This is a genomic window from Lentzea jiangxiensis (genome assembly GCF_900104175.1).
Classification (GTDB): domain Bacteria; phylum Actinomycetota; class Actinomycetes; order Mycobacteriales; family Pseudonocardiaceae; genus Lentzea; species Lentzea jiangxiensis.
Map to the genome: position 1 here is coordinate 1 of NZ_FNIX01000009.1, position 57,011 is coordinate 57,011.

A 57,011-nucleotide genomic window follows, 5' to 3' on the forward strand; every position below is an offset into this window, starting at 1 on the left:
CCGCCACGACCTGACACTCGGTCCCGGCCGAGGTCCGCGACGGCATGTGATGCGGCCGGCTCGACCGATCGGCCAGCCCCGCGGCCCCCTCGTCACGGAATCGGCGGACCCAGCGGTGCGCGCATTGCCGTGAGACACCGAGCTCCTTGGCCACGTGTGCCACCGGTCTGCCGGCGGCGACCCGCGTAACCAGGACCAGGCGTCCATGCACTGTCAGGCGGGCGTTAGCGTGTCCCATCGAGGCCTCCGGCTGTGGTGACTGACTTCGCAATCACCACCGCACCCGGAGGCCTCACCCATGATCAAGCCGACACACCGTCACCAACGTGTTGGCCGAGTACACCTAGCGCAGGTGGGTCCGCTCGTCGACGTGGCGGGTGGGCGTGCCGAGGAACAGCTCGGCGTCGGAAACCGGCCCGTACGCGAGGTTCAGCGTTGTCTGCTCGTAGTTCCAGCCGCCGTCGCGGGGCCGCGCCCAGCGGTGGTTGACCTGCCACCGCACCCACTCGCCGGGTGAGAGCCGCACCGGCGAAGGCCGCACGACCCTGCGCGGCGGAGCCATCATGGTGTCGTGCAGTTGCACGGACAGCACGCCGTCTTCTTCGCGCAGCATGACGTGGACGCGGTCGACCTCCCGGCTCTCCGGCGACCACACGGGCGCGAAGTCCTCCCGCTCCCGCAGCCGCACCTCGTGCACGGCGGGCTTCCGGTGCGGCAGCGCGAACCCGACGGGCACCGAGTTCCTCTTCGCCGACTCAGGCGCTCCCCGGGACTTCTTCGTCCACTCCGCACGCACCCATTGGGCCACCACGTCCAAGTCCACGCGTCGATGAGATCAAACGCGGGCCCGGCTACGTGACAGGATCGACCGAAGGAAGCACCACGCGGAAGGCGGCTCCCCGTTCGGACGGCTCGCACGTCAGCTCGCCGCCGTGCGCCCTGACCACGCCGCGTGCGATGGCGAGCCCGAGTCCCGACCCGCCCGAACGCCGGTCGCGGGCGTCGTCGAGCCGGACCAGCCGGTCGAAGATCCGCTCCCGTTCGGACTCCGGCACCCCGGGTCCGTCGTCGGACACGGTGAACCCGGTCAGGTCCACCCGGATGCGCACCGTCCCCTGTGGACCGGTCGCCTGCCGCGCGTTGTCCACGAGGTTCGCGAGCACCTGCGCGAGCCGTTGGCCGTCGCCCACCACTGCAACCGGGACGCCCTCGGCGGTGATGTCGAAGTCCGGCGCCACGAACCGGGTGCGGGCGACCTCGGCCTCGGCCAGCGCCAGCAGGTCCACCGGCTCGCGCTGCATCTCGTAGCCCGCGTCGAGCTGGGCGAGGGCGAGCAGGTCGTCCACCAGCCGTCCGGCCCGCCGGGCCTCGCGCACCAGCAGGAAGGACATCTGGTCGCGGTCGGGCGAGTCGACGGGGGCCTGCACCAGGGCCTCCGCGACCGCCTGCACCCCGGTGATCGGCGTCCTCAGCTCGTGCGCTGCGTCCGCGACGAACCGCCGGGTGCGTTGCTCGGAGCCCTCCAGCGAGTCGAGCATCCCGTCGAAGGCGGCCGCGGTGCGGCCCAGTTCCGTGTCGGTCCGGGACGGGTTGAGCCGCCCTCCCCGGTGCCCGGCGGCGATGGCCTGGGCCAACGAGGTCATGGCATCCAACGGCGCCAACGCGCGCCGCACCACCACCACGATCAGCAACCCGGTGATCACGATCGCCCCGAGGCCCAGGACCAGCAGCAGCTTGCGCAACCGGTGCTGCGCCTGCGAGATCGCCTCGGTGTCGGCGTAGAGGGTGACCTTGTTGCCACCGACGTTGCGGGTCTTGCGCTCGAACTGCCCCTCGTCCGGCGCGGCGCCGACCACGTTGCCGTTGGGCAGCTCGATGGTGACGTGGACGTTCCGCTTCGACAGCTGGCGCGCGACCTCCCGCGGTGCCATGCCGTTGCGCAACGACACCACCGCGCGCGTCTCGGCGTCGCGCAGCACCCCGTCGACGTCGCGGGAGGACTGACCGGCGAACGTGCGGTCGACCGCGATCACCAGCGCCACGAGCACCAGGAACAGCACCAGCAGCACGGACACGGCGACCCGTCGGCGCAACGAGACCGTGCGGAGGTTCATTCTTCGGCCCGCAGCACGTACCCGAGGCCGCGCACCGTGTGCACGAGCCGTGAGCCGTGTTCTTCGATCTTGCGGCGCACGGCGCTGACGTGGACCTCGACGAGGTTCGGGTCGTAGTCCTCGTAGCCCCACACGGCCGTGAGGATCTGCGTCTTGGAGACCACGCGGCCGCGCTGGGCCGCCAGGTACACCAGCAGCCGCAGTTCGGTGGCGGTCAGCTCGATCGCCTTGTCGGCGCGCAGGACGACCCCCGCGTCGGCGTCCACGACCAGGTCGCCGACCTGCACCGTCGAGGGCGTGCGGCCGAGGCGGCGCAGCACGGCGGACACCCGCGCGACCAGTTCGGCGAGCACGAACGGCTTGCCCACGTAGTCGTCGGCGCCGCTGGAGAGGCCGCGCAGCCGGTCCGGCACGCCGTCGCGCGCGGTCAGCATGACCACGCCGGCCCCGGACGAGCGGCGGACGACCTCGAGCAGCTGGAAGCCGTCGCGGCCGGGCAGCATCACGTCGAGCACGACCAGGTCGGGGCGGAAGCGGCCGAGGTCGGCCTCGAGCTGCCGCCCGTCGAGGCGGTGCTGCACCTCGTACCCGGACTCGCGCAGCGCGGACGACACCGCGGCGCCGATCGCCTCGGCGTCCTCGATCACCAACACCCTGGCGGACACCACACCATTCTGCTGATCACCGGGAGTTCGGGCGACCCGCCTTCAGCTCGCGCTCAGAATGGGCGCGCACCCTGGGGCGCATGTCGAAGAAATCAGCGTGGGCCGGCGCCGTCGTCGCGGCGGTCGGCCTCACCGTGGGCGGCATCGCGGTCGCGACGGCGGCCGAAGGTCCCGACGGTCCCGCGGCGGTGTTCGCGGAACGCCACCCCGGCGGTCCCGGCAAGCCCGGCCGTGCGGACAGGGCGAAGCTCAAGGACAGCACCCTCGTGGTCGGACGGGTCAGGTCGGTCGAGTCCGGCAAGCTCACCATCACCAGGGACGACGGCAGCGAGGTGTCGCTGACCACCGACGGCTCCACGAAGCTGCGCGGCGGCGATCTGGCCGGGCTCAAGGCCGACCAGCGCGTCACCGTGCGCGTCAAGGACGGCAAGGCGCTGGACGTGGCGCTCGCGAAGGCCCAGGAGCGGGGCACGGTCAAGGACGTCAACGGCGACAACGCCACGCTGATCCAGGTGGACGGCCTGCAGACGCCGCTCGACCTGTCCGCGGTGAGCGAGAAGCCGAAGAACGGCGACCTGGTGGCCGTGACCGGGACGGTGACCGACGGCAAGACCATCAAGGTCGACCGGTTGCGGCAGCTGCCCAAGTAAAAACCTGGGCTCCACGCGGGCCGCCCCGTCTGCGAACATCGCACCGTGGCCGTTCCGCGAAGCCCGGACAGATGGGTGTTCATCCTGCTGGTCGTCGGACTGGTCGGGATCGGGGTCGCGGTCGCGCTTCTCGTGCCGCTCAAGGTGCTGGGCGCGACCGAACCCCTGAGACCCGTGGCCGCGACCGTCGTCGAGACGGGGTCGTGCGGGCAGGGCACGGACACCGTCGAGTGGGACGCGAACGGCGAGAAGAAGCAGGCGAAGCTCGACGGCTGCGGCCACACGAAGGGCGAGAAGGTCGAGATCGTGCTGACGGGCGGCGACATGGTCTCGTCCGCCGCCTCGGTCCCGTCCGGCCCGCCGATCACGAGCCGCCTCACCGCGCTGCTGCTGTGCCTCGCAGCGCTGGCGGGCGGCTTCTACGCGTTCCTCTTCCGCTACGCGCCCCTGCGCGCGCCGGCCGTGCTGCCGGTCCCTACTCCTCGCCGGGCGGGGTCACCTTCTTGACGTAGAGCAGCCGGTCGCCGGGCTCGATCGCGTCGGCCTCCGGGGCGTCCACCCGGTAGAGCGTCTTGCCCCGCACCACGCCGAGCACTATGTCGGGCAGGTGCCGCGGCGACCCGCCGATCTCGCCGGGCTCCACGTCCCGTTCGGAGATCGCGAGACCCGCGTCGGGCGTGAGCAGGTCCTCCACCATCGCCACCACCGACGGCGTCGCCGTGGCCATGCCGAGCAGGCGGCCCGCCGTCTCCGACGACACCACCACGGAGTCCGCGCCGGACTGCTTGAGCAGGTGCTCGTTCTCCCGTTCCCGCACCGACGCCACGATCTGCGCCTTGGGGGCGAGCTCGCGGGCGGTCAACGTGACCAGCACCGCCGTGTCGTCCCGGTTCGGGGCGACGACGATCGCGCGCGCCCGTGCCGCACCTGCGACCCGCAGCACGTCGTTGCGCGTACCGGAGCCGTGCACCGTGACGAGCCCGATCGCGGACGCCGCGTCGAGCGACTCCTGCACGGTGTCGACGACGACGATCGAGCCGGGCTCGACACCGTCCCCGAGCAGCGCCGCGACCGCGGAGCGCCCCTTGGTGCCATAACCCACGACCACCACGTGGTCCCGCACGACCCGCCTCCACTTCTGAATCCGCAACGCCTGACGGGAGCGTTCGGTGAGAACTTCGAGTGTCGTGCCGACCAGCACGATCAGGAACAGGACCCGCAACGGCGTGATGACCAGGACGTTGATCAACCTGGCCGACGACGACGCGGGCGTGATGTCGCCGTAGCCGGTCGTCGAGAGTGACACCGTCGCGTAGTAGAACGCGTCGAGCAGTGACACCCCGTCCTCGTTGACGTCGCGGTAGCCGTCGCGGTCCAGGTAGACGATCAACACCGCGAGCAGCAGCGCCGCCATGGCGCCGATGACGCGTTTCAGGATGGCGCGGACCGGGCTCTGCACCTGGTCCGGCATCCTGATCACGCCGACGAGCGAGTGCGCCGCTTCGTCAGTCAGGCTCATCGAGTCAACCTCTTCGCGATGTCCGCTTGGGCGAGGATCCGCCACAGGTGAGCTGCCGCCTCCGCACCCTTGAGGAGCAACGGCACCACTACGCGCTCGTTCGGAGCGTGGACGCGATCATCCGGCAAGGTCGCGCCGAGGTACACCAGGGGCACCCCTGCCAACGCCTGCAGCAGTGCCGCGGGCCCCGAGCCGCCCGCCCGCGCGAACCGGACGGGCTCGTCGAAAGCGAGCGACATGGCCTCGACGACCGCCTCGTTGGCGGGGTCGTCCGGGCGGATCGCGTACGGCGGCACGCCCTCGCCGCGCAGGCCGACCTCGGACCGGATGCCCGGTGGCGTGTGCTCGCGGACGAACTCCCGCAACTGGACCGCGACCTTGTCGGGGTGCTGGTCGGGCACCAGCCGGAAGCTGATCTTCGCCGTGGCGGAGGCCGGGATGATCGTCTTGAAGCCGGGGCCGGTGTAGCCGCCGCTGATGCCGTTGACCTCGGCGGTGGGCCGCACCCAGATCCGCTCGAGCGTCGTGTAGCCCGGTTCGCCCTGGGTCGCCCGCGCCCCGCCGCCGTTGTTCGCGAGCCACCTCTCCTCGTCGAACGGCAGCGAGGCGTAGTCCTCCCGTTCCTGCGCGGTCGGTTCGCGGACGTCGTCGTAGAAGCCTTCGAGCCGGACCCGGTGGTCGTCGTCGTGCAACGCGGCGACGAGTTTCGCGAGCGCCGTGGCGGGGTTGGGAATGGCGCCGCCGGCCCGTCCGGAATGCACGTCGTCGGTGCCGCCGTAGAACGTGACCTCCGCGCCGAGAACACCTCTTTGACCGGTGTTCACCGTCGGCGCGTCGCGTTCGTGCAATGCGGTGTCGGTGAACACCACGAGATCACAGGAGAGCTGGTCCTCGTGATCTTCGAGGAGCTTCCGCAGGTGCGGGGAACCCGATTCCTCCTCGCCCTCGACGAAGAGCTTCAGCGTGACCGCCGGCGCACTCCGCCCGGTCGCCGCCAGGTGCGCCTTCAGCCCGAGCAGGTGCATGGCGACCTGCCCCTTGTCGTCGCTGGCGCCGCGGCCCAGGAGCTCGTCGCCGCTGATCACGGGCTCGAACGGCGGGTGGTCCCAGCGCTCGACGGGGTCGACGGGCTGCACGTCGTGGTGCCCGTAGACGAGCACGGTCGGTGCCCGCGGGTCCTCGGCCGGCCAGCACGCGAACACCGCGGGCAGCGCCGGCCCGTGGTCCCAGACCTCGACCTCCGGCCACCCGTCCTCGCGCAGCCGGTCCCGCAGCCACCCGGCGGACTCGTGCACGTCAGCGTGGTGCCGAGGATCGACGCCGATGCTCGGGATCCGGACCCACTCGCACAGCCGGGCCACGAAGGAATCGGTCAGCGCGGCCACAGCGGCGCGTTCGGGATGACGAGAATCACCTGCCACGCCCGTGGAGAATAGGCCAGCCCAGCCTCGCCTACGCGGCGTAGGCATGACAGGGTGACCGCATGGAACAGAACCGTTCCCGAGCGCGGTCGGCGCTGGCGCTCGCCGCACTGCTCGGCCTGGCCGGGACAACCCACTTCACCAGGCCGAAGTTCTACGACGCGGTCGTCCCGCGCTCCCTGCCCGGCACCCCGAGGCAGTGGACCTACGCGTCCGGCGCGGCCGAACTGGCCGTGGCGACCGCGGTCGCCGTGCCCCGCACCCGCCGCCTCGGCGGGTTCGCCGCTTTCGCGCTGTTCATCGCCGTGTTCCCGGCAAACGTGAAAATGGCTCTGGACTTCCGCGACAAGTCGCCCCGAGCCCGCGCAATCGCCTACGGCCGCCTGCCGCTGCAGATCCCCCTCGTCGTCTGGGCGTGGAAAGTCGCGAAAGCCGCACCATGACCACCCCGGGGCAATCCTCGGCACCGGGCAATCCCTGACACCGGGCAATCCCTGACGAAGCGCCCCGCAAACGCTGTCATTTTCCGCGCGAGGAACCCTAGGATGCGCCTGTGCACACGCTCCTTCAGCGCGCCGCGACCGCGCTAGGCTGGGACGGAGTCGTCGTACCCGACGTCACCGTCCTGGGCCAGCAGGTGTCCGCGGTAGTGCGCTTGCTGCCGGAAGTGCACGAGTGGAGAACCCAGAACGGCTGGCCCCCGAGAGCCGACCCGTCCTGGTTCCGCTCCTGGTTCGAACCGGCCGCACACGACCGCCTCCCGGTGGCCGCGGTGGAACTGGTCGGCGTCCTGGTGAGCGAGTCCACGACAGACCGCGCCCTCCAGTCGTGCGGCACCCTCCTGACCCTGGCCCCGTGCGCCGTGATGCTCCCCCGCACCGACGAATCCCTGGCCTGGTCGTACATCGAGCTCGACTACTACGGCATCGGCGTCGTGGTGGCCGGCGACATGTCGGTGGACCTGATGGTGCCGCCGGAGGACAGGTCACCCGAGTTCGGGCCTTCGCTGTTCGGGCGGTGGCTGCTCGAGGTGTTGTACGAGCGGGTGCTCAAGGCTTCGCACGCGCCTGCGGAGAGCAGTTCGCAGGGGTGAGGCGGTCTGCTGGGATGAGACGGCCGGCCGCGGTGAAGCCGCCGCCTGTGAACAGCTCTCGATCAGACCCTCGCTCCGGCTCATGACGTGATCTTCCAGCTCACCGCCATCCCCCTGGCACCACACCCGCCGCGGTTCGCGCGTCACGATCCCACCGAGCGGATCAGGTCCTTCAGCCCCTGCTCGTCCAACAGGTCCGCCGGCCGCACCGTCACGTCGTGCCGCACGTAGTGGAAAGCCGCCCGCACGCGCTCCAGAGGTTCGCTGACGAGCGCCGCCCAAGCCAGCCGATACGCGGCGAGCTGCACCGACAGCGCGGGCAGGGCCTCGTCGTCCGGCACCGCGCCCGTCTTCCAGTCGACGACGGTCCAGCCGTCCGGGTCGCGGTAGACGGCGTCCATGCGGCCTCGCACCGAGATGCCGTCGAACTCCGCCTCGAACGGCACCTCCACGTCTTGCGGGGTGCGGTCTGCCCAGGTGCTGGCGAGGAACGACTCCTTCAGGCGTTCCAGGTCCGCGTCCGGGGCGGCGTCGGCGTCGCCGGCTCCCGGTAGTTCGTCGAGGTCGAGCAGGCGGGTGGCGCCGAAGCGGTTCTCCAGCCACGTGTGGAAGGCGGTGCCTCGGCGGGCCAGCGGGTTCGGTGGGAACGGCAGCGGGCGGCGCAGGCGGCGGGCCAGTTGGTCCGGGTCCTTGGCCAGTTCCACCAACTGCGAGACGGAGAGGTGGTCCGGGAGGGCCACCTGTTCCCGGCGGTTCTGGTTGGCGGCGCGTTCGGCCAGCAGCACGTCGACGTCGCGGGCCCAGCCTTCCGGGTCCTCGTCCTCGGGCATTTCGGGGTCGTCGGGGACCACGTCGTCGGGGAGCGGTTCGGGCTCCGGCGGGAAGTCGTCGTCCGGTGGCTCGTCGGCGGGGGGCGGGTAGTCCTCGTCGGTCAGGTCGGCGGAGGTCTCGGGGGACTCGAACACCAGCGGCAACGGCTCCGGTGGGGCGTTGCGCAGGGCGTCCAGGGCCGCGAGGACCATCGAGGCGCCTTCGACGACGGCGTCGCGGCGCTTGCCCAGGGGGTCGGCGGGCCAGATGGACGACTTCACGTCCTCGGCGAGCGGGTTCGGGGTGTCGGGTTCGGGCTCGGGGGCCCACACCGAGATGTCGCCGGGCGGGTTGTCGCGTTGCAGGACCTCGTGCATCTCCCGCAAGAAGACCGACGGGCCCTTCGGCTTGTCACCGGCCTCGGCCCACCAGTGGCCGGACATGAGCAGGCTGTGCTCGGCCCTGGTCACGCCGACGTAGAACAGGCGGCGTTCCTCGACGAGGCGGCGGTCCTCGAACTCCTCGGCGTGGATGGTCAGCGCCTCGTCGACCTCTTTGCGGTTGAAGCCGGCGGACAGCTTCAGCACCGGCAGGTCGGCCGAGTCGCCGCGCAGGGGGGCGGGGAGCTCGGTCACGGACTTGAGCCAGCACGAGGACTTCTTGCGGCCGGGGAACACGTCGCGGACCAGGTGCGGCAGCGCGACGATCCTCCACTCCAGACCCTTCGCGGAGTGGACGGTGAGGATCTGCACGCGGTCCTCGGAGACCTCGACCTCGCCCGGTTCCAGGCCGTCCTCGGCGTGTTCGGCGGTGTAGAGGTAGTCGAGCAGCGACGGGAGTGTCGCGGACGGCGAGGCGGCGGCGAAGTCCATGACGACGTCGGAGAAGGCGTCGAGGTGGGCGCGGCCGACCATGCCGGGGCGTGACATCGACTCGATGTCGAGCAGCAGGGTGCGTTCGACGTCGGCGACCAGTTCGGGCAGCGGCTGGTCGAGCCTGCGCCGCAACGCCGCGAGCTCGCCGCCGAGCCGCCGGATGCGCCGGTAGCCGTCGGGTGAGTAGGAGTCGGGGTCGCCGGGGTCGTCCAGGGCGTCGGCGAGGCCTGCCTGTTCGGCGTGTTCGCCGGGCAGGGCGTCCGCCAGCACCAGCAGCGGATCGTCCACAACGGACTGTCGTGGTGCGACACCGGCCAGCTCTCGCGCGCGGGACCACAGGGCGGCCAGGTCGACGGCGGCGAGGCGCCAGCGGGAGCCGGTGAGCAGGCGGGCCGCGGCGGTGCCGGCCAGCGGGTCGACCAGCACCCGCAGCGCCGACACCAGGTCGCGCACCTCGGGTTCGTCGAGCAGGCCGCCGAGGCCGACGACCTCGACCGGCAGGCCTCTTTCGCGCAGCGCCGACGCGATGGCCGCCATGTCCGAACGGCGCCGCACGAGCACGGCGGCCGTGGGCGGCACGCCTTCGGCGTCGAGGTGCGCTTCCCATTGCGCCGCGACGTTGTCCGCCATCCAGTCGAGCTCGGCGCGGATGTCGGTGTGCAGGGCCAGGCGCACGTCACCGGGCCCGGCACCCGGCCGGGCGCGCAGCTCCTCGACGTCCAGGCCGGCTTCCCGCAGCGGCAGCGACACGGCGTTGGCGAGCTCGAGGACCTCGGGCGGGTTGCGGAAGCTGGTCAGCAGGCCGTACTTGCGGGTCGGCGGGAAGTCGTCGGCGAAGCGCGGCAGGTTCGCGGCCGACGCCCCGCGCCAGCCGTAGATGGCCTGCGCCGGGTCGCCCACGGACGTGACCGGCATCGGCGTGCCGAGCCCGAACAGCGACCGCAGCAGCACGCGCTGCGCGTGCCCGGTGTCCTGGTACTCGTCGAGCAGCACCGCGCCGTACCGCTCGCGCTCCCCCGACGACACCTCCTCGAAGGCGGCCAGCTGGGCGGCGAGCGACATCTGGTCCGCGAAGTCCAGGGCGGCTTCTTTGCGCTTGCGCTGCTGGTACGCCTCCAGCAACGGCAGCAGGGCGATCCGCAACCGTTGTGCCGCAACGATTTCCTTGAGCTTCTCCGGCAACGCGTCGCGCTGGCGGGGTGCGCGCGGCGCGTTCTCGATCAACGCGCACAGCTCCGAGGCGTGCGCCTGCAACGCCTCGGGCGTCACGAGGTGCTCGCCCAGCTCACCGGCCAGCGACAGCAGGTAGCCGGTGATCGTCGCCGGCACCTTGTCGGTGTCGAGGTCGCGCGCCCACGTCGACACCACGCGGTGCGCGAGCTGCCACGACGCCGTCTCGGTCAGCAGCCGCACGCCGGGTTCCACCGGCAGCCGCAGGCCGTGCTCGGTCACGAGCCGTCCCGCGTACGCGTGGTAGGTGAGCACGACGGGCTCGCCGGTCAGCACGGCCATCTTGCGCTCGCCGCTGGGGTCGAGCTCGTCGAGCAGCGACGACCCGGCCAGCCGGCGCAGACGGGCGCGCACGCGGTCGGCGAGCTGGCGGGCGGCCTTGCGCGTGAAGGTGAGGCCCAGCACGCGGTCGGGCAGCACGAGACCGTTCGCGACCAGCCACACCACGCGGGCGGCCATCGTCTCGGTCTTGCCCGCGCCCGCACCCGCCATGACCAGCGCGGGCTGCGCGGGTGCGGCGATGACCTCGGCCTGCTCGGGGGTCGGTTTGTTCAGCCCGAGCGCCTCAGCGATCTCGAACGGGCTGACGGTCACCGTGACATCTTCCTACGCACGCCGGAACGCCTATTCACTCACCTGTCGCCCGGACGGGTGGACGGGGCACGTGGTGCGTGCCGGGCACCTGTCGCAGTCCGCGTTCTCCCGCGCCGTGTACTCGGGTCCGAGCACGGACTCGGCCGCTCCCTGCACGACTTCCAGCCACGCCCGGACGCCCTGTTCGTCCAAAGGCGCCTGCGTGCGCTCGACGGCTCCTGTCTTCTTGTCCTCCTTCGCCACGTACAGCAACCGGGCACCGCCCGGCTCTGTTCCCAGTCCGATGTGGGTGAAGCCGCCCAGCGACGACGCCAGCTGGTAGACGGCGAGCTGCGGGTGCTCCTGCGAGGCCTCGCGGGACACCGGGCTCTTGCCGGTCTTGAGGTCGATCACGACGGGACGGCCGTCCTCGTCGTGCTCCAGGCGGTCGACGCGGCCGCGAACTTGCAGCCACGGCCCCCCGTCGCGCTTGGGGACCTCGACGACCATCTCCTCCTCGACCGCGACCTGTGTGAGCTGGCTGCGGCTCATCGTGAGCCACGCGAGGAACGTGTCGAGCATCTTCTCCACGCGCATCCGTTCGCGGCGGGAGAACCAGGGGGCGCCCGCGTCGACGGCGGCCCACGCCTCGTCCAGCTTCGCCCGCAGCTGCGCGGAGTCGGCCCCCGAGGCGGCGGCCTGCGCCAGTGCGTGGACCAGCGTGCCCGTGACCGAGGCCAGCTCGGCCGGGTCCTGGCCGCCGTGGCGCTCGACGACCCACCGCAGCGGGCACTTCGCGATCACCTCGATGGTCGACGGCGTCACGCTGACCTTCTGGTCCTCCGTCCACAGTGGAGCATCGGCGGACACCTCCGCCAGGCCGTACCAGGAATCCGGGTGCGCACCGGGCACGCCGGCCTCCGCCAGCCGGGCCAGCTGCGCGGCGGCGCGCTCCCGCCTGGCCGGGTCCTCGGAGTCCGAGCACACGACCCGGCGCAGCTCGCCGACGAGCTCGCCGAGCACCAGACCGCGCTGCGGCCGGTGCAGCTTGCGTTCGTCCTCGGACGACGACTCGATCTCGTCGAGGAACCGCGACGGCTGCTCGTCCTCACCCCGGACGGCGCTGATCAGCAGCTTGGACCGCGCCCGCGAGGCCGCGACCAGCAGCAGGCGGCGTTCCTCCGCGAGGATCGGCGCCACCGCGGACACCGACGGCTCCAGCCCGGCCAGCACGTCCACCATGCGTTCGACGCCGAGGACCGTGCCGCGCAGCCGCAGGTCGGGCCAGCTGCCCTCCTGGACGCCGGGCACCGCGACGACCTCCCACTCGCGTCCGGCCGCGGAGTGCGCCGTCAGCACCGACACCGCCTCGCCGGTCGGAGCCGAGGCGGCCAGGGTGTCGCCGACGATCCGTTGCGACTCCAGGTAGTCCGCGAACCCGGCCGCACCGGATCCCGGCAGCCGGTCGACGTACTTCGCGGCCGCCTCGAACAGCGCCACGATCGCGTCGAGGTCCCTGTCCGCCTGCATGCCCGGCATGCCGCGCCGCGCCGACTGCGCCACCCAGCGGTCCTGCAGCCCGGTGGCCGTCCACAGGTCCCACAGCACGGTCTCGACGGACTTCCCGGCCTCGACGGCCCCGCGCGCCAGCGACAGCAGGTGCGCGATCCGCCGCGCCGGCAAGGACTCCGCGTCCTCCAGCGCCGCCAGCCGGTCCGCGTCCTCGACGACCTCCACCAGCAGGTCGCCGCTCGGCCGGTCGCCTCCCGCCGCCATCTCCAGGCGCCGGAGCCCTCGCCGCAACCGCCGCAGCGCCAGCGGGTCCGCGCCACCGTACGAGGACGACAGCAGCATCGCCGCCGTGTCCTCGTCCAGCGAGCCGGGTGAGGCGGCGGCGCGGATCAGGGCGAGCAGCGGGCGCACGGAAGGCTGCTGCGCCAGCGGCAGCTCGTCCGACGCCACCGCCACCGGGATCCCGGCGGCGAGCAGGGCTCGTTGCAGGACCGGCAGGGACAACGTCGCCGAGCGCACCACGACGGCCATCCGCGACCACGGCACCTCGTCGGCGAGGTGGGAGCGCCGGAGCTGGTCCGCCACCCACGTCGCCTCCTGCGCGGACGAGGCGAGCAGCCGCACCTGCACGGACCCCTCGCCGTCGACCGGGTCGACGGTGCGCGCCGGAGAGGCACCCGGCAGGCGGGCGGCCAGCCGCGCGACCGCGTCCCGGATCTCCGGCATCATCCGGTGCGACTGCCGCAGCACGACCGTCTCCCCCGCGACGTCCCGCAGGATCTCCGGGTCGGCGCCGCGGAACGTGAAGATCGCCTGGTCCGGGTCGCCCGCCAGGACGAACCGCGTGGTCCCCGCGCCGAGCGTGCGGATCAGCGAGTACTGCATCGGGTCGAGGTGCTGGGCGTCGTCGACCAGCAGGTACCGCACACGGCGCCGTTCGCCGAGCAGCAGCTCCTCGTCGTTCACGAACGCCGCGTACGCCGACGACACCAGCTCGGCCGCGTCGTAGGCGGGTGCGTACGCCGTCGCCGAGTCCATGCCGGACAGCAGGTTCACGGCCTCGTACTGCGCGCCGAACCGCCCGGCGGCCACCCACTCGTCGCGCCCGTGCCGCTCGCCGAGCTCGATCAGGTCCTCCGGCCCGAGGCCTCGTTCCGCCGCCCTCAGCAGCAGGTCCCGCAGCTCGTGCGCGAAGCCCGGGAGCTCCAGGGCGGGCCGCAGCCGCTCCGGCCACTTGAGAGCGCCCGACTCCACGTCACCGGCCAGCAGCTCGCGCACCATCGCGTCCTGGTCCGGACCGGACAGCAGCCGGGGCGGGGGCTCGCCGAGCAGCACGGCCTGGTTGCGCAGCACCGCGAACGCGTAGGAGTGGACGGTCCGCACCAACGGCTCGCGGATCGCGGACAGACGGCCTGTCAGGAGTTGGGTGATCTGCGCGCGCAACGCCGCCGACGCGCGCCTGTTCGCCGTGAGCACCAGCACGTTCTCGGGATCGGCGCCGTGCTCCAGCACCACGTGCGCGGCCAGTTCGGCGAGCAGCGTCGTCTTGCCCGTGCCGGGGCCGCCGAGCACGCGCAGGAAGCCCTCGTGCGCGAAGACCCGCTGGGCAGCGGCGTCCCACCGGGGACGCGGGCGCGTCTCCGGCTTCCGGCGGACCAGCTGGGGTGCGAGTGCCACGGACCGATTCCACCACGCTGCACCGACAAGATCAGACACGCCCGCCGAACGGAGCACGCCGGGGTGGTGCCGCCTGTCCCCGGCGAAGGGCCGCTGTCCAGCGCGCTCCCGACGGCGGTGTGAGACCGCTCACCGAGGGTCAGCCCTGGTCGAGCTCCTGCAGGAAGTCGCCCGGCGTGCGGGCCGCGCCGAAGTGGTCGCCGGTCGCGAAGTCCGCCCCGGCGTCCCGCCACCACGAAGCCTGTTCAGCGCTCGAGATCCCGTCGACCGCGACCGAGACACCCTGCTCCCGCAGCAACGGCAGCAGTGCCGCCACGTACGGCGACCGGCTCTCGACGAGCCGGCGGGCCACCCGGACCGCCCGCACCGGCAGCTCGTGCGCGAGCAGGCCGAAGTCCAGCGGCCCCAGCCCGAAGTCGTCGATCGCCGTCAGCACGCCCATGCGCGCCAGCACGGCGAGGTTGTCCGCCGCGTCGGCCATCGGCAGCACGTCGCCGGGCATGCTGATCATCAGCCGGTCGGCGGGCGTCCCGGTCTCGTCGAGCACCTTCACCACCCGCGAGACGAGGTCCGCGTCGGCGGCCTGGTGGGCGGTGAGCCGCACGGCCAGGGCGCGGTCGAACCGCCCGCGCTGGCGCCACCACGCCGACTGGCCGCCGGCCACCCGCAGCACCCACTCGCCGAGCGGCAGGATCAGCCCGGTCTGCTCGGCCAGGGCGGCGCAGCGCTCGTGGTCCAGCACCGGCGAGTCCGGCCTGGCCCAGTGCAGGGCGGCTTCGACACCGGTGACCGCGCCGTCGGCGAGAGCGACGACCCGCCGGTACCGCACGGTGATCTCGCCGTCCTCCCACGCGGCCGGCATGGCCACGGCCAGCGCGTCGTCGCGGCGCTCCTCCGCGTCCTGGCCGGAGTGGAACAGCTCCCACTGCCCGCGCCGGCCCCTCTTGGCGCGGCGCAGCGCCCGTTCCGCGGAACGCAGCACGTCGAGCGGTTCGGCGTCGCTGTCCGGCTTCCGCACGACGCCGGCGCTCAGCGACACGGCGAGCCCGTGGCCGTCCAGGAACGTCGGCTCGAGCAGCAGGTCGTCGTTGATCTTCTTCATGATCGCGTCGATGTCCGGCGTGTCCGGCGTGTTCTCGAGCAGGACGCCGAACTCGTCGTCGCCGAACCGGGCGATCATGACCCTGTCGCCGGGCAGCAGCACCTTCAGCCGCTGCGAGACGTGCTGCAGCAGCCGTTCGACGACCCGGCCGCCGAAGGTGTCGCGCAGCATGCCGAACGCGTCGAGGTCGAGGTGGAAGACCGTGATGCCGTGCGCGGGATCGCCCCTGCGCAGCGCGATCTCCAGCTGCGTGGTGAAGAACTGCTTGTTCGGCAGGCCGGTCAGCGGGTCGTGCAGCGCCTGGCGCTGCAGCTCGCTCTGCAGCAGCGCGAGCTCGGTGCCGTCCTCGACCACCACGACGAACTGGATCGGCTCCGAGTCGGCACCGCGCAGCAACGACGCCGTCAGCGCCACCCGCGCGGTCTCGCCGTCCTTGCGCAGCAACCGTTGCGACTGCCGGACGCGCTCGGCGGCACCGGACGCGAGGTCGGCCATCGCCTGCCGCAGCACCTCGGTGAAGCCCTCCTCGACCAGGTCGAGCAGCGGCGTGCCGGTGAGCTCGTCGGAGGTGCGGCCGAGGATGTCGCCGACGGCCGCGTTGACGCTGAGCAGCAGCCCGTCGAGGCCGACCATCAGCACGCCGTTCGTGGAGGCCGTGACGACCTCGTTGAAGCGGGCCTCGCTCTCCTTGAGGTTCCAGTTCGCGTCGCGCACGGCCTTGAGCAGCGATCTCTGCATGCTCTCCTGCTGCGCGAGCACGGACTCGGTGTTCGCCCCGGTGAAGCCGGCGCCGATCGCGCCCATCGCGTGCGCGATCCGGTCGGCGTACCGCTCGACGGGCTGGAACTCCGGCAGCGCGGGCAGGCCCTTGCCGAGCACCTCGGCGGTGCAGCGCAGGCCGAGCCGGCCGAGGTGGCCGAGGCCCGCGAGCTCCGCGCCGATGCGCTCGGCCGCGATCGGGCTGAACTTCTCCTCGTGCAGCAGCGCGCACAACGCGTCGAGCTTGTCACCCAGCCGGGCGTCGAGATCATCACGGCCGAGCGGAATCGCGACCGCTCCGAGCAGCTGGTAGGACCATTTCCTGGCAAGCGTCTGCCTAGCCCGTGCAGCGTCCTCGGGCGACGGCGGGACGTCGGGTATTCGACTCGGCTTGGGCATTCGGGGGCTGCCTCGTCACGGGCTCGGAATGTCCGGCAGTTTACCCACGCACAGTCGGCCCGACCTCAACCGGCAGCGTGAATCGAGATCACTCTATCGATATTCCCTATGGCTTTCGACCGACCCCCGCGAACGCGATCCTGTTCACCGCCGGGTCGTCGGAGATGTCGCCGGGTCCGGTAGGACGCCATTCGGCGAACTTGACGAGTCCGGGTTCGACCAGTTCGAAATCGCCGAAGAAGGCCTCGATCTCGTGGCGGTCGCGGTAGGCGACCTCGCCGCCGCCCGACTTGCTCATCCTGTCCGTGACGGCCCTGGCCTCGTCGTTGACGTGGTCACCCGCCATGTGGGAGATCGCGAGGTAGCTCCCGCTCGGCAAGGCCTCGCGGTAGCGCTTGAGCAGCCTCTGCGGGTCGGCCTCGTCGGGCACCCAGTGCACCATGAAGAGCAGCAGCAGGCCGATCGGCTGGTCGAAGTCCAGCAGCCGGTTCACCTCGGGGCTGCCGAGGATGCTGTCGGGGTCGCGCATGTCGGCCTGCAGCACGCTGACCTGGTCGTTGCCCGCGACGATGAGCTCGCCGTGCGCGACGGCCACGGGGTCGCGGTCCACGTAGACGACCCGGCTGCCGGGCGCCTGCTCCTGGGCGACCTCGTGCACGTTGGCCACGGTCGGGATGCCGGACCCGATGTCGAGGAACTGCCGCACGCCCTGGTCGGTCATGAACCGCACCGCCCGGCGCAGGAAGGCCCGGTTGAGCCTGGCGGCGCTGCGGGAGTTCGGCATCATCTCCTCGGCCTTGTCCCCCATCAGGCGGTCGACCGCGAAGTTGTGCGCGCCACCGAGGAGGTAGTCGTAGACCCGCGCCGCGCTGGGCACGGAAACATCGACGTTCTGCGGAATCCAGCTCTGGTCTTGGGTCACGTCGATCCACCTCTTCGGTTGCGGACGCACCAGCTTAGTCATGCACAAAGCGCACACGGTTAGTCCGCTCGTGTGAACGCACGCCACCCGATCGGCTACTGTTCCGGCCGACTGAACACTCCTATGGTAGGTCGCCTCTTTCACCGTCGCGAGGAGCGATGATGCCTGTCCCGGTGGCACCCGGTAGGCTGCCATTTTTCGGACACACGTTGCCAATGCTCAGGAAAAGATTCGCTTTCACCGGGAATTTGCGCGGTCGCGGTGATCTCGTGGAAGTCCACCTGGGACCGTTGCGGACCTTGTTCGTCGCCAGCCCGCGGTTGACGCACCAGGTGCTGGTCACCGACGCGCCGAAGTTCCACAAAGGCCGGATGTACGACAAGTTCCGGCCGTTCGTCGGCAACGGGCTCGCCCTGTCCAACGGAGCCTTCCACCTGCGCCAGCGGCGGATGGTGCAGCCGGCGTTCCACCGGGACCGGATCGCGGGCTACGCCGCCACGATGGTCCGCGCGACACGGGACCTGGTGCAGACGTGGCGGCCGGGCGAGGTGCGGCGGATCGAAGCGGACATGCAGGGCCTCGCCGTGACGATCGTCGGTGAGGCGCTCTTCTCCACCGAGATCGGCCGGAAGGCGATCGACGAGGCCCGCCGGTCGGTCTTCGTCATCATCAAGAACGGCATCCTGCGCGCGCTGTCCCCCGGCTTCGTCGAGAAGTTGCCCATCCCGGCCAACCGCGAGTTCGACGGGGCCATCTCCCGGATGCGCGCGATCGTGCACGAGGTCCTCGAGAGCCGCCGCGACGACGACACCGACCACGGCGACCTGCTCTCGACCCTGCTGGCCGCACGGGACTCCGATACCGGCCGGCCGATGACCGACGAGCAGGTCTTCGACGAGGTCGTCACGCTGCTCACCGCGGGGATCGAGACCACCGCGCTCGCGCTGGCGTGGATCTTCCACGAGATCGCCGCCAACCCCGAGGTCGAACGGCGGGTGCTGGCGGAGGTCGACGAGGTGCTGGGCGGGCGTCCGGTCACGATCGACGACGTGCCGAAGCTGACGTACCTCGGCCAGGTCGCGAACGAGGTCCTGCGGAAGTACCCGCTCTGGCTCGTCATGCGCCGCACGGCCGAGGAGGTCGAGCTCGGCGGCACCCGCCTGGCACCGGGTACCGAGGTGATCCTCAGCCCGCACACGCTGCACCACGACCCCCGGCACTTCCCGGACCCCGAGCGCTTCGACCCGGACCGCTGGACGCCCGAACGCGCGCAGCGGTTGCCCAAGGGCGCGTTCGTCCCGTTCGGCGGCGGCATCCACCACTGCGTCGGCAACCACTTCGCCCTGACCGAGATCGCCGTCGTCGTGGCGACGGTCTGCTCGCGCTACCGGCTGGTCCCCGACCGGCCCGTCCGCACCAGGTTCACCAATGCGGCCTACCCCAGCGACCTGATGATGCAGGTCGTCCCCCGCTAGCTGGAGGTTGTTCCCCCATGCGTTTCCGTCGGCTCTGTGCCGCCGCGCTGCTCGCTGCGCTCCTACCGGTCCCCACGCCGGCGAGCGCCGCCCAGACCACCTGCGAGGACGTGTACACGCCCGTTCAGTTCGGGCTGGTCCAGCAGGTGATGTACGGAAGGTTGTGCGTCCCCCAGGGGTCGAAGACGCTCCAGGTGCTCGTCCCCGGTGGCACCTACACGAGCGGTTACTGGGACATCGCGGTGGACAACGGGACGCGGTCCGTCGTGCGCGCCATGAACACCGCGGGCGTCGCCACCATGGCGGTGGACCGCATCGGCTCCGGCAAGAGCTCGAAGCCGCTCAGCATCCTGGTCGACGTCCCCAACCAGGCGCAGGCGGTGCACCAGATCATCCAGAAGCTGCGGCCGCGGTTCTCGAAGGTGTTAGTGGGCGGGCACTCCATCGGCTCGGCCATCGCGATGGCCGAGGCCGCCCGGTACCGCGACGTCGACGGCGTCCTCGTCACCGGCATGACCCACCAGTGGGACTACATCCGCGCCGTGCCCGCGCTGACGAACCTCATCCCGGCCGTGCTCGACGCGAAGCTGGCCGTGCGCGGTCTCGACGTCGGCTACCTGACGACGGCGCCGGGAACGCGGTACACCATGTTCCACGCGCCGGGTCCGAACAACTCCGCGGTGGTCAGCCTCGACGAGTCCACGAAGGACGTCGTGTCCGCGACCGAGTTCGTGACGACCGCGCTGATGTCGAACATCGTGCTTCCCGCCAGCAGCACCATCACCGTCCCGGTGATGACGGTGCAGACCTCGGCCGACTACTTCTGCGGCACCCCGCCGCTGGGCGCCGACTGCTCGTCGCCCGCGGCGCTGGTCAGGTCGGAGAAGCCGTTCTACGGCATGGCACCGCGGCTGGACGCGTTCGTGATCAACGGGTACGGCCACGTGTTCAACTTCGACACGCAGAACGCGCACCGCTACCACGCGGCCCTCATCTCGTGGCAGCGCAGCGTCTAGAGCCGCCGCAGGAACTCCCCCGCGTCGTGCGAGGACCCGAAGTGGGCGCCGATCGCGAGGTCGGCGCCCGCTTCCGACCACCACTTCGCCTGCTCTGCGCTCTCGACGCCGTCGACGCACACGGTGGCGCCCAGGTCGTGCACGGCCCGCACCAGCAGGGCGGACCGGGGGTCCTGCCGCCGCACCAGGTCCGTCGGCACGAGCACGGACGCCACGGGCAGCCGGGACAGCCAGGCGAGGTCCCGCGGCCCGAGGCCGAAGTCGTCGAGCGCGATCCGCACACCCATGTCCGCGAGCGTGCCGAGGTTGTCCGCGGCGTCGGCCACGCCCAGCACGCCGACCGGCATGCCCAGGGTCAGCCTGCCGACCGGCATCCCCGTCTCCTCCAGCACCTTCGCGACGCGGGACACCAGGTCCGCGTCGGTCGACTGGTGGTGCGTGAGCCGCACGCCGAACTGCTGGTCGAGCTCGCCGCGCTGGCGCCACCACTGCGCCTGGCCCGCTGAGATCCTGATCAGCCACTCGCCCATCGGCAGGATGAGCCCGCTCTCGTCCGCGAGCGCCGCGCACCGGTCCGAGAGGTCCCAGTGCAGCAGCGCCTCCACGCCGGCGAGCGCGCCCGTGGCCAGTTCGCGGACCGGCCGGTAGACGACGCCGATGTCGCCCTGCTCCCACGCGCCCGGCATGACGACGGCCAGCGCGGCGTCACGGCGCCCGGCGGAGTCCTCGTCGGTGTGGAAGACCTCCCACTGCCCGCGGCGGTCCCGTTTCGCCTGTCGCAGCGCGAGGTCCGCCATGCGCAGCAGCTCGACCGGGTCGACGTCGGGCGAGGGCTGGTGCACCACGCCCGCGCTCACCGACACCGCCAGGCCGTGGTCGTCCACGTAGGTCGGTTCGCCGAGGTCGGCGTTGATCGCACCCATGATCGTCGCGATGTCGGGCGTGGTCGCGGTGTTCTCGACGAGGATGCCGAACTCGTCGCCGTCGAACCGGGCGATCATCGCCTTCTCGCGGAACAGCAACGCCTGCAGCCTGCGTGCGACGTGCTGCAGCAGGTGCTCGCCGACCTTCGCGCCGAGGGTGTTGCACACCAGCCCGAACGCGTCGAGGTCGAGCTGGAAGACCGTGACGCCGAACTCGGGATCGGCCCGGCGCAGCGCCGTCTCGAGGTGGGTGGTGAAGAACTGCCGGTTGGGCAGCCCGGTCAGCACGTCGTGCAGCGACTGCCTGCGCAGCTCTCCCTGCAGCAGGGCGAGTTCCGTGTCGTCGTCCGCCATCACCAGGACGTGGCTGGGCTTGCCGTGCTCGTCCCTGATCAGCGACGCCGTCAGCGTCACCCTGGCCAGCTCGCCGTCGCCGCGCACCAGCTGCACCGGTTCGCGCTCGAACTCGCCGCGCTCGGCGAGAACCCGTTCCATCATCTCGCGGAACACGACGATCGAGCTGGGCGCGATGAGCTCCATGAGCCTCGTGCCCGGCTCCGGTGGGCGCCCGATGATCTCGGTGATCGACTCGTTGCCCCACGCCAGCCTGCCGTCGAGACCGACGATCAGGACGCCGTTGGTGGACGAGGACGCGATGCCCTCGAACTTCGCCTCGCTCTGGCGCAGGTCCCGCTGCGCGTCGTGGGCAGCCTTGAGCAACGCCCGCTGCATGCTGTCCTGCTGGTCCAGGATCGAGCGCGTCCGCGCGGCGGTGAACCCGCAGGCCACCGCGCCGATGCCGCCGACGACCCGCGCGGCGTGCTGCTCGCGCCCGCGGAACTCCTCGAGCCCCAGCAGACCCTTGCCGAGCACGTCGACCGTGCGCTTGAGCCCGGGCTCGGTGACGTAGCCGAGCGCGACGAGCCGTTCGCCGACCTCTTCGAACGGGGCGAGGTCGAACGGCTCGTCGTGCAGCGCCGCGCACAGGTCGTCGAGCAGGGCGCCCAGTTCGGCGTCCAGCTCGTCTCGGCTCAGGGCGACAACGACGACGCTGCTGAGCAGGTAGCTCCACTTGCGCGACAAGGCTTCTCGCGCGCGGACGGCGGCGGTGTCCGCGGGTGGAGCGGCATCGGGCCTTCGGCTCGGTTTCGTCATTCCCGTTGCCCTGTATGGGTTGGAGAGTGTCCGGCAGTTTACCCACCGGCAGTCGACGCCCATTGCGCCAACCGTGTGATCCTCCGACACTACAGCGTGGTTTCAGGCCGTACGACTGACCCCAGAGTACAAGGACACGTCCCTCAGCGCTCGTCAGCGGCCTCGCCTCGTGCGGTCAACGCGAGGAAGGTACCGGTGCGCACCGCAACGCGGTAGAGGCAATCGCTCCACTGTTGGGGGCTGTCGAGCATCACACGTCGGTCTTCCCGGGCATTCTCGCGGCATTCCCTTGTCAGCCAACATGAACGAGGTGACATCGCCGGCACGAGCGTCGACGCGGGCACCCGGCTGCTGGACCATCCGAGTGACCTCCGAACCACCCTGTCGGGCACTGTCGTCCTCACCGAACGGCTCCTGCGGTGGTCCGTTCCCACCGCTTCCGCACGTTCCCGAGAGCCGGCCCTCCCGCGAGCCGAACGGACCGAACCGCGTGCCCCGACGACGGCTGGTGCTGTTCCTGCGCCGGCTGCGCACCGCTCCCCGGCCGGCACCGAGACTCGGAACGGCGCCTCCGCACGCGAGGTCCCGAAGAGCCTGAGCCCGCCGGCACCGCCCGACTAGACTCCGCGCATGGACGAAGAGATCCACGAGCGAGTCCGCGACCGCATCAAGGCCATCCCCCGCGGACGAGTCGCCACCTACGGCGACATCGCGGATCTCGCGAAGGCCCCGTCCCCCCGTCTGGTGGGCCGCATCCTGAACGAGGACGGCCACGACCTCCCGTGGCAACGCGTCCTCAAGGCCGACGGCACCTGTGCCCCGCACCTGCGCGACACGCAGCTCCAGCTCCTCCACGAGGAGGGCGTCCCGAACCTGGACGGCAAGGTGGACCTGCGGGAGTACCGCTGGGAGGACGCGCGCGAGAAAGCCGACGAGGAGCCGGGGCTCTGGTAGGGAGGCGCTGACGGCCGCCGCGCCGCGGGACACACCGCGGCCTCCTCTCCCGCGAAGGCTCAAGCCGACCGGACCACCCCGGCCCGAGCCTCGAAGTACCGCCGCACCAGCGCCTCCACCACCAGCGGATGCGCTCCCACCGGCGGGGAGACCAGGTCCGCCCCGCACCCCTGCAACACGGAGTGGAACGCCCCGGGCGCCAGCAACCACGAAGCGACCACCACCCGGCGCCGCCCCCGGACAGCGGCCACCACGTCGGCGATCCGGGGCGAGGCCGTGGCGACGTACCCCACCGCCTCGGCTCCCAGCATCCCGGCCGCGGCACGGACAGCCGCCAGCGCGCGAGTGTCGGACGATCCCGCCGCGGCGAGCACGACTGCGTCGCCGCGGCGGAAACCCGCCTCCCGCAAACGGTCCCGCACGGCGGGCACCGCGTCCAACCCCAGCGGCGGGGTCAGCACGACGTCGCCGCGCGGCCCGATCTGCTCGGGGATGTCGACCCGGACGTGGTACCCGGCGGCCAGGAACACCGGCACGACGACGCAGGGTCCGTCCACGACGGACCGGACGTCCGGCTGCAGCACGTCGGCGTAAGCCACCACAACCGGCACGTCGACGTGCGCCCGGACCAGGTCCGCGATCTCCGAGCACACCGCGATCCCGGTAGTGGACCGCGTCCCGTGGAACGCCAAAACCAGCTTCATGCAGGCTCCATGGCTAGCCGGTATCCCCGCTTCACCACCGTGCACACCATCTGCGGCGACCCCAGGGCGGTCCGCAACCGCCCGATCGCCGTCTCGACGGCGTGCTCCTCCCCACCGGAAGGCAACGCGGCCAACAGGTCCTGGCGCGACACCACCCGGCCGCGAGCAGCGACGAGCGTCCGCAGCACCGCCATCGGCGCCGGTGCGACGGGCCGGAGCTCGCCGTCGACGACCACGGCCTGAGCTCGCATCTCCATGTCCCGGGACGCGATCCGCAGCCGGATGGCGCGAGAAGGCAGCTCCAAGGCCAGCTCCCGCACCATCGACCCGATCCGCGACCGTGCGGGCTGCACGACGGGAATCCCCGCGGCCACCAGCGGCCCGGCGGTGATGGCACCGACACCGACGACGAGCACCCGGCGCAAAGCGGCGACCAGGGCAGCGTGGTCGGGAGCCGTGCGCAGCATCGACGAGGCGGCCGGGGCGCTGGTGAACGTCAGCGCGTCCACCTGCCCGGCGATCACGGCGTCGACCAGCCGGTGCAGCGGGCCGACGTCCGCCGGGGGTTCCCAGCGGTAGACCGGGATCTCGACGACCTCGGCGCCGGCGGCCTCCAGGGTGTTCACGAAGTCGGGCAGCGGTTCGCCGTGCAGCTGGACGGCGACGCGCTTGCCGGAGACGCCCATCCTCAGCAGGTACTGCAGCAGCTCGGCGTTCGACTCGGACGACGGGGACCAGGCCTCGACCAGACCCGCCGCGCGGACCGCTCCCTTCGCCTTCGGGCCGCGGGGCAGGACGACGGCCGACGACAGCGCCCTGTGCAGGCGGCTCGCCAGGCCCCAGCCCTCGGCTGCCTCGAACCAGCCCCGGAAGCCGATCGCGGTGGTCGCCACGACGACGTCGACCGGGGAGGACACCAGTTCGGTGGTGGCGGCGTGCAGGGTGGCGTCGTCGGGCAGGGGGACGATGCGCAGGGCCGGGCCGTGCAGGACGGAGGCGCCCTTGCGTTCCAGCAGCGCGATGAGCTCGTCGGCTCGCCGGGCCGCGGTGACGCCGACCGTGAAGCCCGCCAGCGGGCCCGTCACGTCAGCTCCACGACACCGTCACGCACGCGCACCGGGTGCACCGCAACGGACACCGACGGCTCGTCCAGGCACTTGCCGGTCGACAGCTCGAACGCCTGCTTGTAGACCGGCGACACCACGACGGGGACGCCGCCGCGGTCGCCGACGATGCCGCGCGCCAGCACCGCGGCGCCGCTGAACGGGTCGACGTTGTCGAGGGCGTGCAGGGTGCCGTCGGCGGTCAGGAACACCGCCACCTGGGAGCCGTCCGGCAGCAGCGCCGCGACGCCCTGCTCGGGACGCAAAGCCTCGAAGTCGCAGACGACGGTCACCTGGCCACCTCCGGGATGCCGAGGGAGACGGGAACGCGCTGGCCACGCTCAGCGCGGAACGAGATCGTGGGGTCGGGGGTGCCGGGCGCGTTCACGAACGACGTGAACCGCGCGAGCTTCTCCGGGTCCTCCAGCACGCCGCGCCACTCGTCGGCGTAGTCGGAGACGTGCGCCGCCATCGCGGCCTCCAGGTCGGCGCAGATGCCGAGCTTGTCCTCGACGACGACCTCGCGCAGGTGGTCGAGCCCGCCTTCGAGCCCTTCCAGCCAGGCCGCGGTGCGCTGCAGGCGGTCGGCGGTGCGGATGTAGAACATCAGGAAGCGGTCGATCACGCGGATCAGCTCCTCGGTGTCCACATCGGACACGAGCAGGTCGGCGTGGCGCGGGGTGAAGCCGCCGTTGCCGGCCACGTAGAGGTTCCAGCCGTTCTCCGTCGCGATGATGCCGAAGTCCTTGCTGCGGGCCTCGGCGCACTCGCGCGCACAGCCGGAGACCGCCGACTTGAGCTTGTGCGGCGACCGCAGCCCGCGGTAGCGCAGCTCCAGCTCGATCGCGAGACCGACCGAGTCCTGCACGCCGTAGCGGCACCACGTCGTGCCGACGCAGGACTTCACCGTGCGCAGCGACTTGCCGTACGCGTGCCCCGACTCGAAGCCCGCGTCGACCAGGCGGCGCCAGATCTCCGGGAGCTGGTCGACGGTCGCGCCGAACAGGTCGATGCGCTGACCACCGGTGATCTTGGTGTAGAGGCCGTAGTCGCGGGCCACCTCGCCGATGACGATCAGCTTCTCCGGCGTGATCTCCCCGCCGGGGATGCGCGGGACGACCGAGTAGGTGCCGTTGCGCTGCAGGTTCGCGAGGAACCTGTCGTTGGTGTCCTGCAGGGACACCTGCTCCGCGCCGAGGATGTGCCCGTTGCCGAGCGACGCCAGGATCGACGCGACCGCGGGCTTGCAGATGTCGCAGCCACGTCCGGTGCCGTGCTTCTCCACCAACGCGGAGAACGTCGTGACGCGGGTCGCCCGGATGATCTCGAACAGCTCGGCGCGCGAGTAGGTGAAGTGCTCGCACAGCGCCTTGGACTGCTCGACACCGCACTCGGTCAGCAGCTTCTTCAGCATCGGCACGCACGAGCCGCAGCCCGTGCTGGCCTTGGTGCACGCCTTCAGCTCGGCCACGTCGCACGCGACGCCGGACACGATCGCGTCGGTGATCGTCTGCTTGGTCACCGCGAGGCAGGAGCAGACCTGCGCGTCCGCGGGCATCTCGACGTCGACGGCGCCGCCCGGCTGCAGCAGCGCGGCCGGGACCTCCTTGCCCACCAACGGTCGTAGCGACAGGTACGACGAGGCGTCGCCCACCAGCACGCCGCCGAGCAGCGTGCGGGCGTCGTCCGACACCACGAGCTTGCTGTAGGTGCCGGCGACGGCGTTGTTGACGACGACTTCGAGCGCGCCCTCGGTCTGGGCGTGCGCGTCGCCGAACGACGCCACGTCCACGCCGAGCAGCTTCAGCTTCGTGGACACGTCGGCGCCGGGGAACACCTTGGTGCCGCCGGAGATCTGGTCCGCGACCACCTCGGCCATCGAGTAGCCCGGAGCGACGAGGCCGTAGGTCACGCCCTCGACCGCGGCGCACTCGCCGATCGCGAACACGTGCGGGTCGGCGGTCCGGCAGGCGGCGTCGACCAGGTAGCCGCCGCGCGGGCCCAGCTCCAGGCCGAGGTCGAGGTCGGTGCGCGGCCGGATGCCGGCGCTGAACACCACCACGTCGAGGTCGAGCTCGAGACCGCTCGCGAGCTTGGCGATCAGGCGCTGGCCGTCGCGTTCGATCGAGGAGGCGGAGGTGCCGGTGTGCACGGTCAGGTCGAGCTTCTCGACCAGGCGCTTGAGCAGCCCGGCTCCGCCTTCGTCGACCTGGATCGGCATGAGCCGCGGAGCCAGTTCGACGACGTGCGGCGAGACGCCCATGCCGCGCAGCGCGTTGGCCGCCTCCAGCCCGAGCAGGCCGCCGCCGAGGACCATGCCGGAACGCCGGCCGGGGCGAGTGGCCGCCTCCACCGTCGCCCGGATGTCGTCCAGGTCGTCGATGGTCCGGTAGACGTGGCAGCCGGGCAGGTCGCGGCCGGGCACGGGCGGCACGAACGGCACCGAGCCCGTGGCCAGCACCAGCGCGTCGTAGGAGACCTCGACGCCGGAGGCACCGACCACCACGCGCCGTTCGCGGTCCACCGAGACGACCTTCTCGCCGAGGCGCAGCTCGCACCCGGCCAACGCCGGCAGCTCCAGGTCCGCCGAGCTCCAGCTGTCCACGTAGGACGACAGGGCGACGCGGTCGTACGCGGGACGCGACTCCTCGCCGAACACGACGATCCGCCAGGACGACTCACGAAGGATCTCGACGAGCCGGTGGCCGACCATGCCGTTGCCGATCACGACCAATGTCTGGTTCATCGGGCATACCTCCTTCCGCCCGGTATGCTCACCGGGCGGCGTGTCATCCCAAGGTCCGCGGTATTTCGCGGTTGTTAAAGGAAACTCCCGCCGCAGTTCAGGCGGTGTGCGTCACACGCCCGCGTAGGCGAGCGAGGGCCGCGCGGCGAACACGTTGCGCCGCAGGTAGAACCACCACGTCGTGCCGAGGCAGAGCGCGTAGAAGACCAGGATCGCGGTCAGCGCGGGCGTCAGCGTCTTCGAGCCCTCCAGCGAGAACTTGAAGACGAGGTTCACCAGCACCCCGCCGGCCGCGCCGATCGCACCGGCGATGCCGACCACGGCGGCGGCCTGGCGCTTGGCCGACTTGTCGTCGTCGGACTGGGTGCGGAAGATCGCCGGGATCATCCGGTAGGTCGAGCCGTTGCCCACGCCCGCCAGCACGAACAGCGCGATGAACGAACCGAAGAACAGCGCGAAGTTCCGCGAGTCGACGCTGACCATCACACCGATCGTGCCGATCGCGAGCCCGACGAACGTCCCGAGCGTCACCTTCGCGCCACCGACCCGGTCGGCGAGCCAGCCGCCGAACGGCCGCGCCACCGAGCCGATGAGCGCGCCGAGGAAGGCGAACGCGACCCAGCCCTTCTGGTCGACGAAGCTCAGCTTGATCAGCGACGGGAACGCGAACGAGTACCCGATGAACGACCCGAACGTGCCGATGTACAGGAACGACATCACCCACGTGTGCATGTTCGACATCGCGAGCCGGTACGACTGCCCGTCCGGCTTGGCCTGCGTGAGGCTGTTCATGAAGAACCACGCGAGCGCCGTGGCCAGCACGATGAAGGGCATCCAGATCAGCGCCGCGTAGGCGAGGTGGATCCCGGTGCCGATCGTGATCACGAACGGCACGACGAGCTGCGTGACCGCGACACCGAGGTTGCCGCCGGCGGCGTTCATGCCGAGCGCCAGGCCCTTCTTGCCCTCCGGGTAGAAGAACGAGATGTTCGCCATCGACGACGAGAAGTTGCCGCCGCCGAGGCCCATCGCGGCCGAGGTGAGCAGGAAGAACCAGTACGGGGTGCCCGGCGTGGACACCGCGTAGGCGAGCATCGTGCACGGGATCAGCAGCAACCCGGCGCTGATCGTCGTCCACAACCGTCCGCCGAACCTCGGCACGGCGAACGTGTACGGCACCCGCAGCACGGCACCGACCAGGTTCGGCACGATCAGCAGCCAGAACTGCTGGCCGACGCTGAAGTCGAAGCCCACGGAGCCCAGGCTCACCACCACGATGCTCATCAGCACCCACACGCTGAACCCGAGGTTCTCCGCGAAGATGCTCAACGCCAGGTTCTTGCGGGCGATGCGCTTGCCGGTGGACTCCCAGAACTCGGGCTTCTCCGGCTCCCAGTGGTCGATCCAGCTCATGAACGTCCTCCACAAGGGGTTCGGCGACTGCCGAAGAACCTAGGAACAGCGGATTACCGAGGGGTTCTGCGCGGTGACGGCGGAGGCAACTCCGCCGCACATCACGCCGAGGCGGGCTGTGAGGCCCCGAGCCAGTCGAGCAGCCCGCAGACCGCGTCCTTGCAGCCACCGCAGCCCGTCGTCGCGCGCGTGGCCTCCGCGAGCTGCGGCAACGACTCCGCCCCCGCCCGCCAGGCGGACACGATCTGGCCCTTGGAGACGGTGTTGCACCGGCAGATCACCGCGCTGGACGGCAGGTCGGCGGGCGACGCGGCCTCCGCGGGCAGCGCGCGGCCGAGCAGCAGCGCGAGGCGGTCCGTCGGCGCGGGGATGCCGCGGTCGTAGAGCTGCGTGATCGTGGCGGCGGCGTCCGGTGCGCCGATCACGATCGCGCCCGCCACCCGGTCGTCGCGCAGCACGAGCTTGGCGTACCGGCCGCGCGAGGGTTCCTGGAAGCACAGGACCTCCGAGTCCGGGCAGTCCACATCGGTGTGCACGTCACCCAGCGCCGCCAGGTCCACGTCCCGCGCCTTCAGCCGCGTGACGACCGAGGTGCCCCGGTAGCGGGCGGCCGGGTCGGCGCCGGTCAGGCGGTCCGCGAGCACCGCGGCCTGGTCCCACGCGGGCTGCACGAGGCCGGACACCGTGCCGGGGTGCTGCGCGCAGTCGCCGATCGCGTGGATGCGCGGGTCGCTCGTGCGCAGCGCGTCGTCCACGACGACGCCGCGGTCGACCGCCAGGCCGGCTCCGACCGCCAGCGACGTCTCGGCGCGCACACCGGCCGACACCACGACCAGCTCGGCCGGGACGTGGCTGCCGTCGTCGAGGACGAGGCCGTCACCGGGCAGGTACTTGGCCGCCAGGGCGTTCAGCCGGAACTCGATGCCGAGCTGGCCCAGCGTCCGGGCGAGGACGCTGCCGGCGCCGGGGTCGAGCTGGCGTTCCATCAGGTGGCCGACGGGGTGGACGACCGTGACCAGGCAACCGCGCCCGGCCAGGCCGCGGGCGGCCTCGATGCCGAGCAGGCCGCCGCCGAGGACGACGACCGGCATGCCCTTCCGGGCCCCGGCCTCGATCCGGGCGCAGTCGTCGAGGGTGCGGAAGGCGACGACGCCGGCGGCGAGCCCGCCGTCCTCGGTCAGGCCTTCGGCCGGAGGAACCCAGGGGACGCTGCCGGTGGCGAGCACGAGGGCGTCGTAGTGGATGGCTTCGTGGGGAAGGGCTCCAAAGGAAGTGGGCCCAGAGGAAGCGGGCCCGGAGGAAGTGGACCCGGAGGAAGCGGGTGCGACCAGCACCGTTCGCGCGGTGCGGTCGATGCCCACCACCTCGCAGCCCAGCCGCAGGTCGATGCCGTGCGCCTCGGCCCACCCGTCGTCGTGCAGCCGCGTCGACTCCGGCGTCATCGTGCCCGCCACCACCGTCGACAACAGCACCCGGTTGTACGCGGCGTGCGGCTCGGCGCCGACCACCGTGATGGAGATGTCCTGGTCGCGGCGGCGGACCTCGTCCGCCAGCCGCGCACCCGCCATGCCGTAGCCCACGATCACAATTCGCCTCACGCCCGCTCCAATCGCACCGCGCACACCTTGAACTCGGGCATCCGGCTCGTGGGGTCGAGCGCGGGGTTGGTGAGCAGGTTCGCCCGCCCGTCACCGGGGAAGTGGAACGGCAGGAACACCGCGTCGGGGCGCATGCTCGGCACGCACCGCACGGCCGCCGTCACCGTTCCCCGCCGGGACACGACGTGCGCGAGCTCGCCCGGTGCGAGCCCCGCCCGGTGCGCCGTGTCCGGGTGCACCTCCACGTACATCTCGGGAACGGCCTCCAGCAGCTCGCTGATCCGCCGCGTCTGCGCCCCCGACTGGTAGTGCTGCAGGACCCGCCCCGTGGTGGCCTGCAACGGGAACTCGTCGTCCGGCGGCTCGGCCGGGCCCCGGTGGTCGACGGGGACGAACCGCGCGAGCCCGTCCGGGTGCGCGAACCGGTCGAGGAAGAGCCGGGGCGTGCCGGGGTGGTCCACCGACGGCACCGGCCAGTGCAGCTGCTCGGACTCCAGGCGTTCGTAGGTGATGCCCGAGTAGTCGGACGGGCCGCCGGCGGACGCCCTGCGCAGCTCCTCGAAGACCTCCTGCGGCTCCACGGGAAACCCGCGGTCCACGCCGAGGCGGGACGCGAGGCCGTGCAGCAGCTCCAGGTCGCTGCGGACGCCGGGCGGAGGGTCGAGTGCCTTGCGCCGCCTGATGATCCGACCTTCGAGGTTGGTCATGGTGCCGTCTTCCTCAGCCCACTGCGTGACCGGGAACACGACGTCGGCCATCGCGGCGGTCTCGGACATCACGAAGTCCGCCACCACCAGCAGGTCCAGGGCCTGGAAGCGGTCGGCGACCCCGGATGCGCGCGGTGCGGACACCACCGGGTTGCTGCCGAACACGAGCATCGCCTTGATGTCGTCGGCGACGAGCAGCTCGTAGGCGCTGCGGCCGGGTCCGGGGAGCTCGGAGACGCCCCAGACGTCCATGACGTGCCGGCGCGCCGCCGGGTCGTCGATCTTGCGGTAGCCGGGCAGCTGGTCGGCCTTCTGGCCGTGCTCGCGGCCGCCCTGGCCGTTGCCCTGCCCGGTCAGGCAGCCGTAGCCGGAGCCGGCGCGTCCGGGGAGCCCCAGCGCGAGGGCCAGGTTGATCCACGCCGAGACGGTGTCAGTGCCGGACGCGTGCTGCTCGCTGCCCCGGCCGGTCAGCACGTACGACCGCCCGGCCAGCATCGTCACGGCCGCGCGCTGGTCGGCGGCGGAGACCCCCGTGACGCGTTCGGTGTGCTCGGGCCACCACTGCGCCGCGATCCGCCACGCCTCGTCGAAACCGCTGGTGCGCTCGGAGACGTACTCCTTGTCGATCACGCCCTCGATGACGGCCGTGTGCAGCAGGCCCAGCGCGAGAGCCAGGTCCGTGCCCGGCGCGGGCTGCAGGTGCAGCGTCGCGCGTTCGGCGGTGGGCGTGCGGCGCGGGTCGACGACGATCAGCCGCGGGCCTTCCAGGTGCCGCAGGAACGGCGGCATGGTCTCGGCCGGGTTGGAGCCGGCGAGCAGCACCGCGTCCGCGGAACGCAGGTCCGTCAACGGGAACGGCAGCCCGCGGTCCAGCCCGAACGCCCTGTTGCCCGCCGCCGCGGCCGACGACATGCAGAACCGGCCGTTGTAGTCGATCTGCGAGGTCTTCAACGCCACGCGGGCGAACTTCCCGAGGGCGTAGGCCTTTTCGTTGGTCAACCCGCCGCCGCCGAACACGGCGACCTCGTCGCGTTCGTACGAGAGGATCTTCGCCGCCACGAAGTCGAGCGCCTCGTCCCACGAGACGGGCCGGCCGTGCAGCAGCGGGGTGGTGAGCCGGCCGGGGTGGCGCAGCAGCTCCCCCGCCGTCCAGCCCTTCTGGCACAGCCCACCGGGGCCAGGGGCCACCTGGCCGTCGATGACGCTCATGGAGCACTGCAGCGCGCAGTAAGGACAGTGGGTCACACCGTCGACGCTAGAGAAAACCGCGTTAACCCGGTGCTCCGCAATGTTTCGAACCTGGAAACTGCCCCGCTCACAGCATGGCGGTGACGTGGTGAGCAGCTCGTTCCAAGCCCACGAAGGACTGCGGCGTCGACAGCGGGTGCAACGCGTGCACGGCCAGGCGGAACAGCATCGCGCGCACCAGCGCCTGCTCCCACTCGGCCTGGTGGCTCCAGCGGTGGAACAGGCCGGAGTCCGCGCCTCCCCACGCGACGGCGTCGACCGCGATGACCGCGGCGGCCCATTCGGCGGGGCGCCAGAACGCGGTGAAGTCGATGACGGCGGGCGGGGCGTCGCCGGCGAACAGCACGTTGCCGAAGAGGTCGCCGTGCACGACCTGCGGCTTGAGGTTGAGCGGTTTCTGCGCCTGCTCCAGCAGCTCGAAGAGCCGGCCGCCGAGGTCGGCGTCGAGCGGCACGTCCACCTCGCCCCACGCCCTGCGGTCGGCGACGGCGAACACGTCCGTGCGCGCGTCCAGGAAACGGGGCTTGGGCAGCTCGGCCGTGGCCTGGTGCAGGCGCTGGGAGACGGCGATCAGCTCGTCGTGCCGCGGCTCGGCGCGACCGGCGAGGAACTTGGTGGCGGACCAGCCGCCGACGACGTACCGGCCGTCGGTGGACCTGAGCGGTCTGCCGACGCGCAGGTGCGGCACGTCGAGGCCGTCGAGGGTCTTGGCGATCCAGGTCGCCTCGGCGGGCCTCGGCGCGGGGCGGATGGTGGCGTCGCCGCACCGCCACGCAGGGCCACCGTCGATCAGCTCTGGTTCGGCGTCACGTGCCCCGAACGCCGCACGCACGTGCGCTGGGGGCGGTTCGGGGGACCGGGTCACGGACGGGCACGCTACCTGCTTAGACCGTCCGGGTGGTGGATCACGACACGCCGCGGTTCGTGCCGCCACCCGAACAGCGCATCAGCCGGTGCGTGCGTTCGGGCGCCGAAGCACCCGAACGCAGCAGTGCCGGTCGGCCCCTGCTCCGCAGATGGTGGCGAGTTCGCCGGGAAGTCGGTCGCCCGGCCGAATCGCTCTCGCCGAATTCGGCGAGAGCGGTTGACCGGGCGACCGACGCGAACTCGCGACATCAGTACGTGGGCAGGCTCGGGTCGACCTCGCGGGCCCACGCCAGCACGCCGCCACCGACGTGCACGGCGTCGGAGAAGCCCGCCTTGTGCAGCGCCGCGAGGGCCTCCGCGGACCGGGCGCCGGACTTGCAGTGCAGCACCAGCGGCTTGTCCTGCGGCAGCTCCGAGAACGCCTCGCCCGAGAGGATCCTGTCCTTCGGGATGAGCACCGAGCCCGGGATCTTCACGATCTCGTACTCGTGCGGCTCGCGGACGTCCACCAGCAGGAAGTCCTCACCGGACTCCTGCTTGTGCTTGAGCTCCAGCGGCGTGATCGTGTTGCCCGCGGCCGCCTGCTGCGCGTCCGTGGACACGACACCGCAGAACGCCTCGTAGTCGATCAGCTCGGTGATCTTCGGCGACGCCGGGTCCTTGCGGATCTTGATCGTCCGGTAGGTCATCTCCAGCGCGTCGTAGACCATCAGGCGGCCCAGCAGCGGGTCGCCGATGCCCGTGAGCAGCTTGATCGCCTCGGTGACCATGATCGAGCCGATCGACGCGCACAGCACGCCCAGCACGCCGCCCTCGGCGCAGGAGGGGACCATGCCGGGAGGCGGCGGCTCCGGGTAGAGGTCGCGGTAGTTGAGGCCCTGGCCGTTCGGGGCGTCCTCCCAGAAGACGCTGACCTGGCCCTCGAACCGGAAGATCGAGCCCCAGACGTACGGCTTGCCCAGCAGCACCGCGGCGTCGTTCACCAGGTACCGCGTGGCGAAGTTGTCCGTGCCGTCCAGGATCAGGTCGTAGTCGCGGAAGATCTCCAGCGCGTTCTCGGAGTTGAGGTGCGTCTGGTGGAGCACGACCTTCACGAACGGGTTGATCTCGGCGACCGAGTCGCGCGCCGACTCCGCCTTGGGGCGGCCGACGTCGGACTGGCCGTGGATCACCTGCCGCTGCAGGTTCGACTCGTCCACGACGTCGAAGTCCACGACGCCGAGCGTGCCGACCCCGGCCGCGGCCAGGTACAGCAGTGCCGGGCTGCCGAGGCCGCCCGCGCCGACGACGAGCACCTTCGCGTTCTTCAGCCGCTTCTGCCCGTCCACCCCGACGTCCGGGATGATCAGGTGCCGGCTGTAGCGCGCTACTTCTTCCTTGGTCAGCTCCGCGGCTGGCTCAACGAGCGGCGGAAGCGCCATGCTGCTCCTCCTCGACGAATGTCTCCGTGTCCGAGACAACGTCTACCCTGCCTCGACTCTTCCCGGTTGGAAAGCCGTCTCAGCCTGCGGGAAACGGGTTCGTCTTGCAGACCTTGCCGTCGGCGGGCACGACGTCCTGGCCCGCGTTGAGCTGCGAGACGAAGTCGTTCGAGACGCCGAACGTCTGCTGCATCATCACGGGAGCCGGCGCGTCGTTGTCCGGGCACGGCGCGTGCTGGCTGCCCAGGGCGTGCCCGACCTCGTGGTTGATCACGTACGTGCGGTATCCGGCCAGGTCGGAGCCGTAGGCCATGGCTCCGCGCACCCAGCGGGCGACGTTGATGATCACGCGCTTCTGGCCGGGGTTGTAGCAGGAGGTCTCGAACGGGATCTCCCTGCCGCAGAGCGTGTGCGACGTCTTCGTCGTGGCCAGCGACACCACGAAGTCCGGGTTCTGGTTCGCCTCGACCCGCTGCAGCGCGACCTGCTTGGTGCCGATCCAGCTGCGCGGGTCGGACAGGATTCCCTCGACCGTGCGCGCGAACGCGGTCGCGTCGTCGTTGTAGTCGGCGGGCTTCACGCCGTCCTCGATGGCGATCGCGTACTTGCGGAACTTCGGCGCGTTGCCCTCGCCGACGCGCTGGCCCGCACCCCCGATCACCTTGAACGTGCCGACGCCGTCCTCGGAGAACGCCGGTCCCGCGGGCAGTTCCGCGGTCGGGATCTTCAGGTCGGGCTTCTTGCCCGGCACCTCGGTCGGCGGCGCCTCGGACGTGCCGGCGGGCGACTCGGCGGCGTTCGTGCCGGCGGTGGTGCCGGACGAGGGCGACCGCGGCTGCACCGTGTCGAGCACCACGAGCGCCGTCAGCACGAGGAGCACCGGGATCGCGTAGATGCGCCAGCCGTAGCTGGCGACGAGCCTCTTCGCACCGCGGCTCTGGCGGGGCCTGCGCGGGGCCTGCGTGCCCTCCGGCTCCCAGGCGGCCGCGAGTGGTTCCGCGCTGGTCCGCCGCTCGCCACGGCGGTAGCGGTCGGCGGGCGGAGCACTACGTCCTCGCTCGGGGGCGCGATTCACGTCGACCAGGGTCCCACATCGCCCGCGCGGCCGTTGCCCGTCACCACGAGTGGCGGTCGACCGCCTCCCACATGCCCAGCACCGCCCTCGCGACGGTGGCGGGCCGCTCCATCTGGGCGACGTGGCCGGTCCTGGGCAGCACCAGCAGTCGTCCCTTCGGCAGCGACTGCGCCGTGCGCGGCCCCTTGCGCACGCTCACGAGCCGGTCGTTCTCGCCCCAGATCACCAGCGTCGGCGCCTGGACCGACGGCAGCAGCCGCCACAGCGACTTCGCGCCGGGCGTGAGCCAGCTCTGCATCAGGCCGAACGTGCTGCGGTTGAGCGCCTGCCCCGCCCAGTGCTGCCGGGCCCGCTCCTCGTTCTCCCTGATCGACTCCTCGATGCGGTTGTCCGGCACCAGACCGGGGTCGGCGAAGCACAGCTCGAGCATCTGCCGCGTGCGCTGGTGCGCGGACAGCTTCGCGAGCTCCCGGCGCACCCGCGGGCCGACGACCGGCAGGACCGCGAGGGCCATCCGCGGGTCGGACATGCGGTCGAGACGGGGCCGCAGGTCGGGCACGGCCGGGGAGACCAGCGTGAGCGTCCTCACGAGATCGGGCCTGCTCGCGGCGACGATCACCGAGATCGCGCCGCCCATGGAGTTGCCGAACAGGTGCACCGGCTGTGAGAGCGTTTCCAGGTACTTGACGACGGTGCGCGCGTGCGTGGTCAAGCTGAAGTCGTAGCCGGGGATCGGTTCGGAGCGGCCGAACCCGGGCAGGTCGATCGAGTAGCCGCTGACGTGGTCCTTCAGCTGGGCCGCGAGATCCGTCCAGTTCGTCGCGGATCCGCCGAGCCCGTGCACGTAGACCGCGGGCGGCCCGTTCCCCGGCGTCACCCTGATGTGCACCTCGTGGCCGTCGACCTGCTGGAACTCACCGGGCCACGGCGTCTGGGAGGTGTCCAGCGGGGGCAGTTCGACCGTGGACAGCGGGGCGGGGATCAGGGTGCTCACCAGACCAGGATGCGGGAAAGAACGCCGAGATGGTTCCCGGAAGTCGGCTACCAGCGAGTAAGGTTGCGCTCACGCCTCGGTCTGGCAATCCCTGTCCGACGGCCGGAACACTCGTGCTGGAGGCACCATGACGGAGACGGCGCAGAGCGCACCCGCAGGCAGGGGCGTTCGACTGCCGCGCACCGCCCGCCGCGCGCAGCTGCTCGCAGCGGCGCAGGACGTGTTCGTCGCGAACGGTTACCACGCCGCGGCGATGGACGAGATCGCCGAACGCGCAGGCGTGTCCAAGCCCGTGCTGTACCAGCACTTCCCCGGAAAGCTCGAGCTCTACATGGCTCTGCTCGAGTCCCATGTGGACGAGCTGGTCGGCCGGGTGCGCACCGCCATCGGCTCGACGACGGACAACAAGCTCCGCGTGCGCGCCGCCGTGGCGGCCTTCTACGACTTCGTGGACGGCGAGGGCCAGGCCTTCCGCATGGTCTTCGAGTCCGACCTGCGCTCGGAGCCGGCCGTGCAGTCCGCGGTCGAGCGCGCCACCACGGACTCCGTGGACGCCATCACCGACACGATCACCGCGGACGCGGGCCTGGACGAGGAACGCGCCCGCCTGCTCGCCGTGGGCCTGGTCGGCCTCTCGCAGGTCACCGCCCGGTCGTGGCTGGCGGACAACCGCCGGGTGCCGAAGGAGGAGGCGGTCGCGCTGATCTCCAACCTCGCGTGGCGCGGCATCGGTGGCGGCTTCCCGCTGCAGCACTGACAACGCTGACACGTGAAAGGGCCCGCGGGTGCGGGCCCTTTCACGTGTCCGGCGGCGTCACATCAGCGCGGCGATCCGCCGGGCCACGTCCTGCGACCGTTCGAGCGGCAGCATGTGCCCGGTCTTCGGGTAGATCACGAACTCCGCGCTCGGCAGCGAGTCGGCCAGCACCCGCGAGTGCCGCAGCGGCGTCAGGACGTCCCAGGCACCGGCCATGACGACGGTGGGGACGTCCGACAGGACCGAGAGCGCCTCCCGCCGCTGGTGCAGCGTCAGCTCCTCCCGGATCCCGACGAACGCCTCACCGGAGGTGTTCCCGGCCATGGCGGCCGCGGCCCGGACGTCGGCCCACCGGGGCCGCCGCCCGAACGTGACCCGGAGCCCGGGGGCGATCACCCGCCCGAACCCGACCTTGGGCCTCTTGAGCAGCCACCTCCCGGCCAGCCGCTCCACCGCCCGCGGCGGCGGCAGGTCCCCGCACGAGGTGGCGATCAGCGCCACCCCGGACACGCGGGAGAACAGCTCGGGCCGCTGCTCCGCCAGCGCCATGACCGTCATGCCGCCGAGCGAGTGCCCGGCGAGCACGACCCGCCCCGTGGGAGCGCATTCATCCAGCACCGCCGCCAGGTCGTCGGCGAGCTCGGCGATCGTCCCGGTCCCCTCGGCGGAACGCCCGTGCCCGCGCACGTCGTAGCGGACCACGCGGCCCGGCAACGCCGCCGCCACGCGGTCCCACGTCGTGAGGTCCATGGTCCAGCCGTGCAGCAGCACCGCGGTCACGTCCGAGGCGGGGTCCCCGGACGTGACGACGTTCAGCCGACCAAGAACGAGCGGCGCCACGAGCGCATCCCCGGCTTCCCGACGAGTCCGGCCTCGTCCAGGAACGACATGATCCGTTCCCCCGACCAGCGGATGGTCTCCTGGAACTTCGGGTTGGCCAGCGCCTGGCGGTGCGCCTCGCGCACGTCCAGCCCGACCGCCGCGTAGACCCGCGGGTTGATGATCGCGCGGGTGATCATCATCGACACGTACCCGATGAGCCACTTCTGGTAGGGCTTCTCGTAGCCCTTGAGCCGGGCCATGCCGCGCTGCAGCTCCTCGCGGGCGAACCGCACGTGGCGGGCCTCCTCCAGCACGTGGATGCGGTTCACCATCCGCACGATCGGCTGGACGGTCTCGTCGTTCATCGCCTCGCGCTGCAGCCGGTCGAGGATCTCCTCGGCGACCAGGATCGAGCCGTACATGGCCGGGCCGTAGCCGACGACCGGCAGCAGCTTGCCCAGGCGGTGGGTGTGCTTCGTCGGGCCGTACGCGGGGCAGCCGACGCGTTCGACCAGGCGCGCGAACATCGTCGAGTGCCGGCACTCGTCCGCGACCTCGGTCAGCGCGTACTGGGCGTGCCTCGTGGTCGGGTCGGTGTTGTAGACGACCTTCACGAGCATCTGCATGAGCAGCAACTCGAACCACAGGCCCACGGACGCGATGGACGCCAGCTCGTGCTTGGACAGCTCGATGCGCTGCTCCTGGGTGAGCGTGTCGTAAAGAGGCGTGCCGTAGAGCGAAATGCGCTGTTCAGGGATGTAGAAGAGCCCGTCGGCCAGAGGTGCGGACCAGTCGATGTCCACCTCGGGGTCGTAGAACTTCTCGGCGGACGACTTGAGCAGCCTCTCCGCTGTCTTCTCCCGATCGGCGACCCTCATCGGTTGCCCCTCCCCGGTAAGTGTTACTTGAGGTAACGGTTACTTCTGGTAGCGTGCGTTACATGGCACGCACTGTCAAGGGGCCCGACGCGCGACGGGAGCGGTGGAAGGGTCACCGCGAGCAGCGCAGGGCGGAGTTCGTGGAGGCCACGATCGCCGCCGTGGCCAGGAAGGGCCCCGACGTCGGCATGGAGGACGTGGCCGCGGAGGCGGGCGTCAGCAAGCCCGTGCTCTACCGGCACTTCACCGACAAGTCCGACCTGTACCTGGCGGTGGGCCAGAAGGCCACCGAGCTGCTGATGGACCGGATGGGTCCCGCCCTCGTCGCCGACGGCCCGATCCGCGCCCGCATCGAGGGCATCGTCGACGCCTACCTGTCGGTGATCGAGGAGAACCCGAACCTCTACCGGTTCGTCGTGAAGGGCTCCTTCGTCGACCGCCCGGTCGAGAAGGACGTCGTGGCGGAGGACAAGAACCTCATCGCGACCACCCTCGCCCGCATCCTCGGCGACTACCTGCGCGCCTTCGACATGGACTCCGGCGGCGCCGAGCCGTGGGCGCACGCGCTCGTCGGCATGGTGCAGAACGCGGGCGACTGGTGGCTCGACCGCCAGACGATGTCCCGCGAGAACCTCAGCGACTACCTCGCCACGATCATCTGGCACGCGATCGACGGGCTGCTGCGCTCGGCGGGCGTGCAGGCGGACCCGGCCAAGCCCCTCACCCCTCTGCGATTGGTGGACTGATGAGCGAGCACGACGAAGAGGGCTACACCGGCGAGGCCACCCTCGTCTTCGGCTCCGACGAGGTCGCGGTCGAGGTCGAGCTGCGCGGCCACTTCCAGCCGATCGACGGCCGCTACCACTGGTACGGCCGCGTGAAGGCCGACGACGACGTCACGAGCCGGGTCGAAGGCGGCGCGCGGACCGCGCTGCTGCGCACGCCCACCGGGCAGGCCGAGGGCACGCTCACCGACCAGGACCCGTGGGGCCGCTACCGGGTCGGCGGCATCTCCACACCGCCGTACAAGATCGAGCAGCCGGCCGGTCGCTGAGCCGTCCCCCCGACGCGGAAAGCCCCGGTCAGCAGCTGCCGACCGGGGCTCCTCCGTTCTGCGAACCTAGGCGCCGAACCCGACCTTGCGCGAGTCCTGCGGCCCGATCTCCACGTACGCGACGCGGCCAGCGGGCACGACGAACCGCGCACCCTTGGCGTCCACCAGCGACAGCACGGCGGACTTGCCGGACACCGCGTCGGCCACCAGGCCCTCGACCTCGGTCGGGCTGAGCTCACTGGTCACGACGAGTTCCCGCCCGCTGTCCGCGACGCCGATCCTGACCTCCACGCTGACCTCCGTGCTCAAGAGAAAAATCTAAGACCGAGCCTACCTAGCCCAAGCCGAGCTGCGTCATGCGCCGCGCGTGCGACTGCTGGAGACGGCGGAACAGCTGGCCGATCCCGGCGAGGTCCCCGGAGCCCCTGATGATCAGCTCCGCGAGCCCGTCGCGCTCCGCCACCACGTACTGGGCCTGCGTCAACGCCTCGCCGAGCAGGCGCCTGCCCCACAGCGCGAGCCGGTCGCGGACCCGCGGATCGGTCTCGACGGCGGCCAGGACTTCGCGCTCAGCGAACGCCGAGTGCCCCGTGTCGGCGAGCACGTGGAGCACCAGCTCCTTGGTCGGCTCGTCCAGCCACTCGGCGATCTCGCGGTAGAAGTCGGCCGCGAGACCGTCACCCACGTACGCCTTCACGAGCGACTCGAGCCACGACTTGGGGCTCGTCGACTCGTGGAACGCGTCGAAGCCCTTCACGAACGGCGCCATCGCGTCCTCGACGGCGATGCCGTCGGCGGCCAGGTGCTTCTGCAGCAGCGTGAAGTGCCCGATCTCCGCGGCGGCCACCTGGGCGAGCGCCGCGCGTCCCACCAAGGTCGGCGCCGTGCGCGAGTCCTCCGCCATCCGGTCGAAAGCCGAGAGCTCGCCGTAGGCAAGCGCTCCCAGAAGATCGACAACACCCTCCGCAACACCCATGGGACCGAACTCTAGTGCGGCGAGTCCGGGACCCAACGGCCGATCGACGCGTTCGGACGGACGAATCATGGCGCCGCCGCCGAGCCCCCTACATCGGGCATATGGAGGCGTGAGGGGCGGTGTCACGAGGCGTCCTCCCCAGCGCCGTGGGTGGCCGAAGGGGATCGGATTCGCCGCACGAGGTGGTCAATCGGGTCTGGCCAGGTAGAATGGGGGCGGACGCCCGGCGTGACGAGTGTGACGACCACGCTGCGCGGCGCAGAAATGGTGCGCGTACACCTTTCCCGCAGCTGCTCATCTAGCGCGGTCGAGAGGCCCGGCAGGGCTCGTACGCGCTTGGTACGAGAGAGGCTGATCACCCTGACCGCTGAAGTAGAAGCACATCTGGACCCGGTTCTCCTGGAGCACAGCGAGGCCGGAGTCCCCGAAGAAGACACCTCGCACCCGCTGCTGGCAGACGCCCCGGTCGAGCACACCTCCCCCACGTTCGCCGAGCTCGGAGTGCGCGGCGAGATCGTCAAGGCGCTCAGCGAAGCGGGCATCGAACGCACCTTCGCCATCCAGGAGCTGACGCTCCCCATCGCGCTCGCCGGTGACGACGTCATCGGCCAGGCGCGCACCGGCACCGGCAAGACCCTCGGGTTCGGCGTGCCGCTGCTGCACCGCGTCGAGTCGCCCGGCGACGGCACCCCGCAGGCCCTGGTGGTCGTCCCGACCCGTGAGCTGTGCCTCCAGGTCGCGCACGACCTCACCGACGCGGGGAAGCACCTGGACCTGCAGGTCGCCGCGATCTACGGCGGCATCCCGTACGAGCGGCAGATCGCGCAGCTGCGCAAGGGCGTCGACGTCGTGATCGGCACGCCCGGCCGCCTGCTCGACCTGGCCGAACAGCGCCACCTGGTCCTCGGCAAGGTCCGCATGCTCGTGCTGGACGAGGCCGACGAGATGCTCGACCTGGGCTTCCTGCCCGACATCGAGCGCATCCTGACCATGGTCCCCGACCAGCGCCAGACGATGCTGTTCAGCGCGACGATGCCCGGCCCGATCATCACGCTGGCCCGCACGTTCCTGAACCAGCCGACGCACATCCGCGCGGAGGAGAACAACGCTCCGCAGACGCACGAGAACATCTCGCAGTTCGTCTACCGCGCGCACTCGATGGACAAGCCGGAGATGCTGGCCCGCGTGCTGCAGGCGCGCGACCGCGGCCTGACGATGGTCTTCGCGCGCACCAAGCGGACGGCGCAGAAGGTCGCCGACGACCTGACCGAACGCGGGTTCGCCGCGGCCGCCGTGCACGGCGACCTGGGTCAGGGCGCGCGGGAGAAGGCGCTGCGGGCGTTCCGCGCCGGCAAGGTCGACGTGCTGGTCGCCACGGACGTGGCGGCGCGCGGCATCGACATCGACGACGTGACGCACGTCATCAACTACCAGTGCCCCGAGGACGAGAAGACCTACGTCCACCGCATCGGCCGCACGGGCCGTGCCGGGCGCATGGGCATCGCGGTCACGTTCGTCGACTGGGACGAGACGAACCGCTGGAAGGTGGTCGACGACCTGCTCGGCCTCGGCGCGCCGCTGCCGGTGGAGACGTACTCCACGTCCGAGCACCTCTTCGCCGACCTGGGCATCCCGTCCGGTTCGACCGGCCGGCTGCCGCTGAGCCACCGCACCCGCGCGGGCCTCGACGCCGAAGAGGAGGAGAACCTCGACTCCGGCACGCGCAAGCGCCGCCGTCGCACCGGCTCCACCCGCGGAGGTGCCGAGCAGCCCGCGGAGGCGAACGAGGAGACCAGGCCGAAGCGCTCCTCCCGGTCCCGCACGCGCAGCCGCGGCGGCGTGCCGCAGGACGGCGCGCAGGCGGAGTCCGGCGCACCGGAGTCCGCCGCCAAGCCGGCCTCCGACAAGCCGCGCAGGCGCCGTCGCAGCCGTTCCTCTGCCGAACAGGCCGCTCCTTCGGCAGACTGATCACCATGTCGTCCCCCGGTTCCGACGTCACCGACATCGAGGACGTCCTCGACGAGCCCGCGCACGAGCCCGACTCCGGTCCCGGGCCCGTCGAGGAACGCCCGCCCGCGCGGTCGTGGCGCACCCGCCGCGACTTCCTCGCGGTCGCGCTGATCGCGGTCGCCGCGCTCGCCGCGTCCGTGCTGACCTGGGCGTTCAGCGATGCTCGCGCCACGACGTCGGTCACCGGGCCGTCGTCGTGGGAGCCGCTGCCCGAGGTGACGTCGTTGCCGCCGTCGCTCGCCGAGGTCTGGCGGGCGCGCAGCGGTGCCTCGCAGTCGCCCGCGGTCGTGCAGACCGCGTCGAAGGAGACCGGCGAGGAGAAGCCGTCCACGGTCGTCACCGGCGACGGCGGCGAGGTCAACGGCCGCGACCCGCTGACCGGTGACGTGCGGTGGACGTACCGGCGCGACCTGCCGCTGTGCGTGGTGAGCACGGCGTGGGGCCGGGCGATGGCCCTGTACTCCAAAGGCACGAACTGCTCCGAGCTCACCTCGCTCGACGGTGTCACCGGTGAGCGGAAGGCGCAGCGCAACGGCGACGCGGAACCGGGCACGGCACTGCTCAACGAGGGCTCGCACCTCATCACCACCGGCTCGAAGTTCCTCGAGGTCTACCGGCGCGACGACCTGGTGCGGTCGCTCGAGTTCGGCGGCCTGCGCGCGATCGTGAACCCGAACAAGCAGCCGCGCGCCGGCTGCGCCTACGGCTCGGTGGTCGTCACGACGGGCAAGTTCGCGATCGTCGAGCGCTGCCCGGAGGACGCCTCGGACCGCGTCACCGTGCTCAAGCCGAACCCGGACAAGTCCGACGAGCCCAAGGTGTTCGCCAGCGTGCTCACCGGCGGTGCGAACGTGCAGCTCGTGGCCGTGACGGAGAAGCTGTTCGCCGTGGCGGTGCCGAAGCCGGGCCGGCTGCTCGTCTTCGACTCCGAGACCGGCAACCAGGTCACCGAGGTGCCGCTCGACGTGCCCGAGGCCGACTTCGCGGATCCGGCGAACCACGTGACGCAGGTGTTCTCCACCCAGACGAACGTCTTCTGGTTCACCGGTTCCCGCACGATCGCGCTCTCGCGGGAGACGCTCACTCCACTGTGGACCGCGCAGGGCACGCTGGGCGCCGGCACGACGCTCGCGGGCCGCCTGCTGGTGCCCGTCGAGAACGGCCTGCGAGTCCACGAGCAGGCCACCGGCGAGGTCGTGGGCACGATCAAGGTGAACCGCGAGGGCGACAGCGGCCCTGTGCAGCTGGCCACAGCGGGTCCCGTCGTGCTCGAGCAGCGTGGCGAAACCCTGGTCGCGCTGCGATAGTTCAGCTCGTGCACTCGCAGATCAGCCCCCACCGGGCACAGCGCGCCGACCTCCCCGGCCGTTACGGCACGATCGGGGCGTTGCGCGCGCCCGCGGTGGGCGACGACGCGATGCGCACGACGGCACTGCTCGTGCCCGGCTACACGGGCTCCAAAGAGGACTTCGCGCCGATGATCGACCTGATCTCGGACGCGGGGTTCGAGGTGGTCGCGATCGACCTGCCGGGCCAGCAGGACTCGCAGGGCCCCGACGACGAGGCGCTCTACCGGCCGGGCCCGCTGGGCTCGGTGGTCGCCGAACTGGTCGGGAAGATCACCGCGGACGGCCGGAAGGTGCTGCTGCTGGGCCACTCCTACGGCGGTCTGGTGGCGCGGGCGGCGGTGTTGGCGGGTGCCCCGGCCGCGGGTCTCACGCTGATGTCGTCCGGCCCGTCCGAGCTGCCCGCGGGTGAGCGCCGCACGGTGCTGGAGGTCGGCGAGCACGTGCTGGCCGAGCAGGGCGTCGAGGGCACCCAGAAGCTGAACGAGCTGCGCTCCCGGCGGAACCCGGCCTACGCCGCGCTGCCGCAGGAGCTGAAGGACTTCTACCGCACCAGGTTCCTCCGGTCGTCCGCCGCGGCGCTGCTCGGGATGAGCAACGGCCTGCGCGAGGAACCGGACCAGGTCGCCAAGCTCGCCCGCACGCTCCGCTCGTCGGGCACGCCGTGCCTGGTGGTGTGCGGCGACGCGGACGACGCGTGGAGCCCGGCCGTCCAGCGCGACATGGCCGAGCGGCTGGACGCGGACTTCGCCGTGCTGCCCGGCGTGATGCACTCGCCGAACACCGAGGCGCCGCAGGCACTCGTGGACACGCTGCTCCCGACGTGGCGGGCCTGGCTCACGTCGTAGTCAGGCCGTCAGCACGACGTGAGGCCGCCGACGGCCGCTTCGTCGTTCACCGCGGCCGGTCTCGCCAACGCGGTGGCCGCCGCCGGTCCGCCGACCGCATGGTCCCGAGGTGCCGTCGCCGTGCCCAGGCTCCCGGGCCTACCGCAGCCCCTCTAGGCCCACCAGAACGTCCACAGCGTCGCACCGCTCACCACGAGCACGCCGAACGACGCCAGCGGCGCCCTCCAGTCCGCGTACCGGTCGGCCACGACCTGCCCGGCGACGACGAACAACGCCGCCACCACGTGCGCGACCACCGACAACGTGCCGGGACCCGGCAGGTCGCGCGAGTTCGCGTAGAACTGGACGCCGATGTTCCCGAGGGCGAGCAGCACCATGCCCACCGCGAGCACACCGCTCACAGCGCGCAGGATTCCGTAGGTCCGCGACGGCCGCTTCGCTGCTTCCACTTCCACTCCCGCCACCCTACGGGTCCGGCGGTCAGCGGCAGGTCAGGACCCGACCGGCGTCTCCGGCCACTACGGCAAACGCAGCACGCCGGTCCTCCTTCCGGAGTCGAGGCCCCGGCACCGACTCCTCGGGTGCGTCCTTCGAGCCGATTCGCCTGCGCAGCCGTCCCCGACCCGGCTATGGCGCCAGCAGCGCCCAGGGGTCCAGCGAAGGCGCCGCCGCCTGCCCCTCCGGACAACTCCGCCGGAAGTCGCACCACTGGCACTGCCGCCCCGTCACCGGCGGGAACAGCACCTCCTGGTCTCCACCGGCCTTCAACGTCTCCGTGGCCAGGTCGATCTCGTCCGCGGCCTCCTCCGCCCGCCGGACGTGCCGAGCCAGCGACTCCTCCGTGTGCTCCCACACCGCCACCGACCCCGACGGCAGGTGGTGCAGCTCGACGCGGCGGCACGGCTTGCGCAGCGTGCGGCGGGCGGCGAGCGCGTACAGGGCGAGCGCCTGCGAGCCGCGGGCGTCGTCCGCGGTCAGGACGTGGCGGCCCGTCTTGTAGTCGACGATCACCAGTTCGCCGTCGCGCTGGTCGATGCGGTCGACCCGGCCCTCGGCCACGATGCGCTCGGTCGGCGAGGACACCCAGCGCTCGACGCCGAGCGGCTCGAAGTCGACGTCCAGGTTCGAGACGTACTCGTGGACCCAGCCGCAGGCGCGGTCGCGGTACACGGCCGCCTGGTCGACGTCGCGGAAACCCTCGGACTTCCACTGGCGGTTCACCAGCGCCACGGCCTGGTCCGGCGTGCGGCGCTCCACCGGCAGGTCGAAGAGCGCCTTCAACGCGTTGTGCACCACGGCGCCGAGAGTGTTGTGGGCCCACGCGCCACCTCGTGGAGGTGTGGGGCGGTCGAGGTACGTCATCCGGAAGCGACGGGGGCAGTCCGTCCACGTCGCGAGCTTCGCGGGCGTGACGCGCACGAGCCGACGCGGTGCCGCGGTGCCGAAGTCGAAGCCGAGTTGTTCCACCCCGACCAAGCTACTCAGCACCCCTGACAGAAGATGAACCGCATGGAGATCTGGCACAACCCGCGCTGCTCCAAGAGCCGCGCCGCCAAGCAACGCCTCGACGACGAGGGCGTCGAGTACACCGAACGCCGCTACCTCGACGACACCCCCACCGCCGCGGAGCTCGACGAGGTCCTCACCAAGCTCGGCAAGCAGCCCTGGGAGATCGCGCGCACCGGGGAAGCCGCCTACCCCGCGACCCTCGAGCACGACCGCGCGAAGTGGATCGCGCACATGGTCGCCAACCCGAGCCTGATCGAACGCCCGATCGTCATCGACGGCGACAAGGCCCGCATCGAGCGCTAGACACCCGAAGTGATGAAGCCCTGCACCGACGACGCGACGAGCTGCACGGCGATCGCGGCCAGCAGCAGACCGGCGATCTTGGCCATCAGCAGGATGCCGCTCTCCTTGAACACCTTGATCAGCAGGCCGGCGGACCGCAGCGTCCCCAGCAGCACGAGGTGCACGGCCACGATCGCCGCGGCCAGCGCGAGGTAGGAGCCCCAGGCGCCGTCGGCCTGCCGCACGAACACGATCGTCGCGGCGATGGCGCCCGGTCCGGCCAGCAACGGCGTGCCCAGCGGCACCAGGGCGATGTTGACGTCCTCGACCTCGGGGTGATTCGTCGCGCCCTTGCCGGTCAGCAGGTCGAGGGCGATCAGCAGCAACAGCAACCCGCCCGCGCCCTGCAGGGCGGGGATGCCGATGTGCATGTACGCGAGGATCGAGTTGCCCGCGACCGCGAACAGCGTGATCACCAGGAACGACACCAGCACGCCCTGCCGCGCCGCCCTCTTCCGCGCGTCGCGCGACTTGCGGCCGACCAGCCCGAGGAACACCGGAACGGTGCCGGGCGGGTCCATGATCACCAGCAGCGTGATCGAGGCCTCGACGAACAGCCGCAGGTTGAACACTCCGACACCGCCTATCCGACGAGGATCTTGCTGCCTGTCGCCCGCGCCGCCAGAGCGTCCAGCATCTCCGGCGCCGTCGTCTCCGCGCCGAGCCGCACCGTCTTGTTCGTGCCGTGGTAGTCACTCGACCCGGTGACGACCAGCCCGAGCTCGTCGGCCAGCAGCCGCAACGACCGGCGCGTCTCGGGGTCGTGGTCCGGGTGGTCGACCTCGACGCCCGCCAGACCGGCCTCGGCCAGCGACCGCACGACGGCGGGCGCCACGACGGGGCCGCGGGAGTGGGCGAACGGGTGGGCGAGCACGGTGACGCCGCCCGCCTCGGTGATCATCTCGATGGCGCGTTCGACGGGAGTGTCCGTGCGGCCCACGTAGTACTGGCCGCCGGTCAGGAACGTCGCGAAGGCCTCGTCGACGGACGAGACGACCCCGGCGCGGATCAGCGCCTGGGCGAGGTGGGGGCGACCGGCCGGCGCGTCGAAGGGCAGCCGGGACATGAGGTCGACCGGGTCGATCGGGAAGCCGTCGGCCTGCATCATCTCGGCCATCTTCTGCAGCCGGGAGCGCCGTTCCTCGCGCAGCCGCGACTGCTCCTTCATCAGCATGGCGTGCGTCGGGTCGTAGAGGTACGCCAGCAGATGAACGGTGATGGTGCGGCCGTAGCCGTCAGCCGAGGAGCACGACAGCTCCGCGCCGCGGACGAGCCGCAGGCCGGGAGGCAGCGCGGCCGCGGCCTCGGCCCACCCGGCCGCCGTGTCGTGGTCGGTGATCGCCACCGCGTCGAGCCCGGCTTGCGCCGCAGCCCTCACCAGTTCGGCAGGGCTGTCGGTGCCGTCGGACTCGGACGAATGGGTGTGCAGATCGATGACCACGTCGTCCAGTGTGGACGACGTGGTGCACGACCGGTGTTACGGGACCATCTTCTTCCCGCGCGCGGCGCGCTGGGCCTTGATCATCGAGAACCGCTCGGCCTGGGCCTTCTTGTCGCCGAAGGTCAGCTCCGAGATGGCGTCGTAGACCTCTTCGGGGTTCGGCAGGAACTCCAGGCGGTTCAGCGCCTGGATCTGACCTGCGGACTCCACGATGAGCGTGCCGTAGCCGAGCATGCGCCCGCCCACGGTCCGCTCGTAGGTGAGGTCGGTGACCTTGGTGACGGGCATCATCGCGACCTTGGTCTCGAAGACGCCCGACGTCAGCATGAAGCGCTTGTCGGTGACGACGATGCGCTCCACCCACCACTCGATGATGAAGTACGCGACCCGCAGCAGCACGAGGAGCGCCCCGTACCAGAGCACGTTCTGCAGCACCGCGGCGTCCGCCGGGAGCAGGTACGAGATCATCATGAAGCCGGCGAGCAGCGCCGCCGCCTCCAGGACGTCCCAGATCAGGTAGGACCAGTGCCTGCGCACACGGATGACCCGACGCTCGCTCGGCAGGAGGTAGTCGTCCGGATCACGTGGTGCGAACATGCGCTACCAGCCCTTTCCTGGTGCCAGCCAGTGCCCTGTCCCTGCCCCGGTTCAGCCGTCGGGGACTAGAACAATTGTCGCACGAAGGTGATCAGGGCCTCAGCCGCAGTCCGGAGCGAGTTGAGGATGTTCTGCACCAGTTGGGCCGCCTGCTGGGGCTCTGCGATGAGGAAGAAGAGCAGCAAGGCGATTCCAGCGAAAGTGAGAATTTTCTTCAAGTTCACGGTGTCCACCCCGTCCGCGTCGCACCCGTTTGGCGCCGTTCGTGACCGTTGTACAGCACCACTCGGCACCTTGGGAGATTTGTACCGCAGCCGGGGTAGCGGACAGCACCACCATTCCGGTGTGACTACGCTTCGTGATCGTGACGCCCAGCAGCAACCGCGCCATCCGTTGCGTCGGAGCCATCGCACATGACTCGAATGGGCGCCTGCTGCTCGTACGACGCCTCAATCCTCCTGGTGAGGGCATGTGGTCGATACCGGGTGGTCGCGTGGAGGCCGGCGAGACGGATGAGGCTGCCGTGACCAGGGAAGTGCTCGAGGAGACCGGCCTCGTCGTCACTGTCAGTCGCTTGGTCGGCTGCGTGGAGCGACCGGCCCCGAACGGGGTTTTCGCGATCTTCGACTACGAATGCCAGGTCACGTCGGGTGTGCTCCGAGCGGGCGACGACGCGTCGGATGTCGCTTGGGTCGACAGTGCGACCTTGGCCACACTTCCGACCGCCGACGGCCTCGTGGAAGCGCTCTCCGGCTGGAACTGCCTGCCCAGGGCCTGATCACGGTTCACGCGATCGGGGATGGACGTTCACCGCCAAACGAGACGCTGCCCGTGGGCCTCGGTCGTCGCCAGCGTGGTGCTCGAGACCTCACCATCACCGAAATGGAGCAACCGCAGCTCACCGGCCTCGTGGGCGGCCCACCAGACAGGTCGTCCCAAAGCCGACAAAGCAGGCACGAGGTCGAGCCCGGACCCGCTCGAGAGGACGACGAGCGGAGCGTCGATCGGCTCCACGGCCTTCGCCAGGTCGGCGACCGGGTCACCGGCGACGAGCCGCGGCGGGTTCTTGCGCAGCACCCCGCACGCCACGCCGAACAGGCGCAGCCGCTCCGGCTGGTCCGCCCACACGCACGCCTCGAGCCACGCGTAGGCGTCCTCGTCGGTCAGGTCGGCGGGTGCGACGCCGATGCCCGCCTTCGCGGCCACCTTCACCGTCTTGGGCAGCTTCGGCAGCACCGCGCCCGGCGCGAGCTCCAGCGCGCAGTGCAGGCCCAGCGCGGCCTTGGCGGGCCCGGCGACCACCTGGCCGGCCTCGGCGGTCTGGTAGCGGTACGAGTACTGGTCGAGCCCGAGCAGCAAGCCGGCCGTCGTCGCGACCTCCACGAGCCCGATCGGCCCGCCCGCCTGCTTCGCCGCGGTGGCCACGGCCGGGTAGAGCAGCGCCGCGCGCCGCACCTCGTTGGTCTGGATCACCTGCGAGCTCACGAGCGCTCTCACGCGATCGCCGCGTTCGAGGAGGAAGTCCCGGAACAACGGCCAAGTGCTCTCGTCCGCGCCGTAGGTCCCGCCGAGCGACGGGTAGTAGTTCGAGAGCCGGTGGAACGGCTCCGCCTGCACGAGCCGGTGCGCCGCCGCCAGCAGGAGCTCGCCCGTGGCGTTGTCCTCGCTGGCGGCGGTCAGCAGTCCGGCGACCTCCGGATCGGCGGCGGCACACGACGCGAGGTGCTCGTAGAGCGGCGAGATCGCCGCGGCCTCCTCCGCGAACTCACGCAGACGACGCTGTGCCAGATCCAGAGAAGTCACTTCACTCCTTGGGTTCAGGGCGTCCCGGCTGCTCGCCACCGCGGGCCTCGCCGTAGGACTGCTTCGGCACCATGACCTTGCGCCTGAAGATGCACACGACCGTGCCGTCCTGCTTGTAACCGCGAGTCTCCACGTAGACCACGCCCCTGTCGTCCTTCGACTTGGACGGCGTCTTGTCGAGCACCTCGGTCTCACCGTAGATCGTGTCGCCGTGGAACGTCGGCTTCACGTGCCGCAGCGACTCGATCTCGAGGTTGGCGATCGCCTTGCCGGAGACGTCGGGCACGGACATGCCCAGCAGCAACGAGTAGATGTAGTTGCCCACGACGACGTTCTTGCCGAAGTCCGTCGTGTTCTCCGCGTAGTTCACGTCCATGTGGAGCGGGTGGTGATTCATCGTGAGCAGGCAGAACAGGTGGTCGTCGTACTCCGTCACCGTCTTGCCGGGCCAGTGCTTGTAGACCGCGCCGACCTCGAACTCCTCGTAGTACCGACCGAACTGCACCGCGCCTCCAACTACGTGTGATCGAGATCTGTCCCGGGTGGGGAGACAGTCTTCACACGGAGGGAGTACCCTCGGCAACCGGTGTGTGAGGATTTCCACCACCCGTGCCCTTCGCCCCGAGGAGGTGAGGACCCCTAAATGAGCAAGGACCCCCACCCTGCCAGTACCGAGCGCGTCCTCACCGAGGTGGCTTTCTAGCTCCGTCTAGAACGTTCCAGTTCCACCGGGTCAGGACGCCCGTCGTGCTTTCGCACTTCATGCCGACGTGTGTACCTGGAGGAACTCAGCATGCCCAGCCTGCCCTCGATCCGCGGACGAGGTTCCCAGCGCGGCCCCTCGGGTCAAGTCCCGCACGTCCCCGTCCCGCTGTCGCACTACGTCGTCGACTGCGCGGTGTACGTGGACGGCAAGCGGTTGCCCGGCCGCTGGACGCACACGGACGCGGTCAAAGAGGTGCGCAGGCGCAAGGACGGTTTCGTGTGGATCGGCCTGCACGAGCCCGATGCCGAGCAGATCGAGGGCATCGCCGAGACGTTCGGGCTGCACGAGCTCGCGGTCGAGGACGCGGTGCACGCGCACCAGCGCCCGAAGCTCGAGCGGTACGACAACACGCTCTTCATGGTCTTCAAGACCGTCCGCTACGTGACGAACCCCTCGCCCGACACCGCCAACGAGATCGTCGAGTCCGGCGAGATCATGGTGTTCCTGGGCAAGGACTTCGTCATCACCGTGCGGCACGGCAACCACTCCGGGCTGTCCAAGCTGCGCCACGTGCTGGAGGCCGACCCGGAGCGCCTCGAGATCGGCCCGTCCGCGGTGATGCACGCGATCGCCGACCAGGTGGTCGACAACTACCTCGAGGTCACCGACCACGTCGAGGACGACATCGACCGCATGGAGGAACGGGTCTTCGCGCCGCGCACCGAGGTGAGCGCGGAGCAGATCTACATGTTCAAGCGCGAGGTCGTGGAGCTGCGCCGCGCGGTCATGCCGCTCGCGAACCCGTTGCGCCGCCTGGCGGAGGGCTACACGCCGCTCATCCCGGAGCAGGTGCGGGCGTTCTTCCGCGACGTCGACGACCACCTCACCGAGGTCGCCGAGCGCGTGACGGCGTTCGACGAGCTGCTGACCACGCTGGTCGACGCGACGCTCGCGAAGATCACGCTGCAGCAGAACACCGACATGCGCAAGATCACCTCGTGGGTCGCGATCATCTCCGTGCCCACCATGGTCGTCGGTGTGTACGGCATGAACTTCGACTACATGCCCGAGCTGAAGTGGAAGTTCGGGTACCCGCTGATCATGACGCTCGTCCTCGTCGCCTGCCTCACCCTCTACCGAATACTGCGCCGGAATCGCTGGCTCTAGTCCCGGTTTCGCCCGCTTTCGCCTTGGTAGAAGAGGTTCGTCATGACCAGACTGCTCACCAACATCCGCTTCTGGGTCCTCGCCTTCCTGCTCTGCTGGATCACCACCGTGTTCGTCCTCATCAGCGGGACGCCCTGACGTGCACCGCCGGCTGACCAACCTGCGGTTCTGGATCATGGTGTTCGCCGTGGGCTGGCTGCTGATGGTCTTCGTGTTCATCGCCTTCTGGCCCGAGCCCGGCGAGGAGTCACCGGACGAGCTGGCCGCGCAGGTGACGAACGCCTTGCGGGCGCACGACTTCCACCGGCTGGAGCCGCTGCTCGCGGTCGGCGGCGAGGACGTCGCGAAGTCCACGGTCGAGTACTTCCGGACGGCACGGGTGGAGCGCGGCACCTACCGCGACGGCGCCGTCGTCGTCGAGTACACGCACGCCGGCACCCGCGCCGAGTTCCGGCTGCCCGTCGAGATGCAGGACGGCCGCTACGTGGTGAACCCGGTCCTCACTCCCAAGGGGTGACGTCCCAGGTGAACGGCGTGCCGTGGCCCTCGCCGCGGCCGAGGTTCAGCGAGATCCCCGCCGGCCACAGCTTGAGCAGCAGCTCGAACCGGTAGTCCCCGTCCGTCCTGCGCGGTTCGAACACCAGCAGCGCCAACGGCGTCGTGGGTGTCGCCCTCGCGGCCGCGTCAGCCAGCACGGCCCTGCCCATCGCCCGGTCGGCCGGTGAGACGTACTGCCACACCACCGAATGCCACACGACCGTGAGCACGTCCCGTTCGGTGCGCGCGAGCTGTTTCGCGAGCCACTCCGGCCCCGCCGAGCGCTCGACGCGGACCGGGTCGGCGGCGGCGAGGGCGAGCGCGTCGCGCAGCCGGTTCCACCGCTGCGGCTGGTCCGCCCAGACGAACGAGCTCAGGTGCAGCCGTCCGTCCTCAGTGGACACGTCGACCGGGTGGAGGTCGCAGCCCGCCCTGCCGACGACGCGCAGCCGGTGGCCGAGGTCGGCGGGTGGCCTGCCGGTCCACTCCGGGTCGAGGACGAGCGGGCTGTCCGGGTCGCCGAGCACCCGGTCCTCGAGCCGGTAGCCGACGTGGTGCGGGCGCAGGTTCAGCCCGCCGCTCGCGCCGACCTCCAGCAGCCGCACGCAGAACGGCACGTGCCGGCCCGCGGCCTTCGCGGCCTCCTGCGCGGCGACCAGCAGGCCGCCGTAGAGAGGCGCGCTGCGGCCCGGTTCGTTGGTCTGCACGACGGTGGCCTGCACCCGGTACCGGAGCAGGTCGGTGTGCTCGGTGAGGGCGGGCAGCGCGTCCTGCCACAGCGTCGGCAGGTGGGGCCGGCCGCCGACGGACGGGTAGTGCTTCGCGAGGCCGGGCGCACGCCCTTCGAGCACCAGCCGGTGGACGGCGCCCGCGAACCGCAGCCCGGGCACGGCGCCCTCCCGGTCGCGTTCGGAGCCCGCCATGACGCGGGCCGTGACGCCGCCCTGCCGGAGGTCATCCGCGGCGTCGGTGAGGAGTCGCTGGGTCAGCGGACTGCGGTCGCGGCATCCGTGAGCGGCCGCGGCGAACAGCTCGGCAAGCACCCCGTTCACGCTAGTGGCAGCTCCCCCGCCCGTCATGTGGGGAAAGCTTGATTACGCTGGACGAATGGTTCGGGTTCTGGCTGTCGCGGACGAGGTGGTCGAACACCTGTGGACCGACCAGGTGCGCCAGCACGGCGGCGTGGACCTGGTCCTCGCGGCGGGCGACCTGCCGTTCGACTACCTGGAACACCTGGCCAACGCCCTGGACAGACCGCTCGTGTTCGTCCCCGGCAACCACGACGCCGACCTGTCCGGCTACTCGAACGTGCGCGGCCTGTGGACCAAGGCCGGCCTGCCGGTGCGCTGGCCAGGTCCAGCCGGTGCGGTGAACGCGGACGAACGCGTGGTCGACGTCGCCGGGCTGCGCATCGCCGGTCTCGGTGGTTCGATCCGCTACAACAAGGGCCCGAACCAGTGGACGGAACGGCAGCAGGCCCGCCGCGCCCGCCGGGTGACCCGGCTGGCCGGGTGGCGCAGGCTGCGGGACGGACGTGGCGTGGACGTGCTGCTGACCCACTCACCCCCGCGCGGCTGCGGTGACGAACCCGACGCTCCGCACCTCGGCTTCGAGTGCTTCCGGGGGCTCGTCTCGCGACTCCAGCCGTCGTTCATGCTGCACGGCCACATCCACCCGCACGGCGTGCCACGCCCAGACCGCGAACTGGGCGCCACCCGCGTGGTCAACGTCGTTCCGCAGAAGGTCCTGGACGTCCCGGGAGGTCGCGATGAGGCGTGACACAGGTTTCCCCGCGGCCGACGCCGAGAACGACTTCCAGCGGGCCCGCCGCCGCCAGGTGATGTCCCGCCTGGCGGCCTGGCTGCGCAGGGAACCGGACGACGTCAACATCATGCTGCCGTTCCACGAGGTGGTCGACGCCCTCGGCATGGCGTCGGAGAAGCGCCTGGGCCTCCAGTCGATCCGCCTGGACTCGATCGTCGGCAGCGTCGACCGCACCCGCGACTTCGACCGCCGCTTCCGCCCCACCTCGGGCCGCGTCCGGGAACGCTGGCAACGCCTGGCCCTCGCCGCCCGCAGGGGTGAGAACGTCCCGCCGATCGAGGTCTACCGCATCGGCGAACTGCACTTCATCGTCGACGGCCACCACCGCGTCTCGGTCGCACACGCCCTGGGACTGACGGTGATCGACGCCTACGTGACGCAGGTGATCACCCGCCTGAACTCCTCCGGCATCCGCTACCGGGGCGACCTGATCGTGAAGGACTACCGCCGCCTCTTCCTGGACCGGGTCCCCCTGACCGGCGAGGCCCGTGCCGCCGTCGTCCTCTCCGACCCCTGGGACTACGCCGAACTGGGCGAGCACGTCGAGGCATGGGGCTTCCGCCTGATGCAGGACACGGGTGAGCTCCTCGACCGGACCGAGATCGCCCGCCGCTGGTACGCCGACGAGTACAAGCCGGTGGTGGCGATGCTGCGCCAGGCGGACATGGTGGGCGACCGCACGGAGACCGAGGCGTACATGTGGGTGGCTGCGGAGCGCTACCGCCTGATCCGCACGCACCGCTGGGACGCGGACGTCATCAACGCGGTGCGGGAGGAGAGCCAGTCGCACGGCCGCACTACGCGCGGCTGAGCACACTCATCCCCAGTCGCAATCGGCGCTCCTGCGCTGGTACGGGAACCGGCCAACCCGACCGCGCCCACCGCCCTCACCGGGGCACGACCCTCCCCCCGTCGAGCTCGGGCAACGGCCGAGCCTGGTCCAGCACCTCATCGGTGTACTTGTCCAGCAACCGCGTCCCGATCTGCTGCGCGTAGCCGAAGATCACGGCCCACAGCAGCAAAGCAGCGGCAGAGGGGATCCCGATCAGCCCGGACGTGACCCCGGCCCCCAGCGCCAGGATTCCCACCACGGCCAGAGCCGCCCCCAGCATGATCTTGATCAGGGCCTGGTACCCGATCATCACGTAGGGCGACAACGAAGGCCGCCGCCGCAACAGCAGCACCACCGCGGCCAGCACAGCCCCGAAAGACCCCAGCACCTGCACCAGCCACACGTCCACACCTGACGCCTTGGCCGCACCCCCGGGGCACACGGTGGGCAACGCGTTCTCCTTGGGATCAACGCAGAGCGGGATGATCCCCGGTTTCACGATCCCCACCACCCCGAGCACCGTGTTGATCACGAACAGCACCAGGGACGCCGCGATCAGCTTGTTCCGCAACGCCCTCGACCCGGCGTGCGCGAAGTCCGAGTTGTCGTACGCGGCCCGCAGGGCGTCCACCACGATCGCCCGCTCGACCGCCGGCGTGAACTCCCCCGGCCGCAACTCCTCCAGCGCGCGCCGCCGCGGATCGTCGTCGTCCAGGTACTGCGCCACCCGCGCCTGCAACCCCGGCAGCCGCCCCAGGAACCCGCGCTCTGCCGAGATCGTCGCCACCTCGGCCTCGTGCAGCGCGCGCCAGGCCCGTTCGATGTACCACCCGGACCACCAC

At 71.1% G+C, this 57,011-nt stretch carries 55 protein-coding genes (1 of these 55 running past the window's edge); 19 read left to right on the forward strand and 36 right to left on the reverse strand.

Going from position 1 to position 57,011, the window contains the following annotated elements; translation table 11 throughout:
* The 4 genes from BLQ91_RS22765 to BLQ91_RS22780 all read right to left on the reverse strand — a co-directional run.
* Positions 1-238, reverse strand: a 238-nt coding sequence (locus BLQ91_RS22765) for a leucine zipper domain-containing protein (protein WP_143022772.1), incomplete at its 3' end; no start/stop codon positions are given.
* 105 nt (positions 239-343) lie between these two features.
* Entirely contained in the window at positions 344-823 is a 480-nt protein-coding gene (locus BLQ91_RS22770) for a hypothetical protein (protein WP_218130380.1), read from the reverse strand.
* 28 nt (positions 824-851) lie between these two features.
* Positions 852-2,114: a sensor histidine kinase gene (locus BLQ91_RS22775; RefSeq protein WP_090099610.1), complete on the reverse strand. Its 1,263-nt coding sequence runs from the start codon at positions 2,112-2,114 to the stop codon at positions 852-854.
* Positions 2,111-2,779, reverse strand: coding sequence for a response regulator transcription factor (locus BLQ91_RS22780; protein WP_090099992.1), 669 nt, complete (start codon positions 2,777-2,779; stop codon positions 2,111-2,113). The genes BLQ91_RS22775 and BLQ91_RS22780 overlap by 4 nt, the downstream gene beginning before the upstream one ends.
* Before the next feature lie 80 nt (positions 2,780-2,859).
* On the opposite strand from BLQ91_RS22780, the gene BLQ91_RS22785 reads away from it, so the two are divergent.
* Together BLQ91_RS22785 and BLQ91_RS22790 are read left to right on the forward strand one after the other, a co-directional pair.
* Complete coding sequence (locus BLQ91_RS22785; protein WP_090099612.1) at positions 2,860-3,429, forward strand: single stranded DNA-binding domain-containing protein; 570 nt, start codon at positions 2,860-2,862, stop codon at positions 3,427-3,429.
* A 45-nt stretch (positions 3,430-3,474) separates the two neighbouring features.
* Complete coding sequence (locus BLQ91_RS22790) at positions 3,475-3,936, forward strand: hypothetical protein (RefSeq protein WP_143022773.1); 462 nt, start codon at positions 3,475-3,477, stop codon at positions 3,934-3,936.
* Here BLQ91_RS22790 and BLQ91_RS22795 read toward each other — a convergent pair.
* Both BLQ91_RS22795 and BLQ91_RS22800 read right to left on the reverse strand, forming a co-directional pair.
* Entirely contained in the window at positions 3,905-4,948 is a 1,044-nt protein-coding gene (locus BLQ91_RS22795; RefSeq protein WP_090099617.1) for a potassium channel family protein, read from the reverse strand. The genes BLQ91_RS22790 and BLQ91_RS22795 overlap by 32 nt on opposite strands.
* Positions 4,945-6,369, reverse strand: coding sequence for a M20/M25/M40 family metallo-hydrolase (locus tag BLQ91_RS22800; RefSeq protein ID WP_245733748.1), 1,425 nt, complete (start codon positions 6,367-6,369; stop codon positions 4,945-4,947). Before BLQ91_RS22800 ends, BLQ91_RS22795 begins: the two co-directional genes overlap by 4 nt.
* A 62-nt stretch (positions 6,370-6,431) precedes the next feature.
* Here BLQ91_RS22800 and BLQ91_RS22805 point away from each other — a divergent pair, with 62 nt between their 5' ends.
* Together BLQ91_RS22805 and BLQ91_RS22810 are read left to right on the forward strand one after the other, a co-directional pair.
* Positions 6,432-6,812, forward strand: a complete 381-nt coding sequence (locus BLQ91_RS22805; RefSeq protein WP_090099622.1) for a DoxX family protein — start codon at positions 6,432-6,434, stop codon at positions 6,810-6,812.
* A gap of 110 nt (positions 6,813-6,922) precedes the next feature.
* Positions 6,923-7,462 (forward strand): hypothetical protein, encoded by a 540-nt coding sequence (locus tag BLQ91_RS22810; protein ID WP_090099624.1) that lies wholly within the window; start codon positions 6,923-6,925, stop codon positions 7,460-7,462.
* Positions 7,463-7,605: 143 nt separating this feature from the next.
* Here BLQ91_RS22810 and BLQ91_RS22815 read toward each other — a convergent pair whose 3' ends face one another.
* From BLQ91_RS22815 to BLQ91_RS22830, 4 genes are all read right to left on the reverse strand, one after another.
* Complete coding sequence (locus tag BLQ91_RS22815) at positions 7,606-10,971, reverse strand: ATP-dependent helicase (protein ID WP_090099626.1); 3,366 nt, start codon at positions 10,969-10,971, stop codon at positions 7,606-7,608.
* 30 nt (positions 10,972-11,001) lie between these two features.
* Positions 11,002-14,139, reverse strand: coding sequence for an ATP-dependent helicase (locus BLQ91_RS22820; protein ID WP_090099627.1), 3,138 nt, complete (start codon positions 14,137-14,139; stop codon positions 11,002-11,004).
* Between the two features lie 139 nt (positions 14,140-14,278).
* Positions 14,279-16,399: a putative bifunctional diguanylate cyclase/phosphodiesterase gene (locus BLQ91_RS22825; protein WP_090099628.1), complete on the reverse strand. Its 2,121-nt coding sequence runs from the start codon at positions 16,397-16,399 to the stop codon at positions 14,279-14,281.
* A 106-nt stretch (positions 16,400-16,505) separates the two neighbouring features.
* Complete coding sequence (locus BLQ91_RS22830; RefSeq protein ID WP_176959911.1) at positions 16,506-17,321, reverse strand: SAM-dependent methyltransferase; 816 nt, start codon at positions 17,319-17,321, stop codon at positions 16,506-16,508.
* 161 nt (positions 17,322-17,482) lie between these two features.
* Between BLQ91_RS22830 and BLQ91_RS22835 the strand changes: the two genes are divergently transcribed.
* Positions 17,483-18,796, forward strand: coding sequence for a cytochrome P450 (locus BLQ91_RS22835; RefSeq protein ID WP_090099994.1), 1,314 nt, complete (start codon positions 17,483-17,485; stop codon positions 18,794-18,796).
* A gap of 17 nt (positions 18,797-18,813) precedes the next feature.
* Complete coding sequence (locus BLQ91_RS22840) at positions 18,814-19,812, forward strand: alpha/beta hydrolase (RefSeq protein WP_090099630.1); 999 nt, start codon at positions 18,814-18,816, stop codon at positions 19,810-19,812.
* Here BLQ91_RS22840 and BLQ91_RS22845 read toward each other — a convergent pair.
* Positions 19,809-21,818 (reverse strand): putative bifunctional diguanylate cyclase/phosphodiesterase, encoded by a 2,010-nt coding sequence (locus BLQ91_RS22845; protein ID WP_245733749.1) that lies wholly within the window; start codon positions 21,816-21,818, stop codon positions 19,809-19,811. The two genes, BLQ91_RS22840 and BLQ91_RS22845, sit on opposite strands and share 4 nt — an antisense overlap.
* 702 nt (positions 21,819-22,520) lie before the next feature.
* Here BLQ91_RS22845 and BLQ91_RS22850 point away from each other — a divergent pair.
* A complete protein-coding gene (locus BLQ91_RS22850; RefSeq protein WP_090099632.1) occupies positions 22,521-22,844 on the forward strand; it encodes an MGMT family protein in 324 nt (107 codons plus the stop codon).
* Between the two features lie 59 nt (positions 22,845-22,903).
* Here the strand turns inward: BLQ91_RS22850 and BLQ91_RS22855 are convergent, their stop codons facing one another.
* The 11 genes from BLQ91_RS22855 to BLQ91_RS22905 form a co-directional block, all read right to left on the reverse strand.
* On the reverse strand, positions 22,904-23,548 hold the full coding sequence (locus BLQ91_RS22855; RefSeq protein WP_090099633.1) for a sirohydrochlorin chelatase: 645 nt from the start codon (positions 23,546-23,548) through the stop codon (positions 22,904-22,906).
* Entirely contained in the window at positions 23,545-24,633 is a 1,089-nt protein-coding gene (locus BLQ91_RS22860) for a uroporphyrinogen-III synthase (RefSeq protein ID WP_245733750.1), read from the reverse strand. Before BLQ91_RS22860 ends, BLQ91_RS22855 begins: the two co-directional genes overlap by 4 nt.
* Complete coding sequence (gene nirD / locus BLQ91_RS22865) at positions 24,630-24,944, reverse strand: nitrite reductase small subunit NirD (RefSeq protein ID WP_090099634.1); 315 nt, start codon at positions 24,942-24,944, stop codon at positions 24,630-24,632. Before nirD ends, BLQ91_RS22860 begins: the two co-directional genes overlap by 4 nt.
* The gene (gene nirB, locus BLQ91_RS22870) at positions 24,941-27,397 is read right to left on the reverse strand and encodes a nitrite reductase large subunit NirB (protein WP_090099636.1); all 2,457 of its coding nucleotides are present in this window, start codon (positions 27,395-27,397) and stop codon (positions 24,941-24,943) included. Before nirB ends, nirD begins: the two co-directional genes overlap by 4 nt.
* A gap of 111 nt (positions 27,398-27,508) precedes the next feature.
* On the reverse strand, positions 27,509-28,810 hold the full coding sequence (locus BLQ91_RS22875) for an MFS transporter (protein ID WP_090099637.1): 1,302 nt from the start codon (positions 28,808-28,810) through the stop codon (positions 27,509-27,511).
* A gap of 101 nt (positions 28,811-28,911) precedes the next feature.
* On the reverse strand, positions 28,912-30,378 hold the full coding sequence (locus tag BLQ91_RS22880) for an FAD-dependent oxidoreductase (RefSeq protein WP_245733774.1): 1,467 nt from the start codon (positions 30,376-30,378) through the stop codon (positions 28,912-28,914).
* Positions 30,379-30,404: 26 nt separating this feature from the next.
* Complete coding sequence (locus tag BLQ91_RS22885) at positions 30,405-32,324, reverse strand: molybdopterin oxidoreductase family protein (RefSeq protein WP_090099639.1); 1,920 nt, start codon at positions 32,322-32,324, stop codon at positions 30,405-30,407.
* A gap of 106 nt (positions 32,325-32,430) precedes the next feature.
* A complete protein-coding gene (locus BLQ91_RS22890; protein ID WP_090099640.1) occupies positions 32,431-33,228 on the reverse strand; it encodes a TIGR02569 family protein in 798 nt (265 codons plus the stop codon).
* Positions 33,229-33,478: 250 nt separating this feature from the next.
* Positions 33,479-34,651: an adenylyltransferase/sulfurtransferase MoeZ gene (moeZ, locus tag BLQ91_RS22895; RefSeq protein ID WP_090099641.1), complete on the reverse strand. Its 1,173-nt coding sequence runs from the start codon at positions 34,649-34,651 to the stop codon at positions 33,479-33,481.
* Positions 34,652-34,730: 79 nt separating this feature from the next.
* A complete protein-coding gene (locus BLQ91_RS22900; RefSeq protein ID WP_245733751.1) occupies positions 34,731-35,726 on the reverse strand; it encodes a DUF3152 domain-containing protein in 996 nt (331 codons plus the stop codon).
* A 40-nt stretch (positions 35,727-35,766) separates the two neighbouring features.
* Positions 35,767-36,720 carry an alpha/beta fold hydrolase gene (locus BLQ91_RS22905; RefSeq protein WP_245733752.1) on the reverse strand — a complete coding sequence of 318 codons (954 nt, stop codon included), beginning with the start codon at positions 36,718-36,720 and terminating at the stop codon, positions 35,767-35,769.
* Between the two features lie 127 nt (positions 36,721-36,847).
* Between BLQ91_RS22905 and BLQ91_RS22910 the strand changes: the two genes are divergently transcribed.
* On the forward strand, positions 36,848-37,477 hold the full coding sequence (locus BLQ91_RS22910) for a TetR/AcrR family transcriptional regulator (protein ID WP_090099643.1): 630 nt from the start codon (positions 36,848-36,850) through the stop codon (positions 37,475-37,477).
* Positions 37,478-37,534: 57 nt separating this feature from the next.
* On the opposite strand, the gene BLQ91_RS22915 is transcribed toward BLQ91_RS22910, so the two are convergent.
* Together BLQ91_RS22915 and BLQ91_RS22920 are read right to left on the reverse strand one after the other, a co-directional pair.
* Positions 37,535-38,317, reverse strand: a complete 783-nt coding sequence (locus BLQ91_RS22915; protein ID WP_245733753.1) for an alpha/beta fold hydrolase — start codon at positions 38,315-38,317, stop codon at positions 37,535-37,537.
* Positions 38,290-39,177, reverse strand: a complete 888-nt coding sequence (locus BLQ91_RS22920; RefSeq protein WP_090099644.1) for an AurF N-oxygenase family protein — start codon at positions 39,175-39,177, stop codon at positions 38,290-38,292. The genes BLQ91_RS22915 and BLQ91_RS22920 overlap by 28 nt, the downstream gene beginning before the upstream one ends.
* A 62-nt stretch (positions 39,178-39,239) precedes the next feature.
* Between BLQ91_RS22920 and BLQ91_RS22925 the strand changes: the two genes are divergently transcribed.
* Positions 39,240-39,923: a TetR/AcrR family transcriptional regulator gene (locus BLQ91_RS22925; RefSeq protein ID WP_090099646.1), complete on the forward strand. Its 684-nt coding sequence runs from the start codon at positions 39,240-39,242 to the stop codon at positions 39,921-39,923.
* Positions 39,923-40,231 carry a DUF4873 domain-containing protein gene (locus BLQ91_RS22930; RefSeq protein ID WP_090099648.1) on the forward strand — a complete coding sequence of 103 codons (309 nt, stop codon included), beginning with the start codon at positions 39,923-39,925 and terminating at the stop codon, positions 40,229-40,231. Before BLQ91_RS22925 ends, BLQ91_RS22930 begins: the two co-directional genes overlap by 1 nt.
* A 66-nt stretch (positions 40,232-40,297) precedes the next feature.
* Here the strand turns inward: BLQ91_RS22930 and BLQ91_RS22935 are convergent, their stop codons facing one another.
* Both BLQ91_RS22935 and BLQ91_RS22940 read right to left on the reverse strand, forming a co-directional pair.
* A complete protein-coding gene (locus BLQ91_RS22935; RefSeq protein ID WP_090099650.1) occupies positions 40,298-40,522 on the reverse strand; it encodes a DUF3107 domain-containing protein in 225 nt (74 codons plus the stop codon).
* A gap of 43 nt (positions 40,523-40,565) precedes the next feature.
* The gene (locus BLQ91_RS22940) at positions 40,566-41,207 is read right to left on the reverse strand and encodes a ferritin-like fold-containing protein (RefSeq protein WP_090099652.1); all 642 of its coding nucleotides are present in this window, start codon (positions 41,205-41,207) and stop codon (positions 40,566-40,568) included.
* A gap of 336 nt (positions 41,208-41,543) precedes the next feature.
* On the opposite strand from BLQ91_RS22940, the gene BLQ91_RS22945 reads away from it, so the two are divergent.
* The 3 genes from BLQ91_RS22945 to BLQ91_RS22955 are packed head-to-tail and all read left to right on the forward strand — an operon-like array spanning position 41,544 to position 45,411.
* Entirely contained in the window at positions 41,544-43,175 is a 1,632-nt protein-coding gene (locus BLQ91_RS22945; RefSeq protein ID WP_245733754.1) for a DEAD/DEAH box helicase, read from the forward strand.
* Positions 43,176-43,180: 5 nt separating this feature from the next.
* Entirely contained in the window at positions 43,181-44,524 is a 1,344-nt protein-coding gene (locus BLQ91_RS22950; protein WP_090099657.1) for an Rv3212 family protein, read from the forward strand.
* 8 nt (positions 44,525-44,532) lie between these two features.
* The gene (locus BLQ91_RS22955; RefSeq protein ID WP_090099659.1) at positions 44,533-45,411 is read left to right on the forward strand and encodes an alpha/beta fold hydrolase; all 879 of its coding nucleotides are present in this window, start codon (positions 44,533-44,535) and stop codon (positions 45,409-45,411) included.
* Positions 45,412-45,563: 152 nt separating this feature from the next.
* Here BLQ91_RS22955 and BLQ91_RS22960 read toward each other — a convergent pair whose 3' ends face one another.
* A complete protein-coding gene (locus BLQ91_RS22960) occupies positions 45,564-45,866 on the reverse strand; it encodes a hypothetical protein (protein WP_090099661.1) in 303 nt (100 codons plus the stop codon).
* Between the two features lie 172 nt (positions 45,867-46,038).
* Complete coding sequence (locus tag BLQ91_RS22965) at positions 46,039-46,878, reverse strand: RecB family exonuclease (protein ID WP_090099663.1); 840 nt, start codon at positions 46,876-46,878, stop codon at positions 46,039-46,041.
* Positions 46,879-46,920: 42 nt separating this feature from the next.
* On the opposite strand from BLQ91_RS22965, the gene BLQ91_RS22970 reads away from it, so the two are divergent.
* Positions 46,921-47,223, forward strand: coding sequence for an ArsC/Spx/MgsR family protein (locus BLQ91_RS22970; RefSeq protein WP_090100002.1), 303 nt, complete (start codon positions 46,921-46,923; stop codon positions 47,221-47,223).
* Here the strand turns inward: BLQ91_RS22970 and BLQ91_RS22975 are convergent.
* From BLQ91_RS22975 to BLQ91_RS41560, 4 genes are all read right to left on the reverse strand, one after another.
* Complete coding sequence (locus tag BLQ91_RS22975) at positions 47,220-47,834, reverse strand: MarC family protein (protein WP_281199641.1); 615 nt, start codon at positions 47,832-47,834, stop codon at positions 47,220-47,222. The two genes, BLQ91_RS22970 and BLQ91_RS22975, sit on opposite strands and share 4 nt — an antisense overlap.
* Before the next feature lie 11 nt (positions 47,835-47,845).
* Positions 47,846-48,703, reverse strand: a complete 858-nt coding sequence (locus BLQ91_RS22980) for a PHP domain-containing protein (RefSeq protein ID WP_425412519.1) — start codon at positions 48,701-48,703, stop codon at positions 47,846-47,848.
* A 36-nt stretch (positions 48,704-48,739) separates the two neighbouring features.
* Complete coding sequence (locus BLQ91_RS22985) at positions 48,740-49,300, reverse strand: PH domain-containing protein (protein ID WP_090099669.1); 561 nt, start codon at positions 49,298-49,300, stop codon at positions 48,740-48,742.
* 65 nt (positions 49,301-49,365) lie between these two features.
* On the reverse strand, positions 49,366-49,524 hold the full coding sequence (locus tag BLQ91_RS41560; RefSeq protein WP_170067890.1) for a hypothetical protein: 159 nt from the start codon (positions 49,522-49,524) through the stop codon (positions 49,366-49,368).
* A 140-nt stretch (positions 49,525-49,664) separates the two neighbouring features.
* Between BLQ91_RS41560 and BLQ91_RS22990 the strand changes: the two genes are divergently transcribed.
* Positions 49,665-50,078, forward strand: a complete 414-nt coding sequence (locus BLQ91_RS22990; RefSeq protein ID WP_090100003.1) for an NUDIX hydrolase — start codon at positions 49,665-49,667, stop codon at positions 50,076-50,078.
* Between the two features lie 29 nt (positions 50,079-50,107).
* Here BLQ91_RS22990 and BLQ91_RS22995 read toward each other — a convergent pair whose 3' ends face one another.
* Together BLQ91_RS22995 and BLQ91_RS23000 are read right to left on the reverse strand one after the other, a co-directional pair.
* Positions 50,108-51,103 carry a DUF2332 domain-containing protein gene (locus tag BLQ91_RS22995; protein WP_090099671.1) on the reverse strand — a complete coding sequence of 332 codons (996 nt, stop codon included), beginning with the start codon at positions 51,101-51,103 and terminating at the stop codon, positions 50,108-50,110.
* A 1-nt stretch (position 51,104) separates the two neighbouring features.
* The gene (locus BLQ91_RS23000) at positions 51,105-51,608 is read right to left on the reverse strand and encodes a MaoC family dehydratase (RefSeq protein ID WP_090099673.1); all 504 of its coding nucleotides are present in this window, start codon (positions 51,606-51,608) and stop codon (positions 51,105-51,107) included.
* 288 nt (positions 51,609-51,896) lie between these two features.
* On the opposite strand from BLQ91_RS23000, the gene corA reads away from it, so the two are divergent.
* Together corA and BLQ91_RS23010 are read left to right on the forward strand one after the other, a co-directional pair.
* The gene (gene corA, locus BLQ91_RS23005) at positions 51,897-52,976 is read left to right on the forward strand and encodes a magnesium/cobalt transporter CorA (RefSeq protein ID WP_090100005.1); all 1,080 of its coding nucleotides are present in this window, start codon (positions 51,897-51,899) and stop codon (positions 52,974-52,976) included.
* A gap of 139 nt (positions 52,977-53,115) precedes the next feature.
* Positions 53,116-53,493 (forward strand): hypothetical protein, encoded by a 378-nt coding sequence (locus BLQ91_RS23010; RefSeq protein WP_090099675.1) that lies wholly within the window; start codon positions 53,116-53,118, stop codon positions 53,491-53,493.
* Here the strand turns inward: BLQ91_RS23010 and BLQ91_RS23015 are convergent.
* Positions 53,477-54,565, reverse strand: coding sequence for a DUF2332 domain-containing protein (locus BLQ91_RS23015; protein ID WP_245733755.1), 1,089 nt, complete (start codon positions 54,563-54,565; stop codon positions 53,477-53,479). The two genes, BLQ91_RS23010 and BLQ91_RS23015, sit on opposite strands and share 17 nt — an antisense overlap.
* Before the next feature lie 55 nt (positions 54,566-54,620).
* On the opposite strand from BLQ91_RS23015, the gene BLQ91_RS23020 reads away from it, so the two are divergent.
* Together BLQ91_RS23020 and BLQ91_RS23025 are read left to right on the forward strand one after the other, a co-directional pair.
* Positions 54,621-55,292 (forward strand): metallophosphoesterase family protein, encoded by a 672-nt coding sequence (locus tag BLQ91_RS23020; RefSeq protein WP_090099677.1) that lies wholly within the window; start codon positions 54,621-54,623, stop codon positions 55,290-55,292.
* Positions 55,282-56,148, forward strand: coding sequence for a ParB N-terminal domain-containing protein (locus tag BLQ91_RS23025; RefSeq protein ID WP_090099679.1), 867 nt, complete (start codon positions 55,282-55,284; stop codon positions 56,146-56,148). The genes BLQ91_RS23020 and BLQ91_RS23025 overlap by 11 nt, the downstream gene beginning before the upstream one ends.
* A gap of 76 nt (positions 56,149-56,224) precedes the next feature.
* Here the strand turns inward: BLQ91_RS23025 and BLQ91_RS23030 are convergent, their stop codons facing one another.
* Positions 56,225-57,011 carry the 3' portion of a hypothetical protein gene (locus BLQ91_RS23030; RefSeq protein ID WP_090099681.1) on the reverse strand. The gene runs 206 nt beyond the window's last position, so the window shows 787 of its 993 coding nt (coding positions 207-993); the start codon falls outside the window, past its right edge — the gene reads right to left on this strand; its stop codon occupies positions 56,225-56,227.

Excerpts from the sequence above, each read along its gene's own strand:
- BLQ91_RS22775 (WP_090099610.1), bottom strand. The coding sequence starts at position 2,114 with ATGAACCTCCGCACGGTCTCGTTGCGCCGACGGGTCGCCGTGTCCGTG.
- BLQ91_RS22785 (WP_090099612.1), top strand. The coding sequence starts at position 2,860 with ATGTCGAAGAAATCAGCGTGGGCCGGCGCCGTCGTCGCGGCGGTCGGC.
- BLQ91_RS22795 (WP_090099617.1), bottom strand. The coding sequence starts at position 4,948 with ATGAGCCTGACTGACGAAGCGGCGCACTCGCTCGTCGGCGTGATCAGG.
- BLQ91_RS22805 (WP_090099622.1), top strand. The coding sequence starts at position 6,432 with ATGGAACAGAACCGTTCCCGAGCGCGGTCGGCGCTGGCGCTCGCCGCA.
- BLQ91_RS22825 (WP_090099628.1), bottom strand. The coding sequence starts at position 16,399 with ATGCCCAAGCCGAGTCGAATACCCGACGTCCCGCCGTCGCCCGAGGAC.
- BLQ91_RS22835 (WP_090099994.1), top strand. The coding sequence starts at position 17,483 with ATGCCTGTCCCGGTGGCACCCGGTAGGCTGCCATTTTTCGGACACACG.
- BLQ91_RS22840 (WP_090099630.1), top strand. The coding sequence starts at position 18,814 with ATGCGTTTCCGTCGGCTCTGTGCCGCCGCGCTGCTCGCTGCGCTCCTA.
- BLQ91_RS22850 (WP_090099632.1), top strand. The coding sequence starts at position 22,521 with ATGGACGAAGAGATCCACGAGCGAGTCCGCGACCGCATCAAGGCCATC.
- BLQ91_RS22855 (WP_090099633.1), bottom strand. The coding sequence starts at position 23,548 with ATGAAGCTGGTTTTGGCGTTCCACGGGACGCGGTCCACTACCGGGATC.
- nirB (WP_090099636.1), bottom strand. The coding sequence starts at position 27,397 with ATGAACCAGACATTGGTCGTGATCGGCAACGGCATGGTCGGCCACCGG.
- BLQ91_RS22875 (WP_090099637.1), bottom strand. The coding sequence starts at position 28,810 with ATGAGCTGGATCGACCACTGGGAGCCGGAGAAGCCCGAGTTCTGGGAG.
- BLQ91_RS22880 (WP_245733774.1), bottom strand. The coding sequence starts at position 30,378 with ATGGCGGGTGCGCGGCTGGCGGACGAGGTCCGCCGCCGCGACCAGGAC.
- BLQ91_RS22885 (WP_090099639.1), bottom strand. The coding sequence starts at position 32,324 with ATGAGCGTCATCGACGGCCAGGTGGCCCCTGGCCCCGGTGGGCTGTGC.
- moeZ (WP_090099641.1), bottom strand. The coding sequence starts at position 34,651 with ATGGCGCTTCCGCCGCTCGTTGAGCCAGCCGCGGAGCTGACCAAGGAA.
- BLQ91_RS22910 (WP_090099643.1), top strand. The coding sequence starts at position 36,848 with ATGACGGAGACGGCGCAGAGCGCACCCGCAGGCAGGGGCGTTCGACTG.
- BLQ91_RS22920 (WP_090099644.1), bottom strand. The coding sequence starts at position 39,177 with ATGAGGGTCGCCGATCGGGAGAAGACAGCGGAGAGGCTGCTCAAGTCG.
- BLQ91_RS22925 (WP_090099646.1), top strand. The coding sequence starts at position 39,240 with ATGGCACGCACTGTCAAGGGGCCCGACGCGCGACGGGAGCGGTGGAAG.
- BLQ91_RS22930 (WP_090099648.1), top strand. The coding sequence starts at position 39,923 with ATGAGCGAGCACGACGAAGAGGGCTACACCGGCGAGGCCACCCTCGTC.
- BLQ91_RS22940 (WP_090099652.1), bottom strand. The coding sequence starts at position 41,207 with ATGGGTGTTGCGGAGGGTGTTGTCGATCTTCTGGGAGCGCTTGCCTAC.
- BLQ91_RS22950 (WP_090099657.1), top strand. The coding sequence starts at position 43,181 with ATGTCGTCCCCCGGTTCCGACGTCACCGACATCGAGGACGTCCTCGAC.
- BLQ91_RS22970 (WP_090100002.1), top strand. The coding sequence starts at position 46,921 with ATGGAGATCTGGCACAACCCGCGCTGCTCCAAGAGCCGCGCCGCCAAG.
- BLQ91_RS22985 (WP_090099669.1), bottom strand. The coding sequence starts at position 49,300 with ATGTTCGCACCACGTGATCCGGACGACTACCTCCTGCCGAGCGAGCGT.
- corA (WP_090100005.1), top strand. The coding sequence starts at position 51,897 with ATGCCCAGCCTGCCCTCGATCCGCGGACGAGGTTCCCAGCGCGGCCCC.
- BLQ91_RS23020 (WP_090099677.1), top strand. The coding sequence starts at position 54,621 with ATGGTTCGGGTTCTGGCTGTCGCGGACGAGGTGGTCGAACACCTGTGG.
- BLQ91_RS23025 (WP_090099679.1), top strand. The coding sequence starts at position 55,282 with ATGAGGCGTGACACAGGTTTCCCCGCGGCCGACGCCGAGAACGACTTC.